The following is a 57,671-nucleotide window of genomic DNA, read 5'->3' on the forward strand; positions in this document are numbered from 1 at the left end:
CTGGCCGTGATGCTGACCTCCGCTGTTGCAACGGGTTCTGCTTTTGCAGAAAACGCCACGACGGATAAAGCGCAATCTGGTGTCGAAAGTGCGGGGCAGAAAGTCGATAGCTCTATGAACAAAGTCGGTAATTTCATGGATGACAGCACTATCACAGCAAAAGTAAAAGCTGCGCTGGTGGATCACGAAAGCATCAAGAGCACCGATATTTCCGTGAAAACAGACCAGAAAGTGGTGACGTTAAGCGGGTTTGTTGAAAGCCAGACACAGGCTGAAGAAGCCGTGAAAGTGGCCAAAGGCGTTGAGGGCGTAACCTCAGTGAGCGACAAACTGCACGTACGCGATAGCAAAAGCACCTCAGTAAAAGGCTATGCGGGCGACACGGCAACCACCAGCGAAGTTAAAGCAAAACTGCTGGCTGATGACATTGTCCCTTCCCGTAAAGTGAAAGTAGAGACGACTGATGGAGTGGTTCAACTTTCCGGCACCGTTGACTCAAAAGCACAAAGCGATCGTGCTGAGAGCATCGCCAAAGCGGTTGATGGCGTGAAAAGCGTCAAAAACGACCTTAAAACTCAGTAATTCGACTTAATTCGTCCTCCTGACGTTTGTCGGGAGGCGTGTTGTGCACCACACTAAAAATATCGCCGATGAGCAGCCTGAGCGCTCATAACAAGCGGTGACATTAACTATGGTAAAGGAGAAGCGCATGTTTCGATGGGGCATCATATTTCTGGTTATCGCGTTAATTGCCGCCGCACTGGGTTTTGGTGGACTGGCAGGTACCGCTGCAGGCGCAGCGAAAATTGTTTTCGTGGTGGGGATCATTCTGTTTCTGGTCAGCCTGTTTACCGGTCGTAAACGACCCTAGTAAGTAAACCGTAAAGATAACTTGCTACCAAGCCAGTCCAGTGGACTGGCTTTTACGGTTTTAGCGTCAGGCAATTTGCGTTACTTTGTTGTTCTATTACAAAAACAACAGGAAGGCAGAGGTGGGGCAGAGAATACCCGTCACGCTCGGTAATATTGCGCCGTTATCGTTACGTCCGTTCCAACCAGGCAGTATGGCGCTGGTGTGTGAGGGCGGGGGACAAAGAGGCATTTTCACCGCTGGCGTACTGGATGAATTCATGCGTGCGCAGTTTAATCCCTTTGACTTTTACTACGGGACGTCCGCCGGTGCGCAAAACCTTTCAGCCTATCTGTGTAACCAGCCTGGTTATGGCCGTAAAGTCATTATGCGTTACACCACCCGTCGTGAGTTTTTTGACCCGGTACGCTTTGTGCGCGGGGGAAACTTAATCGATCTCGACTGGCTGGTGGATTCGACCGCATCCCAGATGCCGCTGGCGATGGATAACGCCGAGCGTTTGTTTGCCGCAGGGAAAGCGTTTTATATGTGCGCCTGTCGGGGGGATGATTATACGCCAGGTTATTTTTCGCCGAACCGACAAAACTGGCTCGATCTCATTCGCGCCTCCAGCGCTATTCCGGGATTCTACCGCACAGGTGTTGCGCTGGACGGTGTGAACTATCTGGACGGGGGAGTAAGCGATGCCATACCCGTGCAGGAGGCGGCGAAGCGCGGCGCAAAAACGCTGGTGGTGATCCGCACTGTGCCTTCGCAAATGTACTACACCCCGCAGTGGTTTAAACGTATGGAGCGCTGGCTGGGCGAAAGCAGTCTGCAACCGTTGCTGAATTTGGTCCAGCACCATGAAACCAGCTATCGCGCGATCCAGAGCTTTATTGAAAAGCCGCCGGGTAAGCTGCGAATCTTTGAGATCTATCCGCCAAAACCGCTCCATAGCATGGCGCTGGGCAGCCGTATTCCGGCGCTGCGAGAAGACTATAAGACCGGGCGTTTGTGTGGTCGTTACTTCCTGGCCACCGTCGGCAAGTTGTTGGCGAAAAACGCGCCATTGCCTCGTCAGACGCCGAAGATTGTCGTGCCGGGACCGGTGGTGGTTCCTCCCGCACCGGTGGCCAACGATGCCCACGCGCCGGTGGTGACCAATGCGCCTCAGGCTAACGATACAACGTTTGATAACGAGGATCTGGCGTGAGTTTTCGCTTCATTGATACACATTGTCACTTTGATTTCCCGCCGTTTACTGACGATGAGCCCGCCAGCATTCAACGTGCTGCGGCGGTCGGTGTGAATTGCATCATTGTTCCGGCGACGCAGGCGGCAAACTTTTCCCGCGTACTGGCGTTAGCGGAAAAGTATCCGCCGTTGTTTGCTGCTTTGGGTCTGCATCCCATTGTTATTGAACAACACGGCGATGACAGTCTGGACCAACTGCAGCAGGCGCTGGATACGCGCCCGCAAAAGCTGGTAGCCGTGGGCGAGATTGGACTGGATCTTTACCGGGACGATCCGCAATTTGATAAACAAGAACGGGTGCTGGAAGCGCAGCTTAAACTGGCGAAGCGTTACGAACTGCCGGTGATCCTGCATTCGCGACGGACTCATGACAAATTGGCGATGCTTCTGAAACGTCATGCTCTGCCACGAACCGGCGTGGTGCATGGTTTTTCCGGGAGTTTGCAGCAGGCGCAACGCTTTGTGCAACTGGGGTACAAAATTGGCGTTGGCGGCACTATTACCTATCCACGCGCCAGTAAAACCCGTGAGGTGATGGCGCAACTGCCGCTGGAATCACTCCTGCTGGAAACCGACGCGCCGGACATGCCGCTCAATGGCTTTCAGGGGCAGCCCAACCGCCCCGAGCAGGCGGTCAGAGTATTTGGGACATTATGCGAACTGCGTTCGGAGCCTGCGGACGTGATAGCAGATGCGCTGTATCGCAATACGACCGCGTTGTTTAATGTGTGATTGTTGGGTGCCGGATGGCGGTTGCGCTTTATCCGGCCTACAAATGATGTCGTCGCATCCGGCAATCACAGATACAGCGCCGGGAAAATCAGGTTATCCACACCACGTTCGCGCAATCCTGCCGCCAGTTGCTCCACATCCTCTGGCGTTGCGCTCGGCCAGTCTTTTGCTTCGCCATACACCCCATGCGCATGAAAGGCGTTCAGCCGCACCGGTACGTCGCCTGACTGCTTAATGAACGCTGCCAGCGCATCAATATGTTGCAAATAATCCACATGGTCGGGGATCACTAACAGGCGTAGCTCAGCAAGCTTTCCCTGCCTTGACAGAAAGGTAATGCTTTGTTTAATCAGCGTATTATCTCTCCCGGTAAGCTGGCGATGGTACGTGCTATCCCACGCTTTTAAATCGAGCATTACGCCGTCGCACACCGGCAATAGTTTTTGCCAGCCGGTTTCGCTCAGCATGCCGTTACTGTCGACCATGCAGGTCAGATGTTGCAGCAGAGGATCGCTTTTGAGCGCGGTAAACAGCGCCACAATAAACGGTAACTGGGTAGTTGCTTCGCCACCGCTGACCGTAATTCCCTCAATAAACAGGGCTGCCTTGCGAATATGCTGCAGCACCTGATCAACACTCATGGTTTGCGCCATCGGCGTCGCCTGCTGCGGGCACAGGTGCAGGCAGGTGTCGCACTGCTGACACACATCGGACTGCCACCATACTTTCCCTGCACTCAGGCTTAGCGCTTCATGCGGGCAATGCAGCACACATTCTCCGCAGTCGTTGCAGCGCCCCATCGTCCATGGATTGTGGCAGTTCTTACAGCGCAGATTACACCCTTGCAGGAACAGAGCCAGGCGGCTGCCCGGCCCGTCGACGCAGGAGAAAGGGATCAGTTTACTGACTGAAGCGCATCTGCTGTTCATGGCTTATCACACGAGGTTGTCGTTCCAGAATACGCGTATTGCGTGCGGCCTCTTCACCAAGCCAGGTGGTGTTAGTGCGAGATCCTTCGGCACGATATTTTTCCAGATCCGACAGGCGCACCATATAGCCCGTGACGCGGACCAGATCGTTGCCGCTCACGTTGGCGGTGAATTCACGCATTCCGGCTTTAAACGCGCCGAGGCACAGTTGCACCAGCGCCTGTGGATTACGCTTGATGGTTTCATCCAGCGTCAGGATATCGCTGATCCCGGCGTGATAATATGCGTGATGCGGCGCGACGGTTTGCAGATGGGTGATCGGGTCAGGTTCATCACCATAAGGCAGACGCGCGCCGGGCGTGGTGCCGATGTCAGAACTGATCCCCGACTGTGCATGCAGCATCGCGCGCTGCTTCCAGCCATACTTCACCGGTGTGCGTTCGACAAACTCCGCCAGTTGGGCGCTAATGCGGTATCCGAGCTGATTGGCGAACGCATCTTTCCCATAGCGGGCGCTTTGTCCTGCCTTTTCACATAGCAGGTTTACCGCTTCCGCCAGACCATACATCCCGAACATCGGCACAAAACGTTCGGGATCAATCAACCCTTCCTGCACGAGGAAGCTATTCTCAAAGAAATGTGATTTCTCGTAGAGGAATTCACATCGTGAATCAATGATAGCGATTTGCTGCTGGCAGTAGTGCGGCAGGGTGCGCGTAAAGAAGTCATCGACAGAGGTGCTGCGCTCTGCGATGGCTTTCAGATTAAGCCTGACCAGCGTGCTACCGCCTCCGGAGAGCGGTAAAGAGTTGTAACAACTCACGACGCCATACTGACCTTTTGTGAAAATTTTATCATTTTCGGGGCCGTTGGATATATGTGGCTTACTGCACTCGCAGATATTTTGCGCCACGTTGAGCAGCAGATCGTCAGGGGTGATTTGCGGATCATAAATAAATGTCAGATTCGGTGAAACCTGCTTTAAATCTGAATCTGCGCGTAAAATTGCGCGGGTGACTGGCGTATCGGCGGGGCCGATATTGGCATGCATAAACGCGTCTGGCAGGGTTCTGTCGAGATAACGCCAGAAACGTTTTATTCGAATATCGATCTCATCTTGTGTTAGAATTCTAACATATGGTTGCAACAGGGCGTCGAGCTGACCGAGGTAGACCGGCATTGAGGTCACTGATGGAACGTGGTGGTACAAGATGGTGAGCAAGGACAACGCATCATCAAGGTCACTGGCTCCTTCAAGCTCAAGCCATGAGGAACCGTTGGCCAGAAAACGCGCATAGTCGGGTAAGACATAGCGCGGTTTGAACGGGGCATGACCTTCGTACATATCGCAGATCACCCCGTCATCCAGCGCCTGGCGGGCTTCAGCGGGCAGTTGCGGATAAGGCAGCGCGTTTTCTGCCTCCAGCGCCAGAAAGTGGCGTTTCTGCTCAGGGCTGAGCGTCGGGCTGGTCACGATTTGTTGGCACCGCTGTTGCAGCGCGAATTCGCTTGAAGTGGGCATCGTTGGTTCCTTTATGTGCCGAAGGTGTCGCGCCATTGTAGAAAGCAACAGCGCCCCAACCTTTGATCCGGATGCGCCTGATGCCACCCCATCGTGTCTGTAAAGGTTAATTATTTGAAGTGGATCTCATTAGAGTAATGCAAATCTGTATGTGGTTTTCATTAACTGTGATGTATATCGAAGTGTAATGGCGAGCGGATGTTAGAATACTAACAAACTCGCAAGGTGAAATTTTATACGGCGAAGCCGTTGGAGAATGTTATGACCGATTTAACAGCAAGCAGCCTGCGTGCCCTGAAACTGATGGACCTGACCACCCTGAATGACGACGACACCAATGAAAAAGTGATCGCGCTGTGTCATCAGGCGAAGACCCCGGTTGGCAACACGGCAGCAATTTGCATCTATCCACGTTTCATTCCTGTTGCACGTAAGACTCTGAAAGAGCAGGGCACGCCGGACATCCGTATTGCCACCGTCACCAACTTCCCGCACGGCAATGACGACATCGAGATCGCGCTGGCTGAAACCCGCGCGGCGATTGCCTACGGTGCTGACGAAGTTGACGTGGTGTTCCCGTATCGTGCGCTGATCGCGGGTAACGAGCAGGTTGGTTTTGACCTGGTTAAAGCCTGTAAAGACGCCTGTGCAGCGGCAAACGTGCTGCTGAAAGTGATCATCGAAACTGGGGAGCTGAAAGAAGAAGCCCTGATTCGCAAAGCGTCTGAAATTTCTATCAAAGCGGGTGCTGATTTCATCAAAACGTCTACCGGTAAAGTACCGGTCAATGCGACGCCAGAAAGCGCACGCATCATGATGGAAGTGATCCGTGATATGGGCGTTTCTAAAACCGTTGGATTCAAACCCGCTGGCGGCGTACGTACTGCAGAAGATGCACAGCAGTTCCTGGCGATTGCTGACGAACTGTTTGGCGCCGACTGGGCGGATTCCCGTCATTACCGCTTTGGCGCATCCAGCCTGCTGGCGAGCCTGCTCAAAGCGCTGGGTCACGGCGACGGTAAGAGCGCAAGCAGCTACTAAGTTTAAATTGCCCATCGTAGGCCGGATAAGGCGCTAGGCGCCATCTGGCATCAATACGACTTGCCGGGGAGCGCACTGCTTACCCGGCCCATAATCGGGAGGTTAACGTGTTTCTCGCACAAGAAATTATTCGTAAAAAACGTGATGGTCATGCGCTGAGCGATGAAGAAATTCGTTTCTTTATCAATGGGATTCGTGACAACACCATCTCTGAAGGGCAAATCGCCGCCCTGGCGATGACCATTTTCTTCCACGATATGACAATGCCCGAGCGTGTGTCGCTAACCATGGCAATGCGTGATTCAGGAACCGTGCTGGACTGGAAAAGCCTGCAACTGAACGGCCCGATTGTGGATAAACACTCTACCGGCGGCGTGGGTGACGTAACGTCACTGATGTTAGGCCCGATGGTTGCTGCCTGCGGCGGCTATATTCCGATGATTTCCGGGCGCGGCCTGGGTCATACCGGCGGTACGCTCGATAAACTGGAAGCGATTCCTGGGTTTGACATCTTCCCGGACGACGCACGTTTCCGTGAAATTATTAAAGACGTGGGTGTGGCGATTATTGGGCAAACCAGCTCGCTCGCACCGGCGGATAAACGTTTTTATGCCACCCGCGATATTACCGCGACGGTGGATTCCATCCCGCTGATTACCGGCTCTATCCTGGCGAAAAAGCTGGCGGAAGGGCTGGATGCGCTGGTGATGGATGTGAAAGTAGGCAGCGGCGCGTTTATGCCGACCTATGAACTTTCTGAAGCCCTTGCCGAAGCGATTGTCGGCGTGGCGAACGGGGCGGGTGTCCGTACCACCGCACTGTTAACCGATATGAACCAGGTGCTGGCTTCCAGCGCAGGTAACGCGGTAGAAGTCCGCGAGGCCGTCCAGTTCCTGACCGGTGAATACCGTAATCCGCGTCTGTTAGACGTCACCATGGCGCTGTGCGTGGAAATGCTGATCTCCGGCAATCTGGCGAAAGATGACGCCGAAGCCCGCGCGAAATTGCAGGCGGTGCTGGACAACGGTAAAGCGGCGGAAATTTTTGGCCGTATGGTTGCGGCGCAGAAAGGCCCGACCGACTTCGTCGAAAACTATGCGAAGTATCTGCCGACGGCGATGCTCAGTAAAGCCGTCTATGCTGATACCGAAGGTTTCGTCAGCGCGATGGATACCCGTGCGCTGGGTATGGCAGTCGTTTCTATGGGCGGCGGACGCCGTCAGGCATCGGACACCATTGATTACAGCGTCGGCTTTAGCGACATGGCCCGTTTGGGCGACAGCGTAGACGGACAGCGTCCGCTGGCAGTGATCCACGCGAAAGATGAAGCCAGCTGGCAGGAAGCGGCGAAAGCGGTCAAAGCGGCAATCAGCCTTGACGATAAAGCGCCAGAAATTACACCGACAGTCTATCGTCGTATAACCGAATAACTGTATACTGATCTGATCGCTTTTTTGCGGCGCAGATGTATGGAGAACAAGATGAAACGTGCATTTATTATGGTGCTGGACTCCTTTGGTATTGGTGCGACTGAAGATGCGGATCGCTTTGGCGACGTAGGCTCAGACACTATGGGACACATTGCAGAAGCCTGTGCGAAAGGCGAAGCTGATAATGGTCGCAAAGGCCCACTGAATCTGCCTAACCTGACCCGTCTGGGCCTGGTGAAAGCTCACGAAGGTTCTACCGGTAAAATTGCTGCTGGTATGGACGGTAACGCGGAAGTCATTGGCGCCTATGCATGGGCGCATGAACTCTCTTCCGGGAAAGATACGCCGTCTGGCCACTGGGAAATCGCCGGTGTTCCGGTTCTGTTTGACTGGGGCTATTTCTCCGATCATGAAAACAGCTTCCCGCAGGAGTTACTGGACAAACTGGTTAAGCGTGCCAACCTGCCGGGTTACCTCGGTAACTGCCACTCTTCCGGTACTGTGATTCTGGATCAACTGGGCGAAGAACATATGAAAACCGGGAAGCCGATTTTCTATACCTCCGCTGACTCCGTGTTCCAGATTGCCTGCCACGAAGAGACTTTTGGCCTGGATAAACTTTACGAGCTGTGCGAAATCGCCCGTGAAGAGCTGACCGAAGGCGGTTACAACATCGGTCGTGTTATCGCGCGTCCGTTTATCGGTGATAAAGCCGGTAACTTCCAGCGTACCGGTAACCGTCACGACCTGGCCGTTGAGCCGCCAGCGCCGACCGTGCTGCAGAAACTGGTTGACGAGAAAAAAGGTCATGTTGTCTCTGTCGGTAAGATCGCGGACATTTACGCCAACTGCGGTATCACTAAAAAAGTGAAAGCGACCGGTCTGGATGCGCTGTTCGACGCCACCATCAAAGAGATGAAAGAAGCGGGTGACGAGACCATTGTCTTCACTAACTTTGTGGACTTCGACTCTTCCTGGGGCCACCGCCGCGACATCGCGGGCTATGCCGCAGGTCTGGAACTGTTTGACCGCCGTCTGCCGGAGCTGATGGAGCTGGTGGGTGAAGATGATATTCTGATCCTCACCGCCGACCACGGCTGCGACCCGAGCTGGACCGGTACCGACCATACCCGTGAGCACATTCCGGTGCTGATCTACGGTCCGAAAGTGAAACCTGGCTCTTTAGGTCACCGTGAAACCTTCGCGGATATCGGCCAGACGTTGGCGAGCTACTTTGGCACATCGCCGATGGACTACGGTAAAAACATGCTGTAATGCCCGTTGCCGGATGGCGCTACGCTTATCCGGCCTACCAGGAATCGTTTGTAGGCCGGATAAGGCGCAGCCGCCATCCGGCAAAAACAACAATGTAAAAGGAACTGAAGATGGCAACTCCACATATTAATGCAGAAATGGGTGATTTCGCTGACGTCGTATTGATGCCGGGCGACCCGCTGCGTGCAAAACATATTGCTGAAACTTTCCTCGAAGATGTTCGTGAAGTGAACAACGTTCGCGGCATGTTAGGTTTCACCGGTACTTACAAAGGCCGTAAGATCTCCGTGATGGGCCACGGTATGGGTATCCCATCCTGCTCCATCTACACCAAAGAGTTGATCACCGATTTCGGCGTGAAGAAAATCATTCGCGTTGGCTCCTGCGGCGCTGTGCGTATGGACGTCAAACTGCGCGACGTGGTGATCGGTATGGGCGCCTGCACCGACTCTAAAGTGAACCGTATCCGCTTTAAAGATCATGACTTTGCGGCTATCGCTGACTTTGACATGGTACGTAACGCAGTTGATGCGGCAAAAGCGCTGGGCGTTGACGCGCGCGTAGGCAACCTGTTCTCCGCTGACTTGTTCTACTCTCCGGACGGCGAAATGTTCGACGTGATGGAAAAATACGGTGTACTGGGCGTGGAAATGGAAGCGGCGGGCATCTATGGCGTTGCTGCTGAGTTTGGTGCGAAAGCGCTGACTATCTGCACCGTGTCCGACCATATCCGTACCCACGAGCAGACCACTGCCGCTGAGCGTCAGACGACCTTCAACGACATGATCAAAATCGCGCTGGAATCCGTTCTGCTGGGCGATAAAGAGTAAGACTGTGTTATGCCCGGTGGCGCCGCGCTTACCGGGCCTCGCGATCGTAGGCCGGATAAGGCGTAGCCGCCATCCGGCTTTTTTTTATTAACGTACGGCGAGTGCAATCCATGCCGACAGTTCCCGCAGTTCTTTTTCCTGCTCCGGGAAATCAACCAGCAGCGCCTCGCACTCTTGTTGTAGCATATCCGCGCGGTACAAACACCCTTGTAGTCGCCCCGCCAGCGCTTCCAGCGGCGCGGGATTGAGGCTGTCGGTAAAGACCTGCGCACGGGTGATATGACCTTTTTCGACGTCGAAATGTAGCTCGACGCCGCCCCAGGTGAAACGCTCGTCCAGCAAATGTGAGAATGCCGGCGCCTGGCCGAAATTCCACTCCCAACTGCTCTGGCGCGCAAAGGTTTCGGCAAAATTCGGCAGATCCGGCGTTTTATCCGGGGATATTACTTCTGCTTCGACGCGCTCGCCGTAATGGGCGAAAAAGGCGTCCGTGACCGCCTGGCAGACCTGTTCATGGGTGATGCCCGGTAATAGCTCGGTAAGATTGGCCACGCGAGAGCGAACGGAGGTAATCCCTTTCGCCGCGAGTTTCTTTTTATCCGGATTCAGATAGTTCGCCAGGCGACTGAGGTCAGCATTCAGCAGCAGCGTACCGTGATGGAAGCCGCGATCTTTGGTTTCGCGATAGGCTGAACCAGAGACTTTGCGATCGCCGTCCGGCGTTTTCACCACCAGATCGTTGCGTCCCGAAGCATCGGCCATAACGCCCAATGAATTCAATGCGTTGAGTACGATAGAGGTAGAGATAGTTTTGTCGTATTCCGGTTTGCCGGCCATAAAGGTAAAGCAGGTATTGCCTAAATCATGAAACACCGCGCCGCCGCCGCTGCTGCGACGAGCGAGCCGCACGTTATCCTCTTCCATACGGCGGGTATTGCACTCTTTCCATGGGTTTTGCGCCCGACCAATCACCACCGTATCGGCGTTACGCCATAAGAACAGAACGCGCTGTGTGGCGGGCATCTGGCGAAATATGCACTCTTCAACCGCCAGGTTAAACCACGGATCGTAAGAGTCTGAGATAAGCAGACGCAGGGTAGTCATAGCGATTTCCTTTTCTTAATCATCTTTATCTTCTTCCTGCACCGGTTTGTTGGCGGTAAGCAGGAACGGCGATTGTTGCCAGCGGGTGCGTTTACCTTGCAGTAAGGTCCGGGTCAGCACCACGCCAATCGCCAGTGACAGGAGCAGCATAAGGCGTAGAATGTTGGTGGTGTTATCCACCTGTTTGGCCTCGGTGGCGAGCGTGTGGGTATCCAGCGTCAGGCGCAGATAGCCCAGTGGACCATTTTTGCCTTGAATGGGTTCGACAATCTGCTGGTTGAAATATCCCCCGGCTTTTTTACCGTCCAGCGCCAGTCGGTCACGAACGTTAACGCTCTCACCGGTACGGGTAATCAGGTCACCCTGTTCATCGTACACGCCCGCATCCAGAATACGGCTACTTTCCGTCAACTGCGTGAGCACTGCTTTAATGCGTTTTTCATCCGGTGTTTCGGTATGCATCAGCGGCGCGACGTTTAATGCGACCTGACGTGCCAACGTACGGGCCAGCTCTTCCAGTTGCGGATTACGTTGTTGCTGGTGGCTTTGACTAAACCAGGATGCGCCCTGCATCAGGGCGACGAGTAGCGCCAGGCAGGACAATACAATCACTGCACGATGTAGTCGGAATTTCAGTTTTGTGCGAGCCATATTCCACCTGCTGAAAATTTGAGACTTAATGTTGCCAGAAGCGCTGGTTACAGGGTAGCCTCATGCGTTATTTTCCCCTGGATGATTCCGACCCGAACGATTTTACAGGAGCTTTAATGCCTAACATTACCTGGTGCGATCTACCTGAAGATGTCTCTCTGTGGCCAGGTCTGCCCCTCTCTTTAAGTGGCGATGAAGTCATGCCGCTGGATTACCACGCGGGCCGTAGTGGCTGGCTGCTGTATGGTCGCGGGCTGGATAAACAACGTCTCACGCAATACCAGAGCAAACTGGGCGCGGCGATGGTGATCGTGGCCGCCTGGTGCGTTGAGGATTATCAGGTGATTCGCCTGGCAGGTTCGTTAACGCCGCGTGCGGCAAAACTGGCGCATGATGCCAAACTGGATGTTGCGCCACTCGGCAAGATTCCACATCTGCGTACGCCGGGTTTGCTGGTGATGGATATGGATTCAACGGCGATCCAGATCGAGTGCATTGATGAAATCGCGAAGCTGGCCGGCACCGGTGAGATGGTTGCCGAAGTTACCGAACGTGCGATGCGCGGTGAGCTGGACTTTACCGCCAGCCTGCGCAGCCGTGTGGCAACGCTGAAAGGTGCGGATGCCAATATTCTGCATCAGGTACGCGAAAATTTACCGCTGATGCCTGGCCTGACTCAACTGGTGTTGAAGCTGGAAACGCTGGGTTGGAAAGTGGCCATCGCCTCCGGTGGGTTTACCTTCTTTGCGGATTATCTGCGTAATAAGTTACGTCTGACGGCGGCTGTAGCAAACGAGCTGGAGATCATGGACGGGAAATTTACCGGCAACGTGATTGGCGACATCGTCGATGCGCAGTACAAAGCCAATACGCTGACCCGTCTGGCGCAAGAGTATGAGATCCCGATGGCGCAGACGGTGGCGATCGGCGACGGCGCGAACGATCTGCCGATGATCAAAACCGCGGGGTTGGGCATTGCGTATCATGCCAAACCCAAAGTGAATGAAAAGACAGAGATTACTATCCGTCACGCCGATCTAATGGGGGTGTTCTGCATTCTCTCCGGCAGCATGAACCAGAAATAGTTTTGATGCCTGATAAGCGTCAGCGTCATCCGGCAACAGCGTTAACGAAAGAGGTAAAACGTGGCAAAAGCTCCAAAACGCGCCTTTGTTTGTAATGAATGCGGGGCCGATTACCCGCGCTGGCAGGGGCAATGTAGCGCCTGCCAGGCCTGGAACACCATTACCGAGGTGCGCCTTGCCGCGTCGCCGACGGTGGCGCGTAACGAGCGGCTCAGCGGCTATGCCGGGAATGCGGGTGTCGCAAAAGTGCAGAAGCTGTCTGACATCAGTCTTGAAGAATTGCCGCGTTTTTCCACCGGATTTAAAGAGTTTGACCGTGTGCTGGGCGGCGGTGTGGTGCCAGGCAGCGCTATTCTGATTGGCGGTAACCCCGGCGCGGGCAAATCGACCCTGTTGCTGCAAACTCTGTGCAGGCTGGCGGAGCAGATGAAAACGCTGTACGTCACTGGCGAAGAGTCGCTACAGCAGGTGGCGATGCGCGCGCATCGGCTTGGCCTGCCGACGGCGAATCTGAACATGCTGTCGGAAACCAGCATCGAACAAATTTGCCTGATTGCCGAAGAAGAACAGCCGAAACTGATGGTGATCGACTCCATTCAGGTGATGCACATGGCGGATATTCAGTCTTCGCCGGGCAGCGTGGCGCAGGTGCGCGAAACGGCCGCTTACCTGACGCGCTTTGCCAAAACGCGTGGCGTGGCAATTGTGATGGTAGGTCATGTGACTAAAGACGGATCGCTGGCGGGGCCAAAAGTGCTGGAGCACTGTATCGACTGCTCGGTGCTGCTCGACGGTGACGCTGATTCCCGCTTTCGTACCCTGCGTAGCCATAAAAACCGCTTTGGCGCGGTGAATGAGCTTGGCGTCTTTGCCATGACCGAGCAGGGCCTGCGTGAAGTCAGCAACCCTTCCGCTATCTTCTTAAGCCGTGGCGATGAAGTTACTTCCGGTAGTTCGGTGATGGTGGTCTGGGAAGGTACGCGTCCGCTGCTGGTAGAGATTCAGGCGCTGGTCGATCACTCAATGATGGCGAACCCGCGTCGCGTGGCGGTCGGCCTGGAACAGAACCGTCTGGCGATTCTGCTGGCGGTGCTGCATCGTCACGGCGGCTTACAGATGGCGGATCAGGACGTGTTCGTCAACGTGGTCGGCGGTGTCAAAGTTACGGAAACCAGCGCCGATCTGGCGCTGCTGCTGGCAATGGTCTCCAGCCTGCGTGACAGACCGCTGCCGCAGGATTTAGTGGTCTTTGGCGAAGTGGGACTGGCAGGCGAGATTCGCCCGGTGCCGAGTGGCCAGGAGCGTATTTCTGAAGCGGCGAAGCATGGTTTCCGTCGGGCGATTGTACCTGCCGCCAACGTCCCGAAAAAAGTGCCGGAAGGGATGCAGGTTTTCGGCGTTAAAAAGCTTGCAGATGCGTTAAGCGTGTTTGACGACTTATAATCCTCTGTATGCAGTGATGTTGTATAATTTGCCGGATGGCGACGCAATGCGTCTTATCCGGCCTACGGATTGATGTTGTAGGCCTGATAAGCGAAGCGCCATCAGGCAGTGTTACGCGATTTTTCCAGCAGGAGGCTCTTGTGTCATCGTTCGACTATCTCAAAACCGCCATAAAGCAAAAGGGCTGTACCCTGCAACAGGTGGCGGATGCCAGTGGCATGACCAAGGGATATTTAAGCCAACTGCTGAATGCCAAAATCAAAAGCCCCAGCGCGCAAAAGCTGGAGGCGTTGCACCGTTTTCTCGGGCTGGAGTTTCCGCGCCAGCAGAAAAATATCGGTGTGGTATTTGGTAAATTTTATCCGCTGCACACCGGCCACATCTATCTGATCCAGCGCGCCTGTAGTCAGGTCGATGAGCTGCATATCATCATGGGGTATGACGATACGCGCGATCGCAGCCTGTTTGAAGACAGCGCCATGTCGCAACAGCCGACGGTGCCCGATCGTTTACGTTGGCTGCTGCAAACATTTAAATATCAGAAAAATATCCGAATTCATGCCTTCAACGAAGAGGGTATGGAGCCGTATCCGCACGGTTGGGACGTGTGGAGCAACGGTATCAAAACGTTTATGCAGGAGAAGGGGATCCAGCCAAACTGGATCTACACCTCTGAAGAGTCAGATGCGCCGCAGTATCTGAAACATCTGGGGATCGAAACGGTGCTGGTGGATCCGAAACGAACGTTTATGAACATCAGTGGCGGGCAAATTCGCGAAAACCCGTTTCGCTATTGGGAGTATATTCCCACCGAAGTGAAACCGTTTTTCGTGCGCACCGTGGCGATCCTCGGCGGGGAGTCGAGCGGAAAATCCACGCTGGTGAACAAGCTCGCCAATATCTTTAACACCACCAGTGCGTGGGAATACGGGCGTGATTACGTCTTCTCCCATTTGGGCGGCGACGAGATGGCGTTGCAGTATTCCGACTACGATAAGATCGCCCTGGGACAAGCGCAATACATTGATTTTGCTGTCAAGTATGCCAATAAAGTGGCGTTCATCGACACCGATTTCGTGACCACTCAGGCATTCTGTAAAAAGTACGAAGGGCGCGAACACCCGTTTGTGCAGGCGCTGATTGATGAGTACCGTTTTGACCTGGTGATCCTGCTGGAAAACAACACTCCATGGGTGGCGGATGGTTTGCGTAGCCTTGGCAGCTCGGTTGACCGAAAAGCGTTTCAGTCGCTGTTGGTCGAGATGCTGCACGAAAACAATATCAATTTCGTGCACGTTCAGGAGCCTGACTACGATGGCCGATTCCTGCGCTGCGTGGAGTTGGTGAAAGAATTGATGGGTGAGCAGGGTTAGGTTTTAATGCCGGATGGCGCCGCGCTTATCCGGCCTGGAAGTCGTACTAACCTCGTAGACCGGATACGGCACTTAACGGTAATTACTTAGAAATACGCTTGTACTTGATACGCTTCGGCTCCAGAGCTTCGGCGCCCAGTGTGCGTTTCTTGTACTCTTCGTATTCGGTAAAGTTACCTTCGAAGAACTCCACTTTACCTTCATCCTGGTAGTCCAGAATATGGGTCGCGATACGGTCGAGGAACCAACGGTCGTGCGAGATAACCATCGCGCAGCCCGGGAATTCCAGCAGGGCGTTTTCCAGCGCGCGCAGGGTTTCAATATCCAGGTCGTTGGTCGGTTCATCGAGCAGCAGCATGTTGCCGCCAACCTGCAGCAGCTTGGCCAGGTGCAGACGACCGCGCTCACCGCCGGACAGTTCGCCCACGCGTTTACCCTGATCCACGCCCTTGAAGTTAAAACGGCCTACGTAAGCACGGCTTGGCATTTCGGTGTTGCCGATCTTCATGATATCCAGCCCGCCGGAAACTTCTTCCCACACGGTTTTGCTGTTATCCATTGCGTCACGGAACTGGTCAACAGAGGCCAGCTTCACGGTTTCGCCCAGCGAGATGGTGCCGCTGTCGGGCTGTTCCTGACCGGACATCATACGGAACAGGGTTGATTTACCCGCGCCGTTCGGACCGATGATGCCGACGATAGCGCCTTTCGGTACAGAGAAGCTCAGATCGTCGATCAGCACGCGATCGCCGTAGGATTTACGCAGATTGCTGACCTCAACGACTTTATCGCCCAGACGAGGTCCAGGTGGAATAAACAGTTCGTTGGTTTCGTTACGCTTCTGGTATTCGGTGTTATTCAGCTCTTCAAAGCGTGCCAGACGGGCTTTGCCCTTAGACTGACGGCCTTTCGCGCCCTGACGCACCCACTCCAGCTCTTTCTCGATAGATTTACGACGAGCGGCTTCCTGAGACGCTTCCTGCGCCAGACGCTGATCTTTCTGCTCCAGCCAGGAGGAGTAGTTGCCTTCCCATGGAATACCTTCGCCGCGGTCCAGCTCCAGAATCCAACCCGCAACATTGTCGAGGAAGTAACGGTCGTGGGTAATCGCCACGACGGTACCTTCGAAGTCGTGCAGGAAGCGTTCCAGCCAGGCGACGGATTCGGCGTCCAGGTGGTTGGTTGGTTCGTCGAGCAGCAGCATGTCTGGTTTTTCCAGCAGCAGGCGGCACAGCGCGACGCGGCGGCGTTCACCACCGGAAAGGTTCTCGATTTTGGCATCCCAGTCCGGCAGACGCAGGGCGTCAGCGGCACGCTCGAGCTGCACGTTCAGGTTATGGCCGTCGTGCGCCTGAATAATCTCTTCAAACTTGCCCTGCTGCGCGGCCAGTTTATCGAAGTCGGCGTCCGGTTCTGCGTACTTGGCATACACTTCATCCAGGCCTTTCAGGGCGTTAACCACTTCGGCCACCGCTTCTTCAACAGACTCACGGACGGTGTGTTCCGGGTTCAGTTTTGGTTCCTGCGGCAGGTAACCGATTTTAATGCCAGGCTGTGGGCGAGCTTCGCCTTCGATTTCGGTATCAATGCCGGCCATGATGCGCAGCAGGGTAGATTTACCCGCGCCGTTCAGACCGAGTACACCGATTTTGGCGCCAGGGAAGAAGCTCAGTGAGATGTTTTTAAGAATATGACGTTTCGGCGGAACGACTTTGCCGACACGATGCATGGTATAAACGAATTGAGCCACGTGGACTTCGCCTCTTTTATAGTGATGAATAGAGTTATCAAAAGCGAAGTGTAGCCTTTTTCATTGCCCAATCCCAGCCAGCAGATCTCACTCGCAACAAAAGTAAAAAAGTGTCCGTGACGTGGCGCATTCTGCAATGTCTGGTTAGCATGAATGAATTAAGCGGCATGATGCTGCACAGACGTAACATGACAAGAGGAAGAGCTTGTGGACAAAGCCAAACAATTTACCTGGCGCCTGCTGGCGGCCAGCGTATGTCTGCTGACGGTCAGTCAAGTGGCGCGAGCCGATTCCCTGGATGAGCAGCGCAATCGCTATGCGCAAATTAAGCAGGCCTGGGACAACCGACAGATGGATGTCGTAGAGCAGATGATGCCCGGCCTGAAGAACTATCCTCTGTATCCCTATCTGGAATATCGTCAGATTACTGACGATCTGATGAATCAGCCGACCATTACCGTCACCAATTTTGTGCGCGCCAACCCGACGCTGCCCCCGGCGCGTACTCTGCAATCGCGTTTTGTGAATGAACTGGCGCGACGGGAAGACTGGCGTGGACTGCTGGCATTCAGCCCGGAAAAACCGGGTACCACGGAAGCGCAATGTAACTATTACTTCGCGAAATGGAGTACCGGACAAACCGAAGAGGCCTGGCAGGGCGCGAAAGATCTGTGGCTGACCGGGAAAAGTCAGCCGAACGCCTGTGACAAATTATTCGGCGTGTGGCGCGCTTCAGGCACTCAGGATCCGCTGGCTTATCTGGAGCGTATTCGTCTGGCGATGAAAGCGGGTAATACCGGGCTGGTTACGGCATTGGCCGGGCAAATGCCTGGGGAGTACCAGACAATTGCGTCGGCGATCATCGCGCTGGCTAACGATCCAAACACCGTAATGACCTTTGCGCGCACCACTGGCGCAACGGATTTCACCCGGCAGATGGCGGCGGTGGCTTTTGCCAGCGTGGCGCGTCAGGATGTCGAAAACGCCCGCCTGATGATCCCCTCTTTGGTGCAGGCGCAGCAGCTAAATGACGAGCAGACTCAGGAGCTGCGCGACATCGTCGCCTGGCGTCTGATGGGCAATGACGTTACCGACGAGCAGGCGAAATGGCGTGATGATGCGATTATGCGCTCAAATTCCACCTCGCTTGTGGAGCGTCGCGTGCGGATGGCGCTGGGAACTGGCGATCGTCGCGGCCTGAATACCTGGCTGGCGCGTCTGCCGATGGACGCTAAAGAAAAAGATGAGTGGCGCTACTGGCAAGCGGATCTGCTGCTGGAGCGCGGACGCGAGGCGGAAGCGAAAGAGATTCTGCATCAACTCATGCAGCAGCGCGGTTTCTACCCGATGGTGGCGGCGCAACGCCTCGGCGAAGAGTACGAGCTGAAGGTGGATAAAGCCCCAGCGAACGTTGACTCTGCGCTGACTCAGGGACCGGAAATGGCGCGCGTACGCGAGCTGATGTACTGGAATCTGGATAATACCGCGCGCAGTGAATGGGCAAATCTGGTCACCAGCCGCACCAAGTCCGAGCAGGCGCAGCTGGCGCGCTACGCGTTTAACAATCATTGGTGGGATCTGAGCGTACAGGCGACGATCGCCGGTAAACTATGGGATCATCTGGAAGAGCGCTTCCCGCTGGCCTATAAAGATCTGTTTACCCGCTATACCAGTGGGAAAGATATTCCGCCAAGTTATGCGATGGCGATCGCGCGTCAGGAAAGCGCCTGGAACCCGAAAGTGAAATCGCCGGTTGGCGCCAGTGGGCTGATGCAGATTATGCCGGGCACCGCGACGCACACGGTGAAAATGTTCTCGATTCCGGGTTACAGTAGTCCGAGTCAACTGCTGGATCCTGATACCAACATCAACATTGGCACCAGCTATTTGCAGTATGTTTATCAGCAATTCGGTAATAACCGCATTTTTGCATCGGCGGCCTATAACGCCGGACCGGGGCGTGTGCGCACCTGGCTGGGCAATAGCGCAGGTCGGATCGATGCCGTGGCGTTTGTCGAAAGCATTCCGTTCTCAGAGACGCGTGGTTATGTGAAGAACGTGCTGGCTTACGATGCGTACTATCGTTATTTCCTTGGCGATAAACCGGAGCTGATGAGCGACGCAGAATGGCAACGTCGTTACTGATCGTATCGGTTGTGTTATGCTATCGTACTCGTTAAAGAGTACAAAAGGGGGAGGCAAGCACGCTTCTCCCACAACGATGGCGATATCTTATGACTCAGCAATCACCCTATTCAGCAGAGATGGCAGAACAGCGTCACCAGGAGTGGTTACGTTTTGTCGACTTACTTAAACACGCCTATGAGCAAGATTTACATCTGCCGCTACTCAATTTGATGTTGACGCCGGATGAACGCGAAGCGTTGGGCACGCGCGTGCGTATCATTGAAGAGCTGTTGCGCGGCGAGATGAGCCAGCGCGAGCTGAAAAATGAGCTTGGGGCGGGCATCGCCACCATTACGCGCGGTTCAAACAGCCTGAAATCCGCGCCGGTGGATCTGCGCCAGTGGCTGGAGCAGGTACTGCTGAAAAGCGTCTGATTTGCTCGTAGGCCTGATAAGCACAGCGCCATCAGGCCTACAACATAGCGCAAATAATTATCGATACACCGCGTTATGAAACGGGCTTAACGCCAGAATCACCGCCTGATGGTAAACGCTTGAGCGCGTCAGCTTACCCGCGGTAAACACGCCAATCGCGCCCTCTTTACGACCAATCTCATCAATACCTGTGTACTGCGACATCACCGGGCCAAGCGCTTCCCCCTGGCGGACTCTGTCGAGAATGACGGCGGGCAGCGGCAGCGTGGCCGATCGCGCTTCACCGCGCTGAACGCCGTTATCAATCACCACCCAACTGAAGGTGGCGTCATCGTCAATTCCGGCTTCAATGGCTACCCAGAAATCAGCTTGTGGATGCAGGCGTCGCGCATTATCCACGCGATTTCGTGCGCCAGTGCGCGTTTCCTGGCTTCCAAAAGGCTGTTCCGGTACGCCGCTCTCGACGGCGACGGGTTCGATATGGCAGGATCCTTCCCCGAAAATCTCTTCAAATGCCCGGAGAATTGCCTGAATTTTGGCAGGATTGGTGGTAGCAGAGATAACCTTGTGCATAATAAAGCTCAGTTTGAAAATTCATCGCATCGCAGTATAACGGAAAAAAAGCATGTTACAGGTATACCTTGTTCGCCATGGTGAAACGCAGTGGAACGCCGAGCGACGTATTCAAGGCCAGTCAGACAGCCCACTGACCGCTAAAGGTGAGCAGCAGGCCATGCAGGTTGGTGAACGCGCCCGCTCGTTGGGTATTACGCATGTCATCAGTAGTGATTTAGGTCGTACACGACGCACAGCAGAAATCATCGCTCAGGCTTGTGGTTGTGATATCACTTATGACTCCCGGCTACGAGAACTGAATATGGGCGTGCTGGAAAAACGCCATATCGACACGCTGACGCCAGAAGAAGAGGGCTGGCGTCGCCAGTTGGTGAACGGTACGGTTGATGGGCGTATTCCGGAAGGGGAATCGATGCAGGAGCTGAGCGATCGCGTCAACGCGGCGCTAGCAGCCTGCCTGGACCTTCCGCAGGGGAGCCGCCCACTGTTGGTGAGCCACGGTATCGCGCTGGGCTGCCTGGTGAGTACGATTCTGGGATTGCCGGCATGGGCTGAACGTCGCTTGCGTCTGCGCAATTGCTCAATTTCCCGCGTTGATTACCAGGAAAGTTTATGGCTTGCGCCGGGATGGGTGGTTGAAACGGCAGGGGACATCTCACATCTGGACGCCCCTGCGTTGGATGAGCTGCAGCGTTAGCGGCGAATCGGTATCAGGAATTCGCAGCGCAGGTTGATCGGGCGATCTCCCGCTTTGGCATCTTCTGCCGGGTAGTATCGCTCGATATCCTGTCCTTTACGGCGGGTCAGGTTTAGCATCGGCATGCAGGTGCCATACACCGTCAGGATAAACTCCTGTACGCCGGTTCCCAGCCCTTCATAGGTAAACATCACGTACTCGCCGCCCTGTAGCAGGATAGGCTGCGCCGCCGGTACATAGCCATTGGCTTGTTCCGGCGTCAGTGCCGTGGTGTAAAACACTTCCTGTTCGTCATCCTTTTCAATGCTCGGACGCGTTTCATTCAGCCCGTACAGCACCGGCGGGATTGAAGGCGCATGGCCAAGGAAATCGCGCCAGAACTGAATACGCATTTCATGACGGAAATCTGAAATCTGTTCCAGCGAGCAGGAATAACTTTGCGTGGTGCCCAGCAGTTGCGTATCTTCCAGCGTCACAAACTCGTGCGCAGGCATAGCAAATTCACCGAGTCGCATTGGCGGGCGAATACCAAAAGCGCTCCATTCCGGCGAGCGGCGATACAGCGCTGGCGTCTGAGAAAACTGTTTCTTGAACGCGCGGGTAAAGGTTTGTTGAGAGTCGAAGCGGTATTGCAGGGCAATATCCAAAATAGGGCGCGCAGTCAGGCGAAGCGCCACTGCGGATTTCGATAAACGACGGGCGCGGATATAGGCGCCAATAGCATGGCCCGTCACGTCCTTAAACATTCTCTGCAGGTGCCACTTGGAATAGCCTGCTTTTGCCGCCACATTGTCAAGCGACAAAGGCTGATCCAGATGACCTTCCAGCCAGATTAATAGGTCGCGAATAATGCCAGCCTGATCCATAAAATATCCTCATCCTTTCAACAACGAGTACCTGACGTCAGGTATGAGGATAATAGCATTTTTTGTTGTTTTATCATTCAGTGTTTTTTTTGCTCATAAATGCTTTTTTTGGACATTCGAAAGCGTGATTATTGTAATCCTGTGATCTGTATACGTTTTATCTTAGAATGTCGAATAATTACCCAGAGTAACTTTTAAGAATGGTAACAATATGAAATATAAGAGCTTAGCCATTTCCTCAATTTTGCTGATGTTGGCGCAAGTCGCCCATGCGGAGCAGATTGGATCTGTCGATACGGTGTTCAAAATGTTTGGGCCGGACCATAAAATTGTGGTCGAGGCGTTTGACGATCCGGATGTGACCAATGTGACCTGCTACGTGAGTCGTGCCAAGACCGGCGGCATCAAAGGTGGGTTGGGGCTGGCTGAAGATACCTCTGATGCCGCCATCTCCTGCCAGCAGGTAGGACCGGTGGAACTGAGCGACAGAATCAAGAACGGTAAAGCACAAGGCGAAGTGGTGTTTAAAAAACGGACCTCGCTGGTGTTTAAGTCCTTACAGGTCGTACGTTTTTATGACGCAAAACGTAATGCGCTGGCTTATCTGGCCTATTCAGATAAAGTGGTTGATGGATCGCCCAAAAATGCCATCAGCGCTGTGCCCATTATGCCGTGGCGGCAATAACAAGGAAACAAAATGCAACAGCCGTTGATCTGGTTGGTTGAGGATGAGCAGGGCATCGCGGATACGCTTATCTATATGCTGCAACAGGAAGGTTTTAGGGTAGAAGCGTTCGAGCGCGGGCTACCGGTGCTGGAAAATGCGCGCCAGAGATTCCCCGATGCGATAATTCTGGACGTCGGCCTACCGGATATCAGCGGTTTTGAACTGTGTCGACGTTTACTTGAACGCCATCCGGCATTGCCGATCCTCTTTCTCACCGCGCGCAGCGATGAAGTGGACCGTCTGCTGGGGCTGGAAATCGGCGCGGATGATTATGTTGCCAAACCCTTCTCGCCGCGTGAGGTGTGCGCCCGCGTACGTACACTGCTGCGGCGGGTGCAAAAATTCGCCTCTCCTTCCTCAACGACGCGCTGCGGGGATTTTGAGCTTAATGAGCTGGCCGCGCAGATTACCTGGTTCGGTATACCGTTAACTCTGACGCGCTATGAATTCCTGTTGCTGAAAACACTGCTGATGTCGCCGGGGCGCATTTACTCTCGCCAGCAATTGATGGATTTAGTCTGGGCCGATGCGCAGGACACCTTCGACAGAACGGTCGATACCCACATCAAAACGCTGCGCGCCAAGCTGCGGGCCATCAACCCCGAGTTTTCCCCTATTAATACGCATCGCGGTATGGGATACAGCCTGAGGAGCGTCTGATGCGCATTGGTATGCGTTTGCTGCTCGGCTATTTCCTGATTGTCGCCGTTGCCGCCTGGTTTGTGTTGTCGATCTTTGTGCAGGAAATTAAGCCTGGCGTCCGCCGGGCGACTGAAGGCACATTGATTGATACCGCCACGTTGCTGGCTGCGCTGGCGCGTGATGATTTACTCTCTGACGCTCCCGCCAACGGTAAGCTGGCGCAAGCATTTTCCCAACTGCATAACCGCCCATTCCGTGCCAATATCAGCGGCATTAACAAAGTGCGTAATGAATACCATGTCTATATGACGGACGCGCAGGGTAAGGTGCTGTTTGATTCCGCTAACCAAGCGGTCGGCCAGGACTATTCCCGTTGGAATGACGTGTGGTTAACGTTGCGTGGGCAGTATGGCGCCCGCAGTACGTTGCAAAATCCGAACGATCCGGAAAGTTCGGTAATGTACGTTGCCGCGCCGATCGTTGACGGCGGGCGTATTATCGGGGTGCTTAGCGTTGGCAAACCCAATGCGGCGATGGCGCCGGTGATTAAACGCAGTGAACGGCGGATGCTGTGGGCCAGCGCGGTATTGCTGGGGATCGCCTTAGTGATTGGCGCGGGGATGGTATGGTGGATCAACCGTTCTATTGCCCGACTGGCGCGCTATGCCGATTCCGTTACTGAGAATCGCCCCGTCCCACTACCTGATTTAGGCAGCAGCGAGCTACGTAAACTGGCGCAGGCGCTGGAAAGTATGCGTCTGAAGCTGGAGGGCAAGAATTATATTGAGCAGTACGTTTATGCGTTAACGCATGAACTCAAAAGTCCGCTGGCGGCCATTCGCGGCGCGGCGGAAATTTTGCGCGAAGGCCCGCCGCCGAACGTGGTGGCGCGTTTTACCGATAATATTCTGGTACAAAATGCGCGCATGCAGGCGCTGGTTGAAACCTTGTTACGCCAGGCGCGCCTGGAGAATCGCCAGGACATTACGTTGAGGCCGGTGGCGGTAGATGCGCTGTTTGCCCAGCTCAAAGAGGCCCGGAGCGTGCAACTGGCGGCAAAAAACATCACGCTGACCATTATGCCTTCATCGCTTAGCGTTGATGCCGATCCCGCGCTGCTGGAGCAGGCATTGGGGAATTTGCTCGACAACGCTATCGACTTTACGCCACAGGACGGGACGATTGTGCTGAGTGCGCATCAGCACGAAGAGCAGATCATATTGCAGGTTACCGACAGCGGCAGCGGGATCCCTGATTTTGCGTTGCCGCGTATTTTTGAACGCTTCTACTCGCTGCCCCGTGAAAATGGGCTTAAGAGCAGCGGATTGGGACTGGCGTTTGTCAGTGAGGTTGCGCGACTGCATGCAGGCTCGGTGACCTTACGCAATCGACCGGAAGGTGGGGCACAGGCTTCGTTTACGCTTCACCGTCACTTCACATAACTTCAAATTCCCCGCACATAGCTGTTCTACCTTGCTGGTATTGCAAAGGAGAACGCTATGTTGAAATCACCCCTGTTCTGGAAAATCGTCACCTTAGGTGGCGCTATGCTGCTGTTGTTAATTCCCCTGACAATGGTCAGGCAGATAATCGTTGAGCGATCGGACTATCGCAATGATGTTGAAGATGCAATCCGCCAGAGCACCAGCGGACCGCAAAAGATGGTCGGCCCGTTGATTGCCATTCCGGTGACGGAACTTTATACCGAGCTGGAGGAGGGTAAAGAGGTCCAGCGTAAGCGCAGCTATATCCATTTCTGGTTACCGGAATCGTTGGTCGTTGAGGGAAGCCAAAACGTTGAAGCGCGTAAAATTGGTATTTATGAAGGCCAGGTCTGGCATAACGATTTGGCGGTGAAAGCTGAGTTTAACGCTGAACGTTTGAGTGATTTAAACCATCCCAATGTCAGCCTGGGCAAACCGTTTATTGTGGTGGGCGTGGGTGATGCGCGTGGGATCGGCGTGGTGAAAGCCCCCCTGGTTAACGGCATGTCGCTGGCCGTTGAGCCTGGAACGGGGCTGGCTGGTCGTGCTCAGGGGATCCATATTCCGCTGCCCGACGCGAGCTGGACGGCGCAAAATCTCAGCATGACGCTGTCGCTTAATTTGAGCGGCACCGGCGACTTTTCCGTCGTTCCGGTTGGCCGAAACAGTGAAATGACCTTAACCAGCAATTGGCCGCATCCCAACTTTCTTGGAGATTTTCTTCCGGCTAAGCGCGAAATCAGTGAGTCTGGATTCAATGCCCAGTGGCAAAGCAGTTGGTTTGCCAATAACCTCGGCGAACGCTTTGATGGTGAAAAGATTGGCTTGGAGGGAATGCCTGCATTTAGCGTTGCTGTCGCCACGCCTGCGGATCAATATCAACTGACGGACAGGGCGACAAAATATGCCATTTTGCTGATTGTGCTGACCTTTATGTCTTTTTTTGTCCTTGAAAGCATGACCAGCCTTCGACTGCACCCGATGCAGTACCTGCTGGTGGGATTATCGCTGGTGATGTTTTATCTGTTGCTGCTGGCGTTGTCAGAACACATTGGTTTTACCGCCGCGTGGATTACGGCAAGCCTTGTGGGCGCATTGATGAACGGTGTGTATCTGCAGGCGATATTACAGGGGTGGCGCAAGAGTATTTTGTTCACCGTAGCGCTGCTGGGGCTGGATGGCGTGATGTGGGTGTTGCTCCGTTCACAGGACAGTTCTTTACTGCTTGGCACCAGCGTACTGTTATTCGCACTGTGTGGAGTGATGTTCCTGACGCGTCATCTTGACTGGCACTCGCTGGCGCAGCCAAAGCCTGCGTCGAAAGCGCTTCCTGAGCCGCAACCCGATGAGAGTGACAAGTTTCGTATATGGAAATAGGTGAGCGGTGAAATGAAAAACGGCGCATAAAGCGCCGTTTTTGTACGTGTGAGGATCGAATTAATCCTGCAGGTCGCCGCAGAAACGGTAGCCTTCACCGTGGATGGTAGCGATGATTTCTGGCGTATCCGGCGTTGATTCGAAATGTTTACGAATGCGGCGGATAGTCACGTCAACGGTACGGTCATGTGGCTTCAGTTCGCGACCGGTCATTTTTTTCAGCAGTTCTGCGCGAGACTGGATTTTGCCAGGATTCTCACAGAAGTGAAGCATGGCGCGGAATTCGCTGCGTGGCAGTTTATACTGCTCGCCATCAGGACCAATCAGAGAGCGGCTGTTGATGTCCAGCTCCCAGCCATTGAACTTGTAGCTCTCGACGCTACGGCGTTCTTCGCTGACGGTACCCAGGTTCATGGTACGTGACAGCAGGTTACGAGCACGGATAGTCAGTTCGCGCGGGTTAAACGGCTTGGTGATGTAATCGTCGGCGCCGATTTCGAGGCCGAGAATTTTATCGACTTCGTTATCACGGCCCGTCAGGAACATCAGCGCAACGTTAGCTTGTTCGCGGAGTTCGCGCGCTAACAGGAGGCCATTTTTCCCAGGCAGATTGATATCCATAATCACAAGGTTGATGTCATATTCAGAGAGAATCTGATGCATTTCCGCGCCATCTGTCGCTTCGAATACATCATAGCCTTCTGCTTCGAAAATGCTTTTCAACGTGTTGCGTGTTACTAACTCGTCTTCAACGATAAGAATGTGCGGGGTCTGCATGTTTGCTACCTAAATTGCCAACTAAATCGAAACAGGAAGTACAAAAGTCCCTGACCTGCCTGATGCATGCCGTAAATTAACATGATCGGCGTAACATGACTAAAGTACGTAATTGCGTTCTTGATGCACTTTCCATCAACGTCAACAACATCATTAGCTTGGTCGTGGGTAGTTTCCCTCTGGACCCGACAGTGTCAAAAACGGCTGTCATCCTAACCATTTTAACAGCAACATAACAGGCTAAGACGTACCGGACACCCAATAAAACTACGCTTCGTTGACATATATCAAGTTCAATTGTAGCACGTTAACAGTTTGATGAAATCAACGCATCCAAATGTTTGCTTTCATCACAAAATTGCAATATTACAACTAGTTGCACGAGCTAATTAATAAATGTAATGAATCCAACCAATGCTATCCATTTTAAATTAAATTATCATGGATAAACAGCAGGATATGCAACTTCTGTTAACATAAAAAGCAATAGTACAGGTTGGAAATAGTTTAGCATTTTTTATTGGATGCGAAATCCTTTTTCAGTGATTTCTGTTAAAAATATGTAAATTCGCGCTGCGTAATATGTTGATGTGGGTCACATTATTACCTGCCGACTGGCTAAAAGAGTATCGAAATGCGTTTAACAATTATTCTGGTTGCCCCTGCCAGAGCGGAAAATATTGGTGCGGCTGCCCGCGCGATGAAGACCATGGGATTCACCCAATTGCGGATCGTGGACAGCGAGGCCCATCTGGAACCTGCAACGCGATGGGTTGCTCATGGATCGGGCGACATTATTGATAATATTAGTGTTTTTCCAACGCTAGCCGAAGCGCTGCACGACGTTGATTTTACCGTTGCGACCACGGCGCGTAGCCGGGCGAAGTTCCATTATTACGCCACACCGGTCGAACTCGTTCCTCTGCTGCAGGAAAAATCCGCGTGGATGGATCACGCCGCGCTGGTGTTTGGGCGCGAAGATTCCGGGCTGACCAACGAAGAATTAGCGCTGGCGGATATCCTTACCGGGGTACCAATGGTGGCTGACTACCCTTCACTCAATCTGGGGCAGGCGGTAATGGTATATTGCTATCAATTAGCAGGTTTAATACAACAACCGGCCAAAAATAGTGAGGTGACGGATGAACTTCAGTTGCAGGCATTGCGCGCGCGCGTTTTACGTTTATTAGCTACGCTGAACGTTTCTGACGACATCAAACTCACCGACTGGCTGCAACAGCGAATGGGCTTATTAGGGCAGCGAGACACGGCAATGCTGCACCGTTTTTTACATGATATAGAAAAAAACATAACAAAATAAAATGCTGGCTAATGTTGTATTATTAGCGTTTTACTTTGGTTTCAAGTGGGGCGGACATGCTGTATTGGTTGAAAGTAAAAGGGCAAGCAGTGGCTCATGAACAAGTTTCGGAATGTGATCAATTTAAAAATTTATTGACTTAGGTCAGCAGATACTTTAACCCTAAAAGAATACAAGACAGACAGATAATAATTACAGAGCACACAACATCATGAAACGCATCAGCATCACTATTACCACAACCATCACCATTACCACAGGTAACGGTGCGGGCTGACGCGTACAGGAAACACAAGAAAAAGCCCGCACCTAAACAGTGCGGGCTTTTTTTTCGACCAAAGGCAATGAGGTAAACCATGCGAGTGTTGAAGTTCGGCGGTACATCAGTGGCAAATGCAGAGCGATTTCTGCGGGTTGCCGACATTCTGGAAAGCAATGCCAGACAGGGGCAGGTCGCGACCGTTCTCTCTGCCCCCGCCAAAATTACCAACCATCTGGTGGCGATGATTGAAAAGACCATCGGTGGTCAGGATGCTTTAGCCAATATCAGCGACGCCGAACGCATTTTCTCAGAGCTTTTAGCTGGTCTTGCCGCTGCACAGCCGGGTTTCCCGCTGGCTCAGCTCAAAGCCTTGGTTGAACAAGAATTTGCTCAGATTAAGCACGTCCTGCACGGTATCAGCCTGTTGGGGCAGTGCCCGGACAGCATCAATGCCGCGCTTATCTGCCGTGGCGAAAAAATGTCGATCGCCATCATGGCTGGCCTGCTGGAAGCGCGCGGGCACAACGTGACGGTCATCGACCCGGTTGAGAAGCTGCTGGCGGTAGGCCATTACCTCGAATCTACTGTTGATATCGCCGAGTCTACACGCCGCATTGCCGCCAGCCGTATTCCTGCGGACCATATGATTCTGATGGCCGGATTTACCGCCGGGAATGAAAAAGGTGAGTTAGTGGTGCTGGGGCGTAATGGCTCTGACTACTCTGCCGCCGTACTGGCCGCCTGTTTGCGTGCGGACTGTTGCGAGATCTGGACCGATGTCGACGGCGTATATACCTGCGATCCGCGTCAGGTACCCGACGCCCGACTGCTGAAGTCGATGTCTTATCAGGAAGCGATGGAGCTTTCTTACTTCGGCGCTAAAGTGCTACATCCGCGCACCATTACCCCTATTGCCCAGTTCCAGATCCCGTGCCTGATTAAAAATACCGGCAATCCGCAAGCGCCCGGTACGCTGATCGGTGCCAGCAGCGATGACGACGACTTGCCGGTAAAAGGTATTTCTAACCTCAATAACATGGCAATGTTTAGCGTCTCCGGCCCTGGAATGAAAGGTATGGTGGGCATGGCGGCGCGCGTTTTCGCCGCGATGTCGCGTGCAGGCATCTCGGTGGTGCTGATTACCCAATCCTCTTCTGAATACAGCATCAGCTTCTGTGTCCCGCAGGGCGACTGCGCGCGTGCGCAACGCGCCATGCAGGATGAATTCTATCTCGAACTGAAAGAAGGTCTGCTGGAGCCGCTGGCGGTGACTGAGCGTCTGGCTATCATCTCGGTGGTTGGCGACGGTATGCGCACGTTGCGCGGTATCTCGGCGAAATTCTTTGCCGCGCTGGCTCGCGCGAACATCAACATCGTGGCGATCGCCCAGGGGTCTTCTGAGCGTTCTATTTCGGTGGTAGTGAACAACGACGACGCCACTACCGGCGTACGCGTGACCCATCAGATGCTGTTCAATACCGATCAGGTGATTGAAGTGTTTGTGATTGGCGTCGGTGGCGTGGGCGGTGCGCTGCTGGAGCAGCTTAAACGTCAGCAAACCTGGCTGAAAAACAAGCATATCGATCTGCGCGTGTGCGGCGTGGCGAACTCGAAGGCCCTGCTGACCAACGTTCATGGTCTGAATCTGGAAAACTGGCAGTCTGAGCTGGAGTGTGCGAAAGAACCTTTCAACCTTGGGCGCTTAATTCGTCTGGTGAAAGAATATCATCTGCTCAATCCGGTGATCGTCGACTGTACCTCAAGCCAGGCGGTGGCGGATCAGTACGCCGACTTCCTGCGTGAAGGCTTTCATGTAGTCACCCCGAACAAAAAGGCCAATACGTCGTCGATGGATTACTACCATCAACTGCGTTTTGCTGCGGCGAAGTCGCGACGTAAATTCCTGTATGACACCAACGTGGGTGCGGGCTTACCGGTTATTGAAAACCTGCAAAATCTGCTCAGTGCAGGCGATGAACTGCAACGATTCTCTGGCATTCTTTCCGGTTCTCTGTCGTTTATTTTTGGCAAGCTGGATGAAGGCATGAGCTTCTCCCAGGCGACCACCATGGCGCGTGAGCTGGGTTATACCGAGCCCGATCCGCGTGACGATCTTTCCGGTACGGACGTGGCGCGTAAGCTGCTGATTCTGGCTCGTGAAACCGGGCGTGAGCTGGAGCTGTCTGACATTGTCATTGAGCCGGTTCTGCCAACAGAATTTGATGATTCCGGCGATGTTTCCACCTTTATGACGAAGTTGTCGCAACTGGATGATGACTTTGCCGCGCGGGTGGCGAAAGCTCGTGATGAGGGGAAAGTATTGCGCTATGTTGGCAATATTGAAGAGGATGGCGTCTGTCGCGTGAAAATTGATGCAGTAGACGGCAACGATCCGCTGTTCAAAGTGAAAAACGGTGAAAACGCGTTGGCGTTTTATAGCCATTACTATCAGCCGTTACCGTTAGTGCTGCGCGGATACGGCGCGGGGAATGACGTAACAGCGGCGGGCGTATTTGCCGACCTGCTACGTACCCTTTCATGGAAGTTAGGAGTCTGACATGGTGAGAGTTTATGCCCCGGCTTCCAGTGCCAATATGAGCGTCGGGTTTGATGTGCTTGGGGCGGCGGTAACCCCCGTAGACGGTTCGCTATTGGGTGATGTGGTCTCTGTTGAGCCAGCCGACCAGTTCAGTCTGAATAATCTTGGGCGCTTTGCTGACAAACTGCCTTCTGAGCCGCGAGAAAATATCGTCTATCAGTGCTGGGAGCGATTCTGTCAGGAGCTGGGTAAAACCGTTCCGGTGGCGATGACGCTGGAAAAAAATATGCCGATTGGCTCCGGGTTAGGTTCCAGCGCCTGTTCCGTTGTGGCGGCGTTGGTCGCCATGAACGAGCATTGTGGGAAACCGCTCAACGACACGCGCCTGTTGGCGATCATGGGTGAGCTGGAAGGACGTATCTCCGGCAGTATTCATTACGATAATGTTGCCCCGTGCTTTTTGGGCGGTATGCAGTTAATGATCGAAGAAAACGGCATTATCAGCCAGCAGGTGCCAGGCTTTGATGAGTGGTTGTGGGTACTGGCGTATCCGGGGATTAAAGTATCGACGGCGGAAGCGCGGGCCATTTTACCTGCGCAGTATCGCCGTCAGGACTGTATCGCCCACGGGCGGCATCTGGCTGGGTTTATCCATGCCTGCTATTCCCGTCAGCCTCTTCTGGCCGCAAAGCTGATGAAAGATGTCATTGCTGAGCCGTATCGTACCCGCTTGCTGCCAGGCTTCAGCCAGGCGCGTCAGGCGGTAGCGGAAATCGGCGCGCTGGCCAGCGGGATCTCCGGGTCAGGGCCGACGCTGTTCGCCTTGTGCGATAAGCCGGATACGGCGCAGCGTGTCGCAGACTGGCTGGCTAAACATTATCTGCAAAATCAGGAAGGCTTTGTTCATATTTGCCGGTTGGACACGGCAGGCGCACGGGTACTGGGATAATCAATGAAACTCTATAATCTGAAAGATCATAACGAACAGGTCAGCTTTGCGCAGGCCGTCACGCAAGGGCTTGGCAAGAATCAGGGGTTGTTTTTTCCGCACGATCTGCCGGAATTCAATCTGACAGAAGTGGATGAGATGCTGAACCAGGACTTCGTTAGCCGCAGCGCTAAGATCCTTTCCGCATTTATTGGTGACGAGATCTCGCAGGAGATTCTGGAAGAGCGCGTGCGCGCGGCGTTTGCGTTCCCGGCACCGGTTGCTCAGGTTGCAGCGGACATTGGCTGTCTGGAGCTGTTTCACGGTCCTACGCTGGCATTTAAAGACTTTGGCGGGCGCTTTATGGCGCAGATGCTGACGCACATCAGCGGCGACAAACCGGTAACGATTCTGACGGCGACCTCCGGCGATACCGGTGCCGCAGTGGCGCATGCGTTTTATGGCCTGCCGAACGTTCGTGTGGTGATCCTCTACCCGAACGGCAAGATCAGCCCATTACAGGAAAAACTGTTCTGTACGCTGGGCGGTAACATTGAAACCGTCGCTATTGATGGTGATTTTGATGCTTGCCAGGCGTTGGTGAAACAGGCGTTTGATGACGAAGAACTGAAGGTAGCGCTGGGGCTGAACTCGGCTAACTCAATCAATATCAGCCGTCTGCTGGCGCAAATCTGTTACTACTTTGAAGCTGTGGCTCAACTGCCGCAAGAATCGCGCAACCAGCTGGTTATTTCCGTTCCCAGCGGCAACTTTGGCGATCTGACCGCCGGATTGTTGGCGAAATCGCTGGGCTTGCCGGTGAAGCGTTTTATCGCGGCGACCAACGTTAACGATACAGTTCCACGCTTCCTTGCAGAAGGCGAGTGGGCGCCGAAGGCGACGCAGGCGACGTTATCCAACGCGATGGATGTCAGCCAGCCGAACAACTGGCCGCGTGTGGAAGAACTGTTCCGCCGTAAAATCTGGCGTCTGAATGAGCTGGGTTATGCCGCCGTTGACGATGCTACCACTCAGGATACGATGCGCGAGCTGCATGAAATGGGGTACACCTCAGAACCGCATGCGGCGGTGGCTTACCGTGCGCTGCGTGACCAGTTGAATCCTGGCGAGTATGGCTTGTTCCTCGGCACCGCGCATCCGGCGAAGTTTAAGGAAAGCGTTGAAGAGATTCTTGAGCTTACGCTGGCTCTGCCAAAAGAGCTGGCGGAGCGCGCGGATCTGCCGCTGCTCTCTCATCACCTGCCAGCGGATTTTTCTGCACTACGTAAGCTGATGATGACCCGCGGTTAACGGTGGTGCCCGCTGGCGTTTTGCTTAGCGGGCCAACAAAACCTGTAGGCCGGATAAGGCGTTAGCCGCCATCCGGCATGTACACTACTGCTCGTGGCGTTTAAACACCAGTTCGCCATTCCCTGACGCTTCTTCATCAAAGAAATAGCCTTCACTGTTAAATGCCGTCAGTTGCTCTGGCTGCGTTAAGCGATTTTCAATGATGTAGCGGCTCATCAGGCCACGCGCTTTTTTGGCATAAAAGCTGATGACTTTGAACTTACCGTTCTTCTCATCGAGGAAGACCGGTTTGATAAGTTCGGCGTTCAGCTTTTTCGGCTTCACGGATTTAAAATACTCATCCGAGGCGAGGTTAATCACCACGCTGTCACCTTGCGCTTCCAGTGCTTCGTTAAGTTTGTCGGTGATGGTATCACCCCAGAACTGGTAAAGATCTTTACCCTTTGGATTAGCCAGACGAATGCCCATCTCCAAACGGTAAGGCTGCATCAAATCCAGCGGACGCAACACGCCGTACAGCCCGGACAACATGCGTAAATGCTGCTGAGCGAAGTCAAAATCCGCTTCGCTGAAGGTTTCAGCCTGCAGCCCGGTATAGACGTCGCCTTTAAACGCCAGAATAGCCTGACGCGCATTCTCCGGTGTGAAATCGGGTTGCCAGTCATGGAAACGGGTGGCGTTCAGATCAGCCAGCTTGTCGCTAATTCCCATCAACTTGCCAATCTGCGGTGCGGAGAGTTGGCGCGCCACGTGAATAAGCTGCTGCGAGTGATCCAGCAGTTCAGGCAGCGTGTGGCGTGTGGTTGCCAGCGGACTTTGGTAGTCGAGCGTTTTTGCAGGTGAAATCAGAATCAGCATATCCAGTCCTTGCAGGAAATTTACTGCGACTTTAGCAAAAAAATGGACAGAATTGATCGATGGTTGCGATTGCCGCGCTAATCACGCGGCGTTTCATCCCAGCTTTCAGGCGCAAGCTGCTGTCTGATATCAGGATAACGGCGCGGATCAAATTCCGGGCGCACTCCGAGTTTACGCTGGCGTAGATAGTCGCTGGCGAGGGTATGGACAACCGGCGAGAGCAGTAAAATCGCCGTCAGGTTAGTGATAGCCATACAGGCCATGATGATGTCGGCAAGTTGCCAGAGCAGCGGGAAGCTGAGTAATGTGCCGCCGACAACGGTGCTCACGGTCGCGATACGTAATAGCCAAATTACCCGGATATTGTCCAGCTTCAGGAAAACAAGGTTGTTTTCCGCATAGATGTAGTTGGCGACGATAGAGCTAAAGGCAAAGAGGATCACAATAAAGGCGACGAATCCGGCACCCCATTCACCCGTCAGCGAGACCATCGCTCTCTGCAGCAACTGGATGCCTTCAATGGGCATGGAACTGGTGCCATTACCCGCCAGCAGAACGATCATCGCACTGGCCGTACAGAGAATCAGCGTATCGCCTAAAACACCAATCATTTGCACAATGCCTTGTGCCGCAGGATGCGGAGGCCATGACGCAGCCGAGGCGGCGGCGTTCGGCGTTGAGCCCATTCCGGCCTCATTCGAGAACATACCGCGTTGAAAGCCGCTGGCAATGGCCTGGCTTAGCGTGTATCCGGCGGCGCCGGCGGCGGCTTCCTGCCAGCCAAAGGCGCTTTTAACGATGGTCATGATAATGTCGGGAAGCTGAGCGAAATGCCATAGACAGATGACGAGGCTACAACCGACCCACAACAGAGCCATTACCGGAACAAACCATTGCATCAGACGGGCAACGCCTTTAATACCGCCGACGATGACCAGTAATGATGCGATAGCCAGGGCGATACCGGAGAAGAGGGGAGGGATGTCAAAGGCAAAAGCAAGTGCGCGCGAGACCGAGTTTGCCTGCACGCTGTTAAAAATCAGCCCATATGCGATGAGTAAAAAGATGGCAAAAAGCACGCCCATCCAGCGCATACCCAGCCCACGCGCCATATACCACGCAGGACCGCCACGAAACTGTCCCTTGCTATCGCGTTCTTTATACAGTTGCGCAAGTGAGCATTCGGCAAACGAGGTTGCCATACCAATGACTGCCGAGACCCACATCCAGAAAACGGCTCCCGCGCCGCCTGCGGCGATTGCCAACGCCACGCCCGCCAGATTTCCGCTGCCGATCCGCGCGGCAAGACTGGTGCATAAAGCCTGAAAGGAGGTTAAACCGCCCGGTTGCGGGTTGATGCTGTTTTTAAGACTTCTGCCAAACTGGCGAATGTAGCGAAACTGGATGAACCCCGTGCGCCAGGTGAACCAACATCCTGCGCCAAGCAGGAGGTAGATCATCACCGATCCCCAGAGTATTTCATTAATAAATGCGAAAAAATCAGGCATTAACATCCCTCTTGTTGATGCCGGTAAGCGCGAATAATCCCATGTAAGCGCTACCAATTATCGACCAGTATATACCTTATAAGCAGATTGATTGCGGGAGTTTATCATAACAATAGGTATACCCCTTAATTGCGCATCTCAGGCTTTGGGATGCGTAATCAGGGCTGAGCGGCAGGTAGGACAATCCAGGCGGTTGCGCTGAGAGTGCGTCGTGCTATCATCAGGGAAGATCGGTTACATCCCCCTAACAAGCTGTTTAAAGAGAATCGCTATCATGACGGACAAATTGACCTCCCTTCGTCAGTTCACCACAGTAGTGGCCGACACCGGAGACATCGCGGCAATGAAGCTGTATCAGCCTCAGGATGCCACAACTAACCCTTCTCTCATTCTTAACGCAGCGCAGATCCCGGAATACCGCAAGCTGATTGATGACGCTGTAGCCTGGGCTAAGCAGCAGAGCAACGACCGCGCGCAGCAGGTCGTCGACGCGACCGACAAACTGGCGGTAAACATCGGTCTGGAGATCCTGAAACTGGTCCCGGGTCGCATTTCCACAGAAGTTGACGCTCGCCTGTCCTACGACACCGACGCATCCATCGCGAAAGCAAAACGTCTGATTAAACTGTACAACGATGCTGGCATCAGCAACGATCGCATTCTGATCAAACTGGCTTCAACCTGGCAGGGCATCCGTGCTGCTGAGCAGCTGGAAAAAGAAGGCATCAACTGTAACCTGACCCTGCTGTTCTCCTTCGCGCAGGCGCGTGCATGTGCAGAAGCTGGCGTATACCTGATTTCTCCGTTCGTTGGTCGTATTCTTGACTGGTACAAAGCCAATACCGATAAGAAAGAGTATGCACCGGCAGAAGATCCGGGTGTGGTTTCCGTAACGGAAATCTACGAGTACTACAAACAGCACGGTTACGAAACCGTAGTTATGGGCGCGAGCTTCCGTAACATCGGCGAAATCATCGAGCTGGCGGGCTGCGATCGTCTGACGATTGCACCGGCTCTGCTGAAAGAGCTGGCGGAAAGCGAAGGTGCTATCGAACGTAAACTGTCCTTCTCTGGCGAAGTGAAAGCGCGTCCGGCACGTATCACAGAAGCTGAGTTCCTGTGGCAGCACAACCAGGATCCAATGGCTGTAGACAAACTGGCGGACGGTATCCGTAAGTTTGCTGTAGACCAGGGTAAACTGGAAAAAATGATCGGCGATCTGCTGTAATCATTTCGGCGTGGCCCTGACTGGGGTCACGCTACCTCTTCTGAAACCTGTCTGTCCTTCCTTTCGCAGTGTATCATTCTGTTTAACGAGACTGTTTAAATGGAATAATCATGAATACTTTACGCATTGGCCTGGTGTCCATTTCTGACCGTGCTTCCAGCGGCGTTTACCAGGATAAAGGTATCCCGGCCCTTGAAGAGTGGCTGGCATCAGCCCTTACGACCCCTTTTGAGCTGCAAACGCGGTTGATCCCGGATGAACAGGCGATCATCGAACAAACCTTATGCGAGCTGGTTGATGAAATGAGCTGTCATCTGGTGCTGACGACCGGCGGAACGGGTCCGGCACGTCGCGACGTAACGCCAGACGCTACGCTGGCCGTAGCTGACCGCCAGATGCCAGGTTTTGGTGAGCAAATGCGCCAGATAAGTCTGCACTTTGTGCCAACCGCAATCCTTTCCCGTCAGGTTGGGGTGATTCGCAAACAGGCGCTGATCCTGAATCTGCCTGGGCAGCCGAAATCGATCAAAGAAACGCTGGAAGGCGTGAAAGATGCCGAGGGTAAGGTAATTGTGCCAGGTATCTTTGCAAGTGTACCGTATTGTATACAGCTGTTAGATGGGCCTTATGTCGAAACTGCACCGGCAGTTGTAGCATCTTTTCGCCCTAAAAGCGCAATACGCGATATAAATGCCTGAAAGTAGACTATTCGTGATATAAGTAACAATGAAGGTGGAGTATTGAATTGTTTACGATATAGTAATTTTTGCTTTACATATATCGACAGACATAATCAATTACTCCACTGACTCATGGTTTGCTATGTCACAACACACTCGACCGCTAAATCGCCAGGATTATAAAACCCTTACGCTTGCTGCTCTCGGCGGGGCGCTTGAGTTTTATGATTTCATTATCTTCGTCTTCTTTGCCGCTGTTGTTGGCGAACTTTTCTTCCCGGCAGATATCCCTGAATGGCTACGTCAGGTACAAACCTTCGGCATTTTTGCCGCCGGATACCTGGCGCGCCCATTGGGCGGCATCATTATGGCGCATTTTGGCGACCTGGTCGGACGCAAGAAAATGTTTACCCTGAGCATTTTGCTGATGGCGATACCGACGCTGGCGATTGGTTTGTTGCCTACCTATGCCTCCATGGGGATCCTTGCGCCGTTACTGTTATTACTGATGCGCATTTTGCAGGGGGCTGCCATTGGGGGAGAAGTGCCGGGGGCGTGGGTGTTCGTGGCGGAACACGTACCGGAGCGTCGCATCGGCATTGCCTGTGGAACGCTGACCGCCGGGCTTACTGTGGGGATTCTGCTGGGTTCGGTGGTTGCAACGTTGGTGAACACCAGCCTGACGCAGCAAGCGGTGCATGACTACGGCTGGCGTATTCCTTTCCTGCTGGGCGGCGTGTTTGGGCTGGTGGCGATGTATCTGCGCCGCTGGCTGCAGGAAACGCCTATCTTCCTCGAAATGCAGCAGCGTAAAGCGTTGGCACAAGAACTACCGGTGAAGTCGGTGGTGAGCAAACATAAAAAAGCGGTGGTCATTTCCATGCTGCTGACCTGGCTTTTATCGGCCGGGATTGTGGTGGTGATCCTGATGTCGCCAGTCTGGTTGCAAAAGCAGTATGGCTTTGCGCCAGCATTGACCTTACAAGCCAACAGCGTCGCGACCATTATGCTGTGCGTCGGTTGTCTGCTGGCCGGGTTTATTGTCGACCGGGTTGGCGCCAGCAAAACCTTTATTGTCGGTAGCCTGCTGCTGGCCTGTTCGAGCTGGTTTTTCTATCATCTGACCGGTAGCCATCCTCAGCATTTGTTTTTGTTGTATGGGCTGGTGGGCTTGTGCGTTGGCGTGGTGGGGGCTGTGCCTTATGTCATGGTACGAGCGTTTCCAGCGGAAGTCCGCTTTACCGGTATCTCGTTTTCTTACAACGTTTCGTACGCCATTTTTGGTGGTCTGACACCAATCGCCGTGACGATGTTAATGAGCGTGTCGCCAATGGCTCCAGCCTGGTATGTACTGGCGCTATCGCTGGTGGGGTTAGGACTGGGGATTTGGCTGCGACAAGATATTTATCATCGCGATACCAGTGTGCAGGGAGAGTTACAGCGCTTGTAAGGAATATCCCCCCGTTCGGGGGGATAGCGTAAGATTAGTGCGTTTCACCAATCGGCAGGATGGTACGGCCAAACTGTTCGTTCAGCACTTCGCCCATCGCCAGGTAAATGGCGCTTGCGCCACACACTAAGCCAACCCAGCCAGCAACGTGGATGATCGCTTCGTTACCTGCAATGTTGCCCACGGCCAGCAGTGCGAACAGCACCGTCAGGCTCAGGAAGACAAATTGCAGCGCACGAGCAGCTTTCAGCGTGCCGAAGAACATGAACAGTGTGAAGACGCCCCACAGACCCAGGTATACGCCCAGGAACTGACCATTGGTCGCATCCGCCAGGCCCATTTTCGGCATGATCAGGATCGCAACCAGCGTCAGCCAGAACGAGCCGTAGGAGGTAAAGGCGGTTAAACCGAAGGTGTTGCCTTTTTTATATTCCAGCAGCCCGGCAAAAATTTGCGCGATACCGCCGTAGAAAATGCCCATCGCCAGAATAATAACGTCAAAGGCGAAGAAACCCGCGTTATGCAGGTTAAGCAGAATGGTGGTCATGCCAAAGCCCATCAGGCCCAGCGGTGCCGGATTAGCCAACTTAGTGTTGCCCATAATTCCTCAAAATCATCATTGATTGAATGGTGAAATAGTTTCCCCAAATAACGATCACTGTCTTCGGGGCGCGGCATAATAATCAGGGGAGAGGGCACTGTCTATGATCTAACGAAGGGAAAATGAATTATTTTCCCTGTGATGGGCATCACGCTTGTGCGCTGTTGATCATTCTGCGCAGACAGGCGATTTGTAGCACCGCCGGAATCGTCACGCGATAGGCGCTGCCGCTCACCGCTTTAACCCCGTTTAAAGCCGCGCCGACCGGGCCGCCAAGCCCAGCACCGCGTAGCAATCCATGCCCAATGACGCTCACTGCGGCATGGGTACGCAGGATCTGAGTGAGTTGGCTGGAGAGCAGGTGAGAAACGCCAGTCGCCAGATGGCGATCCTTCATCAATAGCGGCAGTAACTCTTCCAGTTCAGAGACTTTTGCATCGACCGCCTGCAGAAATTCCTGCTTATGCCTGGCATCCATTTTTTGCCAGGCATTCCGTAGAAAGTGTTCCAGCAAATATTGTTCAATTTCGTACGTGGACATCGCTTTGTCGGCTTTAAGCTTCAAGCGCTTCGAAACATCCAGCAAAATCGCCCGATACAGCTTTCCATGGCCACGAAGTTTATTGGCAATGCTGTCGCCACCATAATGCTGAAGTTCGCCGGCGATCAGTTGCCAGTTGCGGCGGTGCTGTTCCGGGTGTCCTTCCATCGATTTAAATAAATCGTTGTGGTTTAGTACGCTCGACAGACGGGCTTTCCCTTTTTCATTATGCGTGAGCAGGCGGGTAATATTGGCGAGTTGCTCCTCACTACAATGCTGAAGAAAGTCGAGGTCGTCGTCATTCAAATACGTGACATTCATGTTTTCTATGGCTTCTGAATAAAAGTGTGCGGAATTAGTCGTCGCCGATGATTTTCAGCGTCGCCATATCAGAGGAGTTCACCGTATGGCCGGAGAAGGTGATTTTTTTGACGCAGCGCTTATTGTCGTTGTCACTATTAATGTTGATCCAGTTGGTCGTTTGCCCTTCTTTGATGGAGGAAGGCACATTCAGACTTTGGCTGGACATGCGGGCAGCCTTGAAATAAACAGATGCGCCACTGAGCTGTAAATCACCATGATCGGCAGTGAGTTGAATGCGTTTCACCACGCGACAAACGGGAAGTTTCAGGGTCAGATCGTTGGTTTCATTACGGGGCATGGCAATCATACCCAAAACTTTATGATCGTTAGCGTGCGCGGCGCTGCTCAGCAGCAGGCCCATTAGCAGGCTGGCGGAAAGGGTTAAAACGGATTTCATGGAATTTCTCTTTGACGGCTGCAAAAGTGTGTGGCTTCGCACTATTTTACCGCCGACATAAAAACGATTCATTCACGTAATCTTTTCTTTTTATTACAATTTTTGTGTGAATGACAATGCCATATTAATCGGTTTTATGAATTAATTTTGATTGGCGATTATTCATTTTTTGTAGTTTTGTGCCTTTTTTCGGCAAATTTATTGCTTCTGCGCTAAAAAAAATTTTCATGCCCCCCTTGATGAAGTGGGTTACGACCCCACTTAGTAGTCAACCGCAGTGGTGAGTCTGAAAAAAAACGATTCAGGGTAGTTGAAACCGCACGTTTCGCCCTTATTACAGATTCACAACCACATGATGACCGAATTTTTAGTGGAGACGTTTAGATGGGTAAAATTATTGGTATCGACCTGGGTACTACCAACTCTTGTGTAGCGATTATGGATGGCACTACTGCACGTGTGCTGGAGAACGCCGAGGGCGATCGCACCACGCCTTCTATCATTGCTTATACCCAGGATGGTGAAACTCTGGTTGGTCAGCCGGCTAAACGTCAGGCAGTGACAAACCCGCAAAACACCCTGTTTGCGATTAAACGCCTGATTGGCCGCCGCTTCCAGGACGAAGAAGTACAGCGTGATGAAGCGATCATGCCGTACAAAATCATCGGTGCTGACAACGGTGATGCATGGATTGATGTAAAAGGTCAGAAAATGGCACCGCCGCAGATCTCTGCAGAAGTGCTGAAAAAAATGAAGAAAACGGCTGAAGATTACCTGGGTGAACCGGTAACTGAAGCAGTTATCACCGTACCTGCATACTTTAACGATGCTCAGCGTCAGGCAACCAAAGACGCCGGTCGTATCGCAGGTCTGGAAGTAAAACGTATCATCAACGAACCAACCGCAGCTGCGCTGGCTTACGGTCTGGATAAAGAAGTCGGCAACCGTACTATCGCGGTGTATGACCTCGGTGGTGGTACTTTCGATATCTCTATTATCGAAATCGACGAAGTTGACGGCGAAAAAACCTTCGAAGTTCTGGCAACCAACGGTGATACCCACCTGGGTGGTGAAGACTTCGACAGCCGTATGATCAACTATCTGGTTGACGAGTTTAAGAAAGATCAGGGTATCGACCTGCGTAATGACCCGCTGGCGATGCAGCGTCTGAAAGAAGCCGCTGAGAAAGCGAAGATCGAGCTGTCTTCCGCTCAGCAGACCGACGTGAACCTGCCGTACATCACTGCAGACGCGACTGGTCCGAAACACATGAACATCAAAGTGACCCGTGCGAAACTGGAAAGCCTGGTTGAAGACCTGGTTAACCGTTCTATCGAGCCGCTGAAAGTTGCTCTGCAGGACGCCGGCCTGTCTGTTTCTGATATCAACGACGTTATTCTCGTTGGTGGTCAGACGCGTATGCCGATGGTCCAGAAGAAAGTTGCTGAGTTCTTCGGCAAAGAGCCGCGTAAAGACGTTAACCCGGACGAAGCTGTAGCAATCGGTGCTGCCGTTCAGGGTGGTGTATTGACTGGTGATGTGAAAGACGTGCTGCTGCTGGACGTTACCCCGCTGTCTCTGGGTATCGAAACCATGGGCGGCGTGATGACGCCACTGATCGCGAAAAACACCACTATCCCGACCAAGCACAGCCAGGTGTTCTCTACCGCTGAAGACAACCAGTCTGCGGTAACCATCCACGTGCTGCAGGGTGAACGTAAACGTGCTGCCGATAACAAAGATCTGGGTCAGTTTAACCTGGATGGTATCAGCCCGGCTCCGCGCGGTATGCCGCAGATCGAAGTAACTTTTGACATCGATGCCGACGGTATCCTGCACGTTTCCGCGAAAGATAAAAACAGCGGTAAAGAGCAGAAGATCACCATCAAGGCTTCTTCTGGTCTGAACGAAGAAGAAATCCAGAAAATGGTTCGCGAAGCAGAAGCGAACGCAGAATCTGACCGTAAGTTTGAAGAGCTGGTTCAGACCCGTAACCAGGGTGACCATCTGCTGCACAGCACTCGTAAGCAGGTTGAAGAAGCTGGCGACCAACTGCCGGCTGACGACAAAACTGCCATCGAGTCTGCACTGACCGCGCTGGAAACTTCTCTGAAAGGCGAAGACAAAGCGGATATCGAAGCGAAAATGCAGGCGCTGGCACAGGTTTCCCAGAAACTGATGGAAATCGCTCAGCAGCAGCACGCACAGCAGCAGACTGGTGCAGCAGGCGCTGATGCTTCTGCAAACAACGCGAAAGATGACGACGTTGTCGACGCTGAGTTTGAAGAAGTGAAAGACAAAAAATAATCGCCCTTTGAACGGGTAATTACTGGCACGGGCGAAGAGGTTTCCTCTCCGCCCGTGCACGCATGTTAGGGGCAGATAAAAAGAGATGGCTAAGCAAGACTATTACGAGATTTTAGGCGTTTCCAAATCAGCGGAAGAGCGTGAAATCAAAAAGGCCTACAAGCGCCTGGCCATGAAATATCACCCGGACCGTAACCAGGGTGATAAAGAGGCCGAAGCCAAGTTCAAAGAGATCAAAGAAGCCTACGAGATCCTGACCGATGCGCAAAAACGCGCGGCTTACGATCAGTACGGTCATGCCGCGTTTGAGCAAGGCGGTATGGGCGGCGGCGGCGGTTTTGGCGGCGGGGCTGACTTCAGCGATATCTTTGGTGACGTGTTTGGCGATATCTTTGGCGGCGGTCGTGGTCGTCAGCGCGCCTCACGTGGTGCTGATTTACGTTACAACATGGATCTCACTCTGGAAGAAGCCGTGCGTGGCGTCACCAAAGAGATCCGTATTCCGACGCTGGAAGAGTGTGACGTCTGCCATGGCAGCGGTGCGAAGGCAGGTACTCAACCGCAGACCTGTCCAACCTGTCACGGTTCCGGCCAGGTGCAGATGCGCCAGGGCTTTTTTGCCGTACAGCAGACCTGTCCACATTGTCAGGGGCGCGGTACGCTGATTAAAGATCCGTGCAATAAATGCCACGGTCATGGTCGCGTTGAGAAAAGCAAAACGCTGTCCGTTAAAATCCCGGCAGGCGTTGACACTGGCGATCGTATTCGTCTGTCTGGCGAAGGTGAAGCCGGTGAGCATGGCGCGCCAGCAGGCGATTTATACGTTCAGGTGCAGGTAAAACAGCACCCAATTTTTGAGCGTGAAGGCAACAACCTGTACTGTGAAGTGCCGATTAACTTTGCGATGGCAGCGCTGGGCGGCGAGATTGAAGTCCCAACGCTGGACGGTCGCGTGAAGTTAAAAATTCCGGGCGAAACGCAGACCGGCAAACTGTTCCGCATGCGCGGGAAAGGCGTGAAGTCGGTTCGCGGTGGCGCTCAGGGCGATCTGCTGTGTCGTGTAGTTGTTGAAACCCCGGTTGGTCTGAATGACAAGCAGAAGCAACTGCTGAAAGATCTGCAGGAAAGCTTCGGCGGTCCCACCGGAGAAAACAACAGCCCGCGTTCCAAAAGTTTCTTCGACGGTGTGAAGAAATTCTTTGACGATCTGACGCGCTAATTCTCGACTCAGAAATCTTCGATTAAAAGCCTGGGACTGAAATGTTTCAGGCTTTTTTATTTCTGTTTTCCGTTCGGAAAATCTTTGTCGACTTTAATTTATTGGATCGTAAAAACCGAATCATTCATCATAAATAATCTAATTTTAACGAGCTTTTTGAGGGTGTAAGATAGTATTTACGAAGTATTCACCTAATAGAGAGAATAAAAGTGAAACATCTGCATCGTTTTTTTAGTAGTGACGCCTCGGGGGGCATCATCCTGATCATCGCAGCCGTCGTCGCTATGTTGATGGCAAATATCGGGATCACCAGTGGATGGTACCACGCCTTTCTGGAAACGCCCGTTCAACTGCGGGTTGGCGCGCTTGAGATCAACAAAAATATGCTGCTGTGGATCAATGACGCGTTGATGGCGGTGTTCTTCCTGTTGATTGGTCTGGAGGTAAAGCGCGAGTTAATGCAGGGGTCGCTGGCCAGTCTGCGTCAGGCTGCATTTCCGATCATTGCCGCTATCGGGGGGATGATTGTCCCGGCGCTGCTGTATCTGGCATTTAACTATGCTGACCCTATCACTCGTGAAGGGTGGGCGATCCCGGCTGCAACGGATATCGCTTTTGCATTAGGCGTGCTGGCACTGTTGGGCAGTCGTGTTCCGTTGGCGCTGAAAATCTTCCTCATGGCGCTGGCGATTATCGATGATCTTGGCGCTATCGTGATCATTGCGCTGTTCTACACCAGCGATCTCTCGCTGCTGTCGCTGGGCGTTGCTGCGTGCGCCATTCTTGTCCTGGCGGCCTTGAATCTATGTGGCGTGAGACGTACCGGAATTTATATTCTGGTGGGCGTGGTGCTATGGACTGCGGTACTGAAGTCCGGCGTGCATGCGACGCTGGCTGGCGTGATCGTCGGTTTCTTCATTCCGTTAAAGGAAAAACACGGACGTTCACCAGCAAAGCGTCTGGAGCATGTTTTGCATCCGTGGGTGGCATACCTGATCCTGCCGCTGTTTGCCTTCGCCAACGCAGGCGTTTCACTGCAGGGCGTCACTATTGATGGACTGACCTCTGTATTACCGTTGGGGATTATTGCAGGTCTGTTGATTGGTAAACCTCTGGGTATCAGCCTGTTTTGCTGGCTGGCGTTACGCTTAAAGCTGGCGCAATTACCTGAAGGAACGAATTTCCAGCAGATCATGGCGGTCGGGATTCTGTGCGGTATTGGCTTTACGATGTCGATTTTCATCGCCAGCCTGGCGTTTGGTAATGTCGATCCTGAGCTGATTAACTGGGCGAAACTGGGGATCCTGATTGGCTCCTTGCTGTCGGCGGTAATTGGTTACTGCTGGTTACGCACCCGGTTAAACGCATCCGCCTGACAGGATAACCCTTTCGTGACAATTTTCAGGGAGAGAGTATGTCTCATATAAATTACAACCACCTGTATTACTTTTGGCATGTTTATAAAGAAGGTTCGGTGGTTGGTGCAGCAGAAGCGCTTTATCTGACACCGCAGACCATTACCGGGCAGATCAAAGCGCTTGAAGAACGTTTACAGGGAAAGTTGTTCAAGCGGAAGGGGCGTGGGCTGGAGCCAAGCGAGTTGGGCGAGTTAGTCTTTCGTTATGCGGATAAAATGTTCACGTTAAGCCAGGAAATGCTGGATATCGTGAACTACCGCAAAGAGTCTAACTTGTTGTTTGATGTCGGTGTGGCGGATGCACTATCCAAACAGCTGGTCAGCCGTGTGTTGGATGCCGCGGTGGTGGAAGATGAACAAATCCATCTGCGTTGTTTTGAATCAACGCACGAGATGCTGCTGGATCAACTCAGCCAGCATAAGCTGGATATGATTATCTCTGACTGTCCGATTGATTCTACGCAACAGGAAGGGTTGTTCTCGGTGCGCATAGGCGAATGCGGCGTGAGTTTTTGGTGCACCCAGCCTTTGCCTGAGAAGCCGTTTCCGGCCTGCCTGGAAGAGCGTCGATTACTGATTCCTGGACGTCGTTCGATGCTCGGTCGTAAGCTGTTGAACTGGATTAACTCACAAGGCTTGAACGTTGAAATCCTCGGCGAGTTTGATGACGCAGCGCTGATGAAAGCTTTTGGTGCAACGCATAACGCTATATTCGTTGCCCCGACGCTCTATTCGAACAACTTCTATGCCGATGATTCGATTGTTGAGATTGGGCGCGTGGAGAATGTGATGGAGGAGTACCACGCTATATTTGCGGAAAGGATGATCCAGCATCCGGCGGTGCAGCGTATTTGTAATGCGGACTACTCGGCGTTATTTAAGCTGCAGTAGACATCAACACGGTAAGACTTCCGGCTGCGGGCAATTACCGCAGCCGGAATCAATCTACAACCTCAGTAGGCTACGGTATTGCCCACCTTCGCGAATAAATACCGGAATTCTGTTCAGTGGCGTAGCGTAATGCAGCGTCTGCCCTCCTGAATAGCTTTCCCCGGTCGCAAGATCTGTCCACTTTTCCCCTTCCGGTAGCCAGACATCACGCTCGCGCATGCCTTCATGCATCACCGGTGCAATCAGCAGATCGGGACCAAAACAGTATTGGTCGGCGATCTCCCAGCTTTTAGCCTGCTCAGGAAATTCAAAAAACAGGGTGCGCATCACCGGCGCATTGCGCTCATGCGTTTCTGCCATCAGCGCCTTGATGTAGGGTTTCAGCTTTTCACGCAAGGCCAGGCAACCCGTTAATAGATCGTAAACGTCTTCGCCATAGCTCCAGACTTCATTCGGTGCTCCAGTCGGGCATTGAGCAATGCCATCCCGATACGGTTGTTCAGGCAAAATTTGCGGATCGCGATTGCCGTGCAGGCGCATCACCGGGCTAAAGACGCCCCACTGAAACCAGCGGATCAACAGTTCATGAAAGCGTGGATCGTGAATATTGCCGCCATGAAAACCGCCAATATCCGTGGTCCACCACGGGATACCCGCAATCCCCATATTGAGTCCGGCGGCAAACTGATTGCGCAGCGATCGAAACGAGGAGTGAATATCACCTGACCATACCAGCGCGCCGTATTTCTGACTCCCCGCCCAGGCACAGCGCAGCAGATTGATAACCTTGTCTTCGCCATCGGCTTTCATGCCGTCAAAAAAGGTTTTGGCATACATCCGCGGGTAGATATTGCCCACTTCCAGTACCGGACCGGCGTGGTAGCGATAGTTGTCGTAGTCGTAAACGCTGAATTCAGGCTCGGCCTCATCTAACCAGAACAGCTTCACGCCTTTATCGTAATAATTGCGCTTGGCTTTGCCCCAGACATAGTCGCGAGCGCCCGGATGGGTGGCATCAAAGAAAGTGGTATTCCCGAGGAAATCCATATTGATCGGCAAGCCACGCTCCGTTTGCACCAGCCAGCCGTTTTCACGCATCTCCCGATAGCTTTCGGTGCGGTTATCTACCGTTGGCCAGACGGACACCATCAGCTCGATACCCAGTGATTTCAGTTCGGCGATCATGGCGTCGGGATCGGGCCAGTCGCGCGGGTCGAACATCCAGTCACCTTGATTCGGCCAGTGGAAGAAGTCGATAACGATAACCGAAATGGGCAGATTGCGCTGTTTATACTCGCGGGCGACCGCCAGCAGTTCTTCCTGGGTACGATAACGGAGTTTGCACTGCCAGAAACCCATGGCGTAATCCGGCATCATCGGCGGCGTGCCGGTTGCGAGCGCGTAAGCCTGGCTGATTTCCGCTGGCGTATCACCTGCGGTGATCCAGTAGTCCAGTTGTTCGCTGACCTGAGCTTCCCATTCGGTAAGGTTGTGGGCGAAGGTTACGCGGCCTACGGCCGGGTTGTTCCATAAAAAACCGTAGCCCAGACTGGAGAGCATGAACGGTACTGAGGCCTGGGAATTACGCTGTGCCAGCTCAAGCACGCACCCTTTGAGATCCAGATTGGCTTGCTGATACTGGCCCATGCCATAAATTTTTTCGTCTTCGGCGGCTTCGAAACGGGCTTTAATCGCATATTTTCCACCCTGAATAGGGCGAAATTCGCGCCCCTCAAGGTTAAGTGCGCTGACGTACTGGCCGTGTGAAGATTCGTCCTCGCCGATTTCTCCCCGCAGACGCCAGAACTCCTGTAGTAAACATTTATGGGGATGGCGGTAAAAGCTGATTTGGCCCTTTTGATTGACGATAGCGATAATCTTGCCGTTAGTCAGCGTGGCCTGCTTTTGGTCGTAGACGATATGGCAGGCGCTCTCCGCCACCGGCTCCGTTAGCGCCCAGTCTTCATTTCTCATAACCGGCAGATGACGGCCGCTACGCACGCGCAGGCTGTTCTCGCCCCAGGGTTCAATCCATAAATAGCGATCGTTTTGCTGCCAGACCAGACGATGCGGGTCTTGTTGCAAAAATGGCATGGTGGTTTCTCCCATATTTGGCTGGTAAAGATAAGAACGTTAGTGATTGATCGTTTCCAGATCGCGGCGAACCTCGTCTTCCATGGCTTCATATTTACGGAAGAAAAGCAGGGGGATTGCTGCGAGCGTGAAGAGGAGGGCGGGCGCCCAGATAAAAGCCCAGGTTATCCCTTCCAGGCCTGTAGCGCTCTGCGCATGGTTAGGGACGTAGCCAAAACTGTTCATGATCCAGGCGGCAAAAGCGGTACCGAGACCACTGCCCATTTTGATGCAGAAGGTGCTGCCAAAGGCGATAAGAATGCCGGTAGCTTTGACACCCGTCTTCCATGCGCCAAAGTCGACGGCGAATCCGAGCATGGCGAAGGGCATTGAGCAGGCGATACCGCTACCGATATTGCCCAGAACCCAGGCGGCAATCAGCATTGGAATGTTATCCGCAGCCAGCCACATCATCACACCGCCAAACGTAGCGACCAGCAGACCGCCGATCCAGATCCAGGTTTTAGAGAGGTATTTGCTAAAGAAAGGGATGGCGATGATAAACAGGATCTGAATCGTCGCCAGGCTGTTGATTAGCGGGACCAGATCTTTGCGAACCAGGTTGTAGGTCAGATAGTAGACAATGGTCGTTGAGCGCTGCTGAAGCGCTACCCAGAAGATCAGATTAGCCAGCACCATCAGGATCCATGGCCAGTTGCCTTTCATAGCCGCGAAACTTTTTTTCATCGGCAATCTTGGCTCTTGCTGTATTTTATCCGCATCCATTTCACGAATGTTTTTAAACGCAAAGAGCGTTAGCGCGCAAGATATAATGGCAAATGTAATTGCCGTATAAATAAAACCCGCATGGTCATCACCGTTACCTAAAAAAGCGACTAACGGTAAGGCGGTTGCGTTCATTAATAAAACCCCTATTTGCCCGCCGGTCATTCTCCAGGAATTTAAGACCAGCCGTTCCTTGGGGGATAGGGTCATTAAGGGCAATATTGCACTGAGCGGGGTGTTAAGTCCGGTAAATAAAATACTGGCTATCATGTAGGATATTGCTGCATATATGGCTTTTCCGGTCATACTGATATCAGGAGACCAAAATGAAAGCGCGCTGAATACGGCAAAAGGCAGCGGTAACCATAAAAACCAGGGACGGCATTTACCGTAGCGTGAACGGGTCTTGTCGATGATGATCCCCCAGATTGGAGCATCTACGCCATCAACAATACGCGCCAACAGCAGGATGACACCCGCTACGGCGAGGCTGATACCGGCAACGTCTGTGTAGAAATATAGAATGTATGTTGAACCGAAACAGTACAGCAGATTTCCCGCTACATCTAAAGAACCGTAGCTAATTCGCTGTAGTAAAGATAATGATGTTGACCCGCAAGACTGGGTATCCTCAATAACAGAACTCATAATGATAACTCCGATATTGGTGCGATACGCCCAGAAAAACAGCTTTTACTTTCTAAGCAGTAGGGTTGTCGTTATTTTTTATTGTCCGGGGAAAATTAACCTTTAGGTAAAATAGGGATAAAGACGTTTTATGAAAAGTAGTTAACCCCGGCGTGGCGATCAATTATCAAATCTCACATCAGGATTGCGTTTATTCGTTTTTTGTTGAGCAATGATACTATTTGCTATGGTGGTCACAATTTCGACAGTAATGAAATAAAAAAAAGTAAACAGTGAAAGAAAATAACTTTCATCTGCCTGATGGCGATGTGGGTGGACAGGGGATTAAACATGCCTAGTGCACGAACGGTGCGATAGCAGGCCGCTGTGGAGAAAGTGTGGACTTGAACGACAGACATAAAAAAACCCGCTTGCGCGGGTTTTTTCACAAAGCGACAACAAGCAGGCGATTAAGCCAGTTTGTTGATCTGTGCAGTCAGGTTTGCTTTATGACGTGCAGCTTTGTTTTTGTGGATCAGACCTTTAGCAGCCTGACGGTCCACGAGTGGTTGCATTTCGTTAAATGCTTTCAGTGCAGTAGCTTTGTCGCCAGCTTCGATAGCTGCGTATACTTTCTTGATGAAAGTACGCATCATAGAGCGACGGCTAGCGTTGTGCTTGCGGGCCTTTTCAGACTGAACGGCGCGCTTCTTAGCTGATTTGATATTAGCCAAGGTCCAACTCCCAAATGTGTTCTATATGGACAATTCAAAGGCCGAGGAATATGCCCTTTTAGCCTTCTTTTGTCAATGGATTTGTGCAAATAAGCGCCGTTTAAATTGCAGCACTCGTTGCGTAGTGATGGCGCAGGATTCTACCAGCTTGCGTGGCGTGAATACAGCTTTTCCACGAGAAAAATTGCATTGGATTGCCCGTAAAGGTCTGCAATTTGTTTCATAACAATGAAAACCATCCTCTTTCTGTTTCGGAGAAACAATCGCCGGTTAACCTTGACCGCGGTACAGGGTATACTTTCACGATTTTCACTGTTTTGAGCCAGACATGAAGCTGATACGAGGCATACATAATCTCAGTCAGGCCCCGCATGGGTGTGTGCTGACTATTGGTAATTTCGACGGCGTGCACCGTGGTCATCGTGCGTTGCTGCAGGGCTTACGGGAAGAAGGGCGCAAACGCAATTTGCCGGTGATGGTGATGATTTTCGAGCCACAGCCATTAGAGCTGTTTGCAACGGACAAGTCGCCTGCGCGCCTTACTCGCCTGCGAGAAAAACTGCGTTATCTGGCGGAGTGTGGCGTAGATTACGTACTGTGCGTGCGTTTTGACAGGCGCTTCGCGGCATTAACGGCGCAGAATTTTATCAGCGATCTGCTGGTTAAGCGCCTTGGTGTACAATTCCTTGCCGTGGGCGATGATTTCCGCTTTGGCGCTAGCCGTGCGGGCGATTTCTTGTTATTACAGGAAGCGGGCGCTGAGTATGGCTTTGATATCACCAGTACCCAGACCTTCTGTGAAGGCGGTGTGCGTATTAGTAGCACCGCGGTACGTCAGGCGCTGGCTGAAGATAACCTGCAGTTGGCCGAAAGCCTGCTTGGGCACCCTTTTACCATCTCAGGACGGGTGGTACATGGTGACGAGTTAGGACGCACCATTGGTTTTCCGACGGCAAACTTACCGCTTCGTCGCCAGGTTTCTCCGGTGAAAGGGGTTTATGCGGTTGAAGTGATGGGGCTGGGTGACAAACCTTTTCCCGGCGTTGCCAATATCGGCACCCGCCCGACGGTAGCCGGCGTACGTCAGCAGTTGGAAGTGCATCTACTGGACGTTGTAATGGACCTCTACGGTCGCCATATAGATGTAGTGCTGCGTAAAAAAATTCGCAGCGAGCAGCGATTTGCCTCGCTGGATGAACTAAAAGCGCAGATTGCGCGTGATGAGTTGACTGCCCGCGATTTTTTTGGGCTAACAAAACCGGCTTAATGCCTATACGAGTTTTAAATACGGAACCGAGAATCTGATGAGTGACTATAAATCAACCCTGAATTTGCCGGAAACAGGGTTCCCGATGCGCGGCGATCTCGCCAAGCGCGAACCGGGAATGCTGGCGCGTTGGACTGATGATGACCTGTACGGCATCATTCGTGCGGCCAAAAAAGGCAAAAAAACCTTCATTCTGCATGATGGCCCTCCTTATGCGAATGGCAGTATTCATATTGGTCACTCGGTTAACAAGATTCTGAAAGACATTATCGTGAAGTCCAAAGGACTCACGGGCTATGACTCGCCTTACGTTCCGGGCTGGGACTGCCACGGTCTGCCGATCGAGCTGAAAGTAGAGCAGGAATATGGCAAACCGGGCGAGAAGTTCACCGCCGCTGAGTTCCGCGCTAAATGCCGTGAATACGCTGCTACACAGGTTGACGGTCAGCGTAAAGACTTTATCCGTCTTGGCGTGCTGGGCGATTGGTCGCATCCGTACCTGACCATGGACTTCAAAACCGAAGCCAACATCATTCGCGCGCTGGGTAAAATCATCGGCAACGGTCACCTGCATAAAGGTGCGAAGCCGGTGCACTGGTGCGTTGACTGCCGTTCCGCGCTGGCGGAAGCGGAAGTTGAGTATTATGACAAAACCTCCCCGTCCATCGACGTGGCGTTCCACGCAGCCGATCAGGACGCGGTGAAAGCGAAATTTGCCGTTTCTGACGTTAACGGCCCGATCTCGCTGGTTATCTGGACCACCACCCCGTGGACGTTGCCGGCGAACCGCGCGATCTCCCTGGCGCCTGATTTTGACTATGCGCTGGTGCAGATCGACGGCCAGGCCGTGATTCTGGCGAAAGATCTGGTTGAAAGCGTCATGCAGCGTATTGGCGCGGCTGACTACACCATTCTGGGCACCGTTAAAGGCGCAGAGCTGGAACTGTTGCGCTTTACCCACCCGTTTATGGGTTTTGACGTGCCAGCGATTCTGGGCGATCACGTCACGCTGGATGCGGGTACCGGGGCGGTACATACCGCGCCTGGCCACGGCCCGGACGACTATGTCATCGGTCAAAAATATGGTCTGGAAGTGGCGAACCCGGTTGGTCCGGATGGCGCTTATCTGGCGGGCACCTACCCGACCCTGGACGGCGTAAACGTCTTTAAAGCCAACGATATTGTTGTCGCTCTGCTGAGCGAAAAAGGCGCGTTGCTGCACGTCGAGAAGATGCAGCATAGCTATCCGTGCTGCTGGCGCCATAAAACGCCGATCATCTTCCGTGCGACCCCGCAGTGGTTCGTCAGCATGGATCAGAAAGGCCTGCGCGCGCAGTCTCTGAAAGAGATCAAAGGCGTACAGTGGATCCCTGACTGGGGCCAGGCGCGTATTGAATCCATGGTTGCCAATCGTCCTGACTGGTGTATCTCCCGTCAGCGGACGTGGGGTGTGCCGATGTCTCTGTTCGTTCACAAAGACACCGAAGAGCTGCATCCGCGCGCTATCGAACTGATGGAAGAAGTGGCTAAACGCGTTGAAATTGACGGTATCCAGGCGTGGTGGGATCTCGATCCGAAAGATATCCTCGGCGATGAAGCAGACCAGTATGTCAAAGTCCCGGATACGCTGGACGTATGGTTTGACTCTGGTTCCACCCACTCATCCGTTGTGGACGTGCGTCCTGAATTTGCTGGCCACGCAGCGGATATGTATCTGGAAGGCTCTGACCAACACCGCGGCTGGTTCATGTCTTCTCTGATGATCTCCACCGCCATGAAAGGCAAAGCACCTTATCGCCAGGTACTGACTCACGGTTTCACCGTGGATGGTCAGGGCCGTAAGATGTCCAAGTCTATCGGTAACACCGTTTCTCCGCAGGATGTGATGAACAAACTCGGCGCGGATATTCTGCGTCTGTGGGTCGCGTCTACCGATTACACCGGTGAAATGGCGGTTTCTGACGAAATCCTGAAACGTGCAGCCGACAGCTATCGTCGTATCCGTAACACCGCGCGCTTCCTGCTGGCGAACCTGAACGGGTTCGATCCAGTAAAAGACATGGTGAAACCGGAAGAGATGGTGGTGCTGGACAGGTGGGCGGTAGGTTGTGCGCAAGCGGCCCAGGAAGAGATCCTGAAAGCTTACGAAGCCTATGACTTCCACGAAGTGGTACAGCGCCTGATGCGCTTCTGCTCCGTCGAAATGGGTTCGTTCTACCTCGACATCATCAAAGACCGCCAGTACACCGCGAAAGCGGACAGCGTGGCGCGTCGTAGCTGCCAGACTGCGCTGTTCCACATTGCAGAAGCGCTGGTTCGCTGGATGGCGCCGATCATGTCCTTCACCGCTGATGAAATCTGGGGCTACCTGCCGGGCGATCGTGAAAAATACGTCTTTACCGGTGAATGGTACGAAGGCCTGTTTGGCTTAGGCGAAACCGAGGCGATGAACGATACCTTCTGGGACGAGCTGCTGAAAGTACGCGGCGAAGTGAACAAGGTTATCGAGCAAGCGCGTGCGGATAAGAAAGTCGGCGGTTCTCTGGAAGCGGCAGTCACCCTGTACGCTGAACCCGAACTGGCGGCGAAACTGACCGCGCTCGGCGAAGAGTTGCGCTTTGTGCTGCTGACCTCCGGCGCGAGCGTTGCGGACTATGCCGCGGCGCCAGCTGATGCTCAGCAGAGCGAATTGCTCAAAGGTCTGAAAATCGTACTGAGCAAAGCCGAAGGTGAGAAGTGTCCGCGTTGCTGGCATTACACTACCGACGTCGGCCAGGTGGCGGAACATGCAGATATCTGCGGACGCTGTGTCAGCAACATCGCCGGTGATGGCGAACAACGTAAGTTTGCCTGATGAGTAAGCCTCTTTGTTCAACAGGACTACGCTGGCTATGGCTGGTGGTAGTCGTGCTGATTATCGATTTAGGCAGCAAATACCTGATCCTCCAGAACTTTGCTCTGGGGGATACGGTATCGCTGTTCCCGTCGCTTAATCTGCACTACGCGCGAAACTATGGCGCAGCGTTTAGCTTCTTAGCCGACAGCGGCGGCTGGCAACGTTGGTTTTTTGCCGGTATCGCTATTGGTATCTGCGTCATCCTGATGGTGATGATGTATCGCTCGAAGGCGACGCAGAAGCTGAACAACATCGCATATGCGTTAATCATTGGCGGTGCGCTGGGCAATCTGTTCGATCGCCTGTGGCATGGCTTCGTGGTTGATATGATTGACTTTTACGTCGGTGACTGGCATTTCGCGACATTCAACCTGGCTGATACGGCAATCTGTATCGGCGCGGCATTGATTGTTCTCGAAGGCTTCTTACCGTCGAAAGAGAAAAAAGCCGCATAAAAAAATGCCGGATGGCGCTATGCTAATCCGGCTTACAATCTATCGCGAACCTTGTAGGCCCGGTAAGCGTAGCGCCACCGGGCAAACAGGCGGCAGCAATTTTAAAGAGCAACCTGCATGTCTAAATCAGTACAGAGTAACAGTGCGGTGCTGGTGCACTTCACCCTTAAGCTCGACGATGGCTCCACCGCAGAGTCAACCCGCAATAACGGCAAGCCTGCGCTGTTTCGCCTGGGCGATGGTTCTCTGTCTGAAGGACTGGAACAACACCTGCTGGGCCTAAAAGAGGGTGATAAAACCACTTTTGCTCTGGAGCCGGATGCCGCCTTTGGCGTGTCAAGCCCGGACTTAATTCAGTATTTCTCGCGTCGGGAATTTATGGACGCGGGCGAGCCAGAAATTGGCGCTATCATGCTCTTTACCGCAATGGACGGCAGTGAGATGCCAGGTGTGATTCGTGAAATCAACGGTGACTCGATCACGGTTGATTTCAACCATCCGTTGGCCGGGCATACCGTTCATTTTGATATTGAAGTGCTGGAAGTCGAACCGGCACTGGAGGCGTAAAATGCAGATCCTGTTGGCTAACCCGCGCGGTTTTTGCGCTGGCGTAGACCGCGCTATCAGCATTGTAGAAAACGCGTTGGCTATTTATGGCGCGCCAATTTATGTCCGTCATGAGGTGGTGCATAACCGCTATGTGGTGGATAGCCTGCGCGAGCGCGGCGCTATTTTCATTGAACAAATCAGTGAAGTGCCGGACGGCGCGATCCTAATTTTCTCCGCTCATGGCGTTTCTCAGGCTGTGCGTAACGAAGCCAAGGGCCGTGACCTCACGGTTTTCGACGCCACCTGTCCGTTAGTCACCAAAGTGCATATGGAAGTGGCGCGCGCCAGCCGTCGCGGTGAAGAGTCAATTCTGATTGGTCACGCCGGGCACCCGGAAGTCGAAGGCACGATGGGGCAGTACAGCAACCCGCAAGGGGGAATGTATCTGGTTGAATCACCGGAAGATGTACTGAAACTGAAGGTGAAAAATGAAGGAAAATTATCCTTCATGACGCAAACCACGCTCTCCGTTGACGACACCTCTGACGTTATTGACGCGCTGCGTCAACGCTTCCCGAAAATTGTCGGGCCACGCAAAGACGATATCTGTTATGCCACCACCAACCGTCAGGAAGCGGTTCGCGCGCTGGCGGAACAGGCTGATGTGGTGCTGGTGGTCGGCTCGAAAAACTCCTCTAACTCCAACCGTCTGGCTGAACTGGCCCAGCGCATGGGGAAAGCGGCGTATCTGATCGACGATGCGACCGATATCCAGGAAGCGTGGGTAAAAGAGGCGAAGTGTGTGGGCGTGACGGCCGGAGCCTCGGCACCGGATATCCTGGTGCAAAACGTGATCGCTCGCCTGCAGGAGCTTGGCGGTGGGGAAGCTATCCCGCTGGAAGGCCGTGAAGAAAATATTGTTTTCGAAGTGCCTAAAGAGCTGCGTGTGGATGTTCGTGAAGTAGAGTAAGTCTTTCACGATACGATTATGAGAAGATGCCAGACTTAACGTCTGGCATTTTTTATGGAGAAACCATGCGCTTACCGATCATTCTTGATACCGATCCCGGCATTGATGATGCCGCCGCTATTGCCGCCGCGCTGTTTGCCCCTGAGCTGGATCTGCAACTGATGACCACGGTAGCAGGCAACGTTTCGGTGGAAAAAACTACCCGTAATGCGTTGCAGTTGCTGCATTTCTGGAATGCGGATATTCCGCTGGCGCAAGGGGCATCAATGCCACTGGTACGGCCGCTGCGAGATGCCGCTTCCGTGCACGGCGAGTCCGGTATGGAAGGGTATGAATTTGTTGAACATGACCGCCAGGCGATGGCAAAACCCGCCTTCCAGGCGATTCGTGACGCGCTGATGCATGCCCCGCAGCCCGTGACGTTGGTGGCGATTGGCCCGCTGACCAACATCGCGCTACTGCTGACTCATTACCCTGAATGCGTATTCAATATTCACCGTTTGGTGATTATGGG

Annotated in this window: 53 protein-coding genes, 1 pseudogene and 1 other annotated feature (2 of these 55 only partly in view); of the genes and pseudogenes, 38 read left to right on the top strand and 16 right to left on the bottom strand. The window is 53.2% G+C overall.

All coding sequences use genetic code 11. The annotated features are described in order from the left end of the window. From osmY to FDX14_RS24695, 4 genes are all read left to right on the top strand, one after another. Positions 1–582: the 3' portion of a molecular chaperone OsmY gene (gene osmY, locus FDX14_RS24680; RefSeq protein WP_137350431.1), read on the top strand. The gene continues 36 nt to the left of window position 1, outside the view; only the last 582 of its 618 coding nucleotides appear in the window; its start codon lies beyond the left edge, outside the window; its stop codon occupies positions 580–582. Positions 583–709: 127 nt separating this feature from the next. Next, positions 710–871 (top strand): DUF1328 domain-containing protein, encoded by a 162-nt coding sequence (locus tag FDX14_RS24685; RefSeq protein ID WP_003019081.1) that lies wholly within the window; start codon positions 710–712, stop codon positions 869–871. Between the two features lie 121 nt (positions 872–992). Beyond that, on the top strand, positions 993–2,066 hold the full coding sequence (locus FDX14_RS24690) for a patatin-like phospholipase family protein (RefSeq protein WP_137350432.1): 1,074 nt from the start codon (positions 993–995) through the stop codon (positions 2,064–2,066). Then, positions 2,063–2,839, top strand: coding sequence for a metal-dependent hydrolase (locus FDX14_RS24695; protein WP_137350433.1), 777 nt, complete (start codon positions 2,063–2,065; stop codon positions 2,837–2,839). Before FDX14_RS24690 ends, FDX14_RS24695 begins: the two co-directional genes overlap by 4 nt. Before the next feature lie 65 nt (positions 2,840–2,904). Here FDX14_RS24695 and FDX14_RS24700 read toward each other — a convergent pair whose 3' ends face one another. Next, positions 2,905–3,768 (bottom strand): YjjW family glycine radical enzyme activase, encoded by an 864-nt coding sequence (locus FDX14_RS24700; protein WP_042312519.1) that lies wholly within the window; start codon positions 3,766–3,768, stop codon positions 2,905–2,907. Continuing rightward, the gene (locus FDX14_RS24705; RefSeq protein ID WP_137350434.1) at positions 3,740–5,290 is read right to left on the bottom strand and encodes a YjjI family glycine radical enzyme; all 1,551 of its coding nucleotides are present in this window, start codon (positions 5,288–5,290) and stop codon (positions 3,740–3,742) included. The genes FDX14_RS24700 and FDX14_RS24705 overlap by 29 nt, the downstream gene beginning before the upstream one ends. Before the next feature lie 261 nt (positions 5,291–5,551). On the opposite strand from FDX14_RS24705, the gene deoC reads away from it, so the two are divergent. From deoC to deoD, 4 genes are all read left to right on the top strand, one after another. Further along, positions 5,552–6,331, top strand: coding sequence for a deoxyribose-phosphate aldolase (gene deoC / locus FDX14_RS24710; protein WP_042312514.1), 780 nt, complete (start codon positions 5,552–5,554; stop codon positions 6,329–6,331). A 107-nt stretch (positions 6,332–6,438) separates the two neighbouring features. Further along, on the top strand, positions 6,439–7,761 hold the full coding sequence (deoA, locus tag FDX14_RS24715; protein WP_016151609.1) for a thymidine phosphorylase: 1,323 nt from the start codon (positions 6,439–6,441) through the stop codon (positions 7,759–7,761). Positions 7,762–7,812: 51 nt separating this feature from the next. After that, on the top strand, positions 7,813–9,036 hold the full coding sequence (gene deoB / locus FDX14_RS24720) for a phosphopentomutase (protein WP_042312511.1): 1,224 nt from the start codon (positions 7,813–7,815) through the stop codon (positions 9,034–9,036). 110 nt (positions 9,037–9,146) lie between these two features. Continuing rightward, positions 9,147–9,866 carry a purine-nucleoside phosphorylase gene (deoD, locus tag FDX14_RS24725; RefSeq protein WP_000224864.1) on the top strand — a complete coding sequence of 240 codons (720 nt, stop codon included), beginning with the start codon at positions 9,147–9,149 and terminating at the stop codon, positions 9,864–9,866. 87 nt (positions 9,867–9,953) lie between these two features. Here deoD and lplA read toward each other — a convergent pair whose 3' ends face one another. Next, positions 9,954–10,970 carry a lipoate--protein ligase gene (lplA, locus tag FDX14_RS24730; protein ID WP_042312508.1) on the bottom strand — a complete coding sequence of 339 codons (1,017 nt, stop codon included), beginning with the start codon at positions 10,968–10,970 and terminating at the stop codon, positions 9,954–9,956. A 15-nt stretch (positions 10,971–10,985) separates the two neighbouring features. Next, positions 10,986–11,621 carry a YtjB family periplasmic protein gene (locus tag FDX14_RS24735; RefSeq protein WP_038637011.1) on the bottom strand — a complete coding sequence of 212 codons (636 nt, stop codon included), beginning with the start codon at positions 11,619–11,621 and terminating at the stop codon, positions 10,986–10,988. Between the two features lie 116 nt (positions 11,622–11,737). Here FDX14_RS24735 and serB point away from each other — a divergent pair, with 116 nt between their 5' ends. From serB to nadR, 3 genes are all read left to right on the top strand, one after another. Beyond that, positions 11,738–12,706: a phosphoserine phosphatase gene (serB, locus tag FDX14_RS24740; protein ID WP_038637014.1), complete on the top strand. Its 969-nt coding sequence runs from the start codon at positions 11,738–11,740 to the stop codon at positions 12,704–12,706. A gap of 60 nt (positions 12,707–12,766) precedes the next feature. After that, positions 12,767–14,149, top strand: a complete 1,383-nt coding sequence (gene radA / locus FDX14_RS24745; RefSeq protein WP_001728171.1) for a DNA repair protein RadA — start codon at positions 12,767–12,769, stop codon at positions 14,147–14,149. 140 nt (positions 14,150–14,289) lie between these two features. Further along, positions 14,290–15,522 (top strand): multifunctional transcriptional regulator/nicotinamide-nucleotide adenylyltransferase/ribosylnicotinamide kinase NadR, encoded by a 1,233-nt coding sequence (gene nadR, locus FDX14_RS24750; protein ID WP_137350435.1) that lies wholly within the window; start codon positions 14,290–14,292, stop codon positions 15,520–15,522. Between the two features lie 82 nt (positions 15,523–15,604). On the opposite strand, the gene ettA is transcribed toward nadR, so the two are convergent. Continuing rightward, positions 15,605–17,272 (bottom strand): energy-dependent translational throttle protein EttA, encoded by a 1,668-nt coding sequence (gene ettA, locus FDX14_RS24755; RefSeq protein WP_137350436.1) that lies wholly within the window; start codon positions 17,270–17,272, stop codon positions 15,605–15,607. Between the two features lie 207 nt (positions 17,273–17,479). Between ettA and sltY the strand changes: the two genes are divergently transcribed. Both sltY and trpR read left to right on the top strand, forming a co-directional pair. After that, positions 17,480–19,417: a murein transglycosylase gene (gene sltY / locus FDX14_RS24760; protein WP_061382876.1), complete on the top strand. Its 1,938-nt coding sequence runs from the start codon at positions 17,480–17,482 to the stop codon at positions 19,415–19,417. Positions 19,418–19,506: 89 nt separating this feature from the next. Next, a complete protein-coding gene (gene trpR, locus FDX14_RS24765; RefSeq protein WP_032934222.1) occupies positions 19,507–19,833 on the top strand; it encodes a trp operon repressor in 327 nt (108 codons plus the stop codon). Positions 19,834–19,890: 57 nt separating this feature from the next. On the opposite strand, the gene yjjX is transcribed toward trpR, so the two are convergent. Then, on the bottom strand, positions 19,891–20,406 hold the full coding sequence (yjjX, locus tag FDX14_RS24770; RefSeq protein ID WP_042312503.1) for an inosine/xanthosine triphosphatase: 516 nt from the start codon (positions 20,404–20,406) through the stop codon (positions 19,891–19,893). A gap of 52 nt (positions 20,407–20,458) precedes the next feature. Between yjjX and gpmB the strand changes: the two genes are divergently transcribed. Continuing rightward, positions 20,459–21,106 (top strand): 2,3-diphosphoglycerate-dependent phosphoglycerate mutase GpmB, encoded by a 648-nt coding sequence (gene gpmB, locus FDX14_RS24775; RefSeq protein ID WP_006686609.1) that lies wholly within the window; start codon positions 20,459–20,461, stop codon positions 21,104–21,106. Here the strand turns inward: gpmB and robA are convergent. Beyond that, a complete protein-coding gene (gene robA / locus FDX14_RS24780) occupies positions 21,103–21,972 on the bottom strand; it encodes an MDR efflux pump AcrAB transcriptional activator RobA (RefSeq protein ID WP_061382877.1) in 870 nt (289 codons plus the stop codon). The genes gpmB and robA overlap by 4 nt on opposite strands. Positions 21,973–22,183: 211 nt before the next feature. Between robA and creA the strand changes: the two genes are divergently transcribed. From creA to creD, 4 genes are read left to right on the top strand one after another with little or no spacing between them, the layout of a single operon-like run. After that, positions 22,184–22,657, top strand: coding sequence for a protein CreA (gene creA / locus FDX14_RS24785; protein WP_038637033.1), 474 nt, complete (start codon positions 22,184–22,186; stop codon positions 22,655–22,657). Between the two features lie 12 nt (positions 22,658–22,669). Beyond that, positions 22,670–23,359 carry a two-component system response regulator CreB gene (gene creB, locus FDX14_RS24790; protein ID WP_137350437.1) on the top strand — a complete coding sequence of 230 codons (690 nt, stop codon included), beginning with the start codon at positions 22,670–22,672 and terminating at the stop codon, positions 23,357–23,359. Then, a complete protein-coding gene (gene creC / locus FDX14_RS24795) occupies positions 23,359–24,783 on the top strand; it encodes a two-component system sensor histidine kinase CreC (RefSeq protein WP_137350438.1) in 1,425 nt (474 codons plus the stop codon). The genes creB and creC overlap by 1 nt, the downstream gene beginning before the upstream one ends. Positions 24,784–24,840: 57 nt before the next feature. Continuing rightward, the gene (creD, locus tag FDX14_RS24800; protein ID WP_137350439.1) at positions 24,841–26,202 is read left to right on the top strand and encodes a cell envelope integrity protein CreD; all 1,362 of its coding nucleotides are present in this window, start codon (positions 24,841–24,843) and stop codon (positions 26,200–26,202) included. A 60-nt stretch (positions 26,203–26,262) separates the two neighbouring features. On the opposite strand, the gene arcA is transcribed toward creD, so the two are convergent. After that, complete coding sequence (gene arcA / locus FDX14_RS24805) at positions 26,263–26,979, bottom strand: two-component system response regulator ArcA (protein WP_001194359.1); 717 nt, start codon at positions 26,977–26,979, stop codon at positions 26,263–26,265. A 95-nt stretch (positions 26,980–27,074) separates the two neighbouring features. On the opposite strand from arcA, the gene yjjY reads away from it, so the two are divergent. The 6 genes from yjjY to thrC all read left to right on the top strand — a co-directional run bounded on the left by yjjY (position 27,075) and on the right by thrC (position 33,340). Further along, positions 27,075–27,215: a YjjY family protein gene (yjjY, locus tag FDX14_RS24810; protein ID WP_042998021.1), complete on the top strand. Its 141-nt coding sequence runs from the start codon at positions 27,075–27,077 to the stop codon at positions 27,213–27,215. 398 nt (positions 27,216–27,613) lie between these two features. After that, positions 27,614–28,300, top strand: a complete 687-nt coding sequence (locus tag FDX14_RS24815) for a tRNA/rRNA methyltransferase (protein WP_042312489.1) — start codon at positions 27,614–27,616, stop codon at positions 28,298–28,300. A 206-nt stretch (positions 28,301–28,506) separates the two neighbouring features. Continuing rightward, positions 28,507–28,633 (top strand) — a sequence feature (Thr leader region). Further along, entirely contained in the window at positions 28,512–28,577 is a 66-nt protein-coding gene (gene thrL / locus FDX14_RS24820) for a thr operon leader peptide (RefSeq protein ID WP_032337689.1), read from the top strand. (Overlaps the previous feature by 66 nt.) Before the next feature lie 23 nt (positions 28,634–28,656). After that, positions 28,657–31,119, top strand: coding sequence for a bifunctional aspartate kinase/homoserine dehydrogenase I (thrA, locus tag FDX14_RS24825; protein WP_137350440.1), 2,463 nt, complete (start codon positions 28,657–28,659; stop codon positions 31,117–31,119). Position 31,120: 1 nt separating this feature from the next. After that, on the top strand, positions 31,121–32,050 hold the full coding sequence (gene thrB, locus FDX14_RS24830; RefSeq protein ID WP_038637046.1) for a homoserine kinase: 930 nt from the start codon (positions 31,121–31,123) through the stop codon (positions 32,048–32,050). A 3-nt stretch (positions 32,051–32,053) separates the two neighbouring features. Next, positions 32,054–33,340 carry a threonine synthase gene (thrC, locus tag FDX14_RS24835; RefSeq protein ID WP_042312482.1) on the top strand — a complete coding sequence of 429 codons (1,287 nt, stop codon included), beginning with the start codon at positions 32,054–32,056 and terminating at the stop codon, positions 33,338–33,340. Between the two features lie 84 nt (positions 33,341–33,424). Here the strand turns inward: thrC and yaaA are convergent, their stop codons facing one another. Together yaaA and FDX14_RS24845 are read right to left on the bottom strand one after the other, a co-directional pair. Beyond that, positions 33,425–34,198: a peroxide stress protein YaaA gene (gene yaaA / locus FDX14_RS24840; protein WP_042312480.1), complete on the bottom strand. Its 774-nt coding sequence runs from the start codon at positions 34,196–34,198 to the stop codon at positions 33,425–33,427. Positions 34,199–34,275: 77 nt separating this feature from the next. Beyond that, positions 34,276–35,706 (bottom strand): alanine/glycine:cation symporter family protein, encoded by a 1,431-nt coding sequence (locus FDX14_RS24845; protein ID WP_079225540.1) that lies wholly within the window; start codon positions 35,704–35,706, stop codon positions 34,276–34,278. 274 nt (positions 35,707–35,980) lie between these two features. Here FDX14_RS24845 and tal point away from each other — a divergent pair, with 274 nt between their 5' ends. The 3 genes from tal to FDX14_RS24860 all read left to right on the top strand — a co-directional run bounded on the left by tal (position 35,981) and on the right by FDX14_RS24860 (position 39,064). Beyond that, a complete protein-coding gene (gene tal / locus FDX14_RS24850) occupies positions 35,981–36,934 on the top strand; it encodes a transaldolase (RefSeq protein WP_005124064.1) in 954 nt (317 codons plus the stop codon). Positions 36,935–37,044: 110 nt separating this feature from the next. Further along, on the top strand, positions 37,045–37,632 hold the full coding sequence (gene mog / locus FDX14_RS24855; protein WP_137350441.1) for a molybdopterin adenylyltransferase: 588 nt from the start codon (positions 37,045–37,047) through the stop codon (positions 37,630–37,632). A gap of 124 nt (positions 37,633–37,756) precedes the next feature. Next, complete coding sequence (locus tag FDX14_RS24860; protein ID WP_003829746.1) at positions 37,757–39,064, top strand: MFS transporter; 1,308 nt, start codon at positions 37,757–37,759, stop codon at positions 39,062–39,064. A gap of 34 nt (positions 39,065–39,098) precedes the next feature. On the opposite strand, the gene satP is transcribed toward FDX14_RS24860, so the two are convergent. The 3 genes from satP to FDX14_RS24875 all read right to left on the bottom strand — a co-directional run bounded on the left by satP (position 39,099) and on the right by FDX14_RS24875 (position 40,966). Next, positions 39,099–39,665 (bottom strand): acetate uptake transporter, encoded by a 567-nt coding sequence (gene satP, locus FDX14_RS24865; RefSeq protein WP_042312473.1) that lies wholly within the window; start codon positions 39,663–39,665, stop codon positions 39,099–39,101. Between the two features lie 148 nt (positions 39,666–39,813). Continuing rightward, positions 39,814–40,527 carry an acidic protein MsyB gene (gene msyB / locus FDX14_RS24870; RefSeq protein ID WP_137350442.1) on the bottom strand — a complete coding sequence of 238 codons (714 nt, stop codon included), beginning with the start codon at positions 40,525–40,527 and terminating at the stop codon, positions 39,814–39,816. Positions 40,528–40,561: 34 nt separating this feature from the next. Beyond that, a complete protein-coding gene (locus FDX14_RS24875) occupies positions 40,562–40,966 on the bottom strand; it encodes a DUF2541 family protein (RefSeq protein WP_137350443.1) in 405 nt (134 codons plus the stop codon). A gap of 384 nt (positions 40,967–41,350) precedes the next feature. Between FDX14_RS24875 and dnaK the strand changes: the two genes are divergently transcribed. From dnaK to nhaR, 4 genes are all read left to right on the top strand, one after another. Further along, on the top strand, positions 41,351–43,273 hold the full coding sequence (dnaK, locus tag FDX14_RS24880; RefSeq protein WP_137350444.1) for a molecular chaperone DnaK: 1,923 nt from the start codon (positions 41,351–41,353) through the stop codon (positions 43,271–43,273). An 85-nt stretch (positions 43,274–43,358) separates the two neighbouring features. Beyond that, the gene (gene dnaJ, locus FDX14_RS24885) at positions 43,359–44,492 is read left to right on the top strand and encodes a molecular chaperone DnaJ (RefSeq protein ID WP_003018956.1); all 1,134 of its coding nucleotides are present in this window, start codon (positions 43,359–43,361) and stop codon (positions 44,490–44,492) included. Between the two features lie 209 nt (positions 44,493–44,701). Then, a complete protein-coding gene (gene nhaA / locus FDX14_RS24890; RefSeq protein ID WP_042312462.1) occupies positions 44,702–45,868 on the top strand; it encodes a Na+/H+ antiporter NhaA in 1,167 nt (388 codons plus the stop codon). A 38-nt stretch (positions 45,869–45,906) separates the two neighbouring features. After that, complete coding sequence (nhaR, locus tag FDX14_RS24895) at positions 45,907–46,800, top strand: transcriptional activator NhaR (protein ID WP_006686630.1); 894 nt, start codon at positions 45,907–45,909, stop codon at positions 46,798–46,800. Between the two features lie 54 nt (positions 46,801–46,854). Here the strand turns inward: nhaR and FDX14_RS24900 are convergent, their stop codons facing one another. From FDX14_RS24900 to rpsT, 3 genes are all read right to left on the bottom strand, one after another. Next, the gene (locus tag FDX14_RS24900; protein ID WP_042312458.1) at positions 46,855–48,894 is read right to left on the bottom strand and encodes a glycoside hydrolase family 31 protein; all 2,040 of its coding nucleotides are present in this window, start codon (positions 48,892–48,894) and stop codon (positions 46,855–46,857) included. A gap of 39 nt (positions 48,895–48,933) precedes the next feature. After that, positions 48,934–50,307, bottom strand: coding sequence for an MFS transporter (locus FDX14_RS24905; protein ID WP_137350445.1), 1,374 nt, complete (start codon positions 50,305–50,307; stop codon positions 48,934–48,936). Positions 50,308–50,756: 449 nt separating this feature from the next. Then, complete coding sequence (gene rpsT / locus FDX14_RS24910) at positions 50,757–51,020, bottom strand: 30S ribosomal protein S20 (RefSeq protein ID WP_038637070.1); 264 nt, start codon at positions 51,018–51,020, stop codon at positions 50,757–50,759. 105 nt (positions 51,021–51,125) lie between these two features. Here rpsT and FDX14_RS25600 point away from each other — a divergent pair. From FDX14_RS25600 to rihC, 7 genes and pseudogenes are all read left to right on the top strand, one after another. Continuing rightward, positions 51,126–51,341 (top strand): annotated as a pseudogene (locus tag FDX14_RS25600) (DUF2575 domain-containing protein). A 7-nt stretch (positions 51,342–51,348) separates the two neighbouring features. Then, a complete protein-coding gene (ribF, locus tag FDX14_RS24920) occupies positions 51,349–52,287 on the top strand; it encodes a bifunctional riboflavin kinase/FAD synthetase (protein WP_042312451.1) in 939 nt (312 codons plus the stop codon). Positions 52,288–52,324: 37 nt separating this feature from the next. Next, positions 52,325–55,141, top strand: coding sequence for an isoleucine--tRNA ligase (gene ileS / locus FDX14_RS24925; RefSeq protein WP_137350446.1), 2,817 nt, complete (start codon positions 52,325–52,327; stop codon positions 55,139–55,141). Then, positions 55,141–55,638 carry a signal peptidase II gene (lspA, locus tag FDX14_RS24930; RefSeq protein WP_003018932.1) on the top strand — a complete coding sequence of 166 codons (498 nt, stop codon included), beginning with the start codon at positions 55,141–55,143 and terminating at the stop codon, positions 55,636–55,638. Before ileS ends, lspA begins: the two co-directional genes overlap by 1 nt. Before the next feature lie 117 nt (positions 55,639–55,755). Further along, positions 55,756–56,205, top strand: coding sequence for an FKBP-type peptidyl-prolyl cis-trans isomerase (gene fkpB / locus FDX14_RS24935; protein WP_003018929.1), 450 nt, complete (start codon positions 55,756–55,758; stop codon positions 56,203–56,205). Between the two features lies 1 nt (position 56,206). After that, on the top strand, positions 56,207–57,157 hold the full coding sequence (gene ispH, locus FDX14_RS24940) for a 4-hydroxy-3-methylbut-2-enyl diphosphate reductase (protein ID WP_137350447.1): 951 nt from the start codon (positions 56,207–56,209) through the stop codon (positions 57,155–57,157). Between the two features lie 65 nt (positions 57,158–57,222). Continuing rightward, on the top strand, positions 57,223–57,671 hold the start of the coding sequence (gene rihC, locus FDX14_RS24945; protein WP_137350448.1) for a ribonucleoside hydrolase RihC. Its footprint extends 466 nt past the window's final position; the window shows 449 of its 915 coding nt (coding positions 1–449); it begins with the start codon at positions 57,223–57,225; the stop codon falls past the right edge of the window.

It is taken from the genome of Citrobacter sp. wls710 (assembly GCF_005281115.1).
GTDB classification, from domain to species: domain Bacteria; phylum Pseudomonadota; class Gammaproteobacteria; order Enterobacterales; family Enterobacteriaceae; genus Citrobacter; species Citrobacter werkmanii.

Bases quoted from the DNA above. Each gene is read 5' to 3' on its own strand.
- FDX14_RS24685 (WP_003019081.1), top strand. From the start codon at position 710: ATGTTTCGATGGGGCATCATATTTCTGGTTATCGCGTTAATTGCCGCC.
- FDX14_RS24700 (WP_042312519.1), bottom strand. From the start codon at position 3,768: ATGAACAGCAGATGCGCTTCAGTCAGTAAACTGATCCCTTTCTCCTGC.
- FDX14_RS24705 (WP_137350434.1), bottom strand. From the start codon at position 5,290: ATGCCCACTTCAAGCGAATTCGCGCTGCAACAGCGGTGCCAACAAATC.
- deoC (WP_042312514.1), top strand. From the start codon at position 5,552: ATGACCGATTTAACAGCAAGCAGCCTGCGTGCCCTGAAACTGATGGAC.
- deoB (WP_042312511.1), top strand. From the start codon at position 7,813: ATGAAACGTGCATTTATTATGGTGCTGGACTCCTTTGGTATTGGTGCG.
- deoD (WP_000224864.1), top strand. From the start codon at position 9,147: ATGGCAACTCCACATATTAATGCAGAAATGGGTGATTTCGCTGACGTC.
- lplA (WP_042312508.1), bottom strand. From the start codon at position 10,970: ATGACTACCCTGCGTCTGCTTATCTCAGACTCTTACGATCCGTGGTTT.
- FDX14_RS24735 (WP_038637011.1), bottom strand. From the start codon at position 11,621: ATGGCTCGCACAAAACTGAAATTCCGACTACATCGTGCAGTGATTGTA.
- serB (WP_038637014.1), top strand. From the start codon at position 11,738: ATGCCTAACATTACCTGGTGCGATCTACCTGAAGATGTCTCTCTGTGG.
- trpR (WP_032934222.1), top strand. From the start codon at position 19,507: ATGACTCAGCAATCACCCTATTCAGCAGAGATGGCAGAACAGCGTCAC.
- yjjX (WP_042312503.1), bottom strand. From the start codon at position 20,406: ATGCACAAGGTTATCTCTGCTACCACCAATCCTGCCAAAATTCAGGCA.
- gpmB (WP_006686609.1), top strand. From the start codon at position 20,459: ATGTTACAGGTATACCTTGTTCGCCATGGTGAAACGCAGTGGAACGCC.
- robA (WP_061382877.1), bottom strand. From the start codon at position 21,972: ATGGATCAGGCTGGCATTATTCGCGACCTATTAATCTGGCTGGAAGGT.
- creA (WP_038637033.1), top strand. From the start codon at position 22,184: ATGAAATATAAGAGCTTAGCCATTTCCTCAATTTTGCTGATGTTGGCG.
- creB (WP_137350437.1), top strand. From the start codon at position 22,670: ATGCAACAGCCGTTGATCTGGTTGGTTGAGGATGAGCAGGGCATCGCG.
- creC (WP_137350438.1), top strand. From the start codon at position 23,359: ATGCGCATTGGTATGCGTTTGCTGCTCGGCTATTTCCTGATTGTCGCC.
- creD (WP_137350439.1), top strand. From the start codon at position 24,841: ATGTTGAAATCACCCCTGTTCTGGAAAATCGTCACCTTAGGTGGCGCT.
- arcA (WP_001194359.1), bottom strand. From the start codon at position 26,979: ATGCAGACCCCGCACATTCTTATCGTTGAAGACGAGTTAGTAACACGC.
- yjjY (WP_042998021.1), top strand. From the start codon at position 27,075: ATGACTAAAGTACGTAATTGCGTTCTTGATGCACTTTCCATCAACGTC.
- FDX14_RS24815 (WP_042312489.1), top strand. From the start codon at position 27,614: ATGCGTTTAACAATTATTCTGGTTGCCCCTGCCAGAGCGGAAAATATT.
- thrA (WP_137350440.1), top strand. From the start codon at position 28,657: ATGCGAGTGTTGAAGTTCGGCGGTACATCAGTGGCAAATGCAGAGCGA.
- thrB (WP_038637046.1), top strand. From the start codon at position 31,121: ATGGTGAGAGTTTATGCCCCGGCTTCCAGTGCCAATATGAGCGTCGGG.
- thrC (WP_042312482.1), top strand. From the start codon at position 32,054: ATGAAACTCTATAATCTGAAAGATCATAACGAACAGGTCAGCTTTGCG.
- yaaA (WP_042312480.1), bottom strand. From the start codon at position 34,198: ATGCTGATTCTGATTTCACCTGCAAAAACGCTCGACTACCAAAGTCCG.
- FDX14_RS24845 (WP_079225540.1), bottom strand. From the start codon at position 35,706: ATGCCTGATTTTTTCGCATTTATTAATGAAATACTCTGGGGATCGGTG.
- tal (WP_005124064.1), top strand. From the start codon at position 35,981: ATGACGGACAAATTGACCTCCCTTCGTCAGTTCACCACAGTAGTGGCC.
- mog (WP_137350441.1), top strand. From the start codon at position 37,045: ATGAATACTTTACGCATTGGCCTGGTGTCCATTTCTGACCGTGCTTCC.
- FDX14_RS24860 (WP_003829746.1), top strand. From the start codon at position 37,757: ATGTCACAACACACTCGACCGCTAAATCGCCAGGATTATAAAACCCTT.
- satP (WP_042312473.1), bottom strand. From the start codon at position 39,665: ATGGGCAACACTAAGTTGGCTAATCCGGCACCGCTGGGCCTGATGGGC.
- msyB (WP_137350442.1), bottom strand. From the start codon at position 40,527: ATGAATGTCACGTATTTGAATGACGACGACCTCGACTTTCTTCAGCAT.
- FDX14_RS24875 (WP_137350443.1), bottom strand. From the start codon at position 40,966: ATGAAATCCGTTTTAACCCTTTCCGCCAGCCTGCTAATGGGCCTGCTG.
- dnaK (WP_137350444.1), top strand. From the start codon at position 41,351: ATGGGTAAAATTATTGGTATCGACCTGGGTACTACCAACTCTTGTGTA.
- dnaJ (WP_003018956.1), top strand. From the start codon at position 43,359: ATGGCTAAGCAAGACTATTACGAGATTTTAGGCGTTTCCAAATCAGCG.
- nhaR (WP_006686630.1), top strand. From the start codon at position 45,907: ATGTCTCATATAAATTACAACCACCTGTATTACTTTTGGCATGTTTAT.
- FDX14_RS24900 (WP_042312458.1), bottom strand. From the start codon at position 48,894: ATGCCATTTTTGCAACAAGACCCGCATCGTCTGGTCTGGCAGCAAAAC.
- FDX14_RS24905 (WP_137350445.1), bottom strand. From the start codon at position 50,307: ATGAGTTCTGTTATTGAGGATACCCAGTCTTGCGGGTCAACATCATTA.
- ribF (WP_042312451.1), top strand. From the start codon at position 51,349: ATGAAGCTGATACGAGGCATACATAATCTCAGTCAGGCCCCGCATGGG.
- ileS (WP_137350446.1), top strand. From the start codon at position 52,325: ATGAGTGACTATAAATCAACCCTGAATTTGCCGGAAACAGGGTTCCCG.
- lspA (WP_003018932.1), top strand. From the start codon at position 55,141: ATGAGTAAGCCTCTTTGTTCAACAGGACTACGCTGGCTATGGCTGGTG.
- fkpB (WP_003018929.1), top strand. From the start codon at position 55,756: ATGTCTAAATCAGTACAGAGTAACAGTGCGGTGCTGGTGCACTTCACC.
- ispH (WP_137350447.1), top strand. From the start codon at position 56,207: ATGCAGATCCTGTTGGCTAACCCGCGCGGTTTTTGCGCTGGCGTAGAC.